We start from the raw sequence: 55,476 nt of genomic DNA, 5'->3' as shown, positions 1-55,476 counted from the left end.
CGCAGCAGGGAGATGTCGAACGTGCCTCCCCCCAGGTCATAAACTGCGTAAAGCCCTTCGCTGCCGTTGTCCAGGCCGTAGGCCAGGGCTGCTGCCGTAGGCTCGTTGATGAGCCGCAGCACGTTCAAACCCGCCAGCTGCGCAGCGTCCTTGGTGGCCTGCCGCTGGGCGTCGTCAAAATAGGCCGGCACGGTGATGACCGCACCGTAGAGGTCGTCGTTGAACGTGTCCTCCGCCCGAAAGCGCAGGGTGGCCAGAATCTCGGCAGAGACTTCCACCGGCGACTTCAGACCCTGGCGGGTCTGCAGGCCCACCATGCCAGGCTGGTCCACGAACTGGTAGGGCAGACGCTCCGGAGCCTGGATGTCAGCCAAACCCCGCCCCATGAAGCGCTTGACCGACACGACCGTGTTCTCGGGATCCTCGGCCTGCGCCGCCTGCGCCTCCCAGCCGATCTGCCTGCCCTGCCCATCCAGATAGCGGACAACCGAGGGCAACATCAGCCGCCCTTGATCGTCCGGCAGGCACTCGGCCACGCCATGCCGCATGGCGGCGACCAGGGAATTGGTGGTGCCCAGGTCGATGCCCACGGCGATGCGCCGTTGGTGGGGATCAGGGGCCTGGCCGGGTTCGGAGATCTGCAGCAGTGCCATGGAAGGGGGAAGGATCGAGAAACAGCAGCCAGACCACGCACGCGGCGTGGCGGCGGGAATTCAGGCGTCAGGCGTCGAAGGCATCCAGGCGCCGGGCGAGGTCTTGACGGAAACGCTGGACAAACATCAGGGCACGCACCTGCGCAGCGGCCGCGGCGGGCTCCTCCACCTGATCCAGCAGCCGCGCCACTTCGACCAGCAGCCGGCGCTCTTCTGCGGCCACCTCGTCGTCCAGCACCTCGGTAGCGGTCAAGTCGCGCGCCTCTTCCAAAGCCTCCCGCCAGCTCATCTGCTGCATCAGGAAGGCAGCAGGCATGGCGGTATTGCGCTCGGCCTCCACCGCAGCCCCCTGCAGCTCGCACAGATAGGCCGCGCGGGACAGGGGATCCTTGAGCCGGCGATAGGCCTCGTTGACGCGCACCGCCCACTGCATGGCCACCCGCTGGGCGGCAGCCCCTTCGGCGACGAAACGGTCCGGATGCACTTGCGCCTGCAGCTGTCGCCAGCGCTCATCCAGCACCGCGCGATCCAACGCGAAACGCCGGGGCAGCCCCAGCAGAGTGAAATCGTCGTCTTGAAGATTCATGGCGGGCATCGATCGGCAAGGTAAACAGGCGGAGGGGCCTGCAGCGGCAGCGCAGACCCGCGTCCCGTTCGCATTGTCCACGCCTACCTTGAGCCTCCACGACAGGAGCCCGGCGATGTGCCGTGCCGGTCGTCAGACCCGGAAGGACTCACCGCAACCGCAGCGGTCTTTCTCGCGCGGGTTGTGGAACTTGAAGCCTTCGTTGAGCCCTTCACGAACGAAATCCAGTTCGGTGCCGTCCAGGTAGGGCAGGCTCTTGGGGTCGATCAGGACCTTGACGCCATGATCCTCAAAGACAACGTCTTCGGGCGCGATCTCGTCGGCGTACTCCAGCTTGTAGGCAAGCCCAGAGCAACCCGTCGTCTTGACGCCCAGGCGAACGCCCACGCCCTTGCCGCGGCGCGACAGGTAGCGGGTGACATGGCGGGCCGCCGCCTCCGACAGGGTGACGGCCATGCTCAATCCGCCTTCTGGGCGTCGCCGGTGTGACGGTTGCGGTAATCGCTCACCGCCGCCTTGATGGCATCCTCGGCGAGGATCGAGCAGTGGATCTTGACCGGCGGCAAGGCCAGTTCCTCGGCGATGTCGGTGTTCTTGATCGCCAGGGCCTGGTCCAGCGACTTGCCCTTGACCCACTCGGTCACCAGCGAGCTGCTCGCGATGGCCGAGCCGCAGCCGTAGGTCTTGAAGCGCGCATCCTCGATCAGCCCGGTGGCCGGGTTGACCTTGATCTGCAGCTTCATCACGTCACCGCAGGCAGGCGCACCCACCATGCCGGTACCCACGTCCTCATCGGACTTGTCGAAGGCCCCGACGTTGCGGGGGTTCTCGTAGTGGTCAATGACCTTTTCGCTGTAAGCCATGGCGAGGTCCTCTGTTCGTGTTGTGGTGGCGGCTCAGGGCAGACGCGCGCTCAGTGCGCCGCCCACTGGATGGTGGACAGGTCGATGCCGTCCTTGAACATGTCCCACAGCGGGGAAAGCTCGCGCAGTTTGGCCACGCGGTCCTTCAGGGTGCTGACGGCGTAATCCACGTCCTCTTCGGTCGTGAAACGGCCGATGGTGATGCGCAGGGAGGAATGCGCCAGTTCGTCGGAGCGGCCCAGGGCGCGCAACACGTAGCTGGGCTCCAGGCTGGCTGAGGTGCAGGCCGATCCCGACGACACCGCCAAGCCCTTCACCCCCATGATCAGCGACTCGCCTTCCACGAAATTGAAGGAGATGTTGAGGTTGTGCGGCACGCGGCGGCTGAGGTCGCCGTTGATGAAGGTCTGCTCAATATCAGACAGGCCGCGCACCAGCCGGTCATGCAGGGCACGGATGCGGGCCCCCTCCTCGGCCATCTCCTCGCGAGCGATGCGGAAGGCTTCACCCATGCCGACGATCTGGTGCGTAGGCAAGGTGCCGGAGCGCATGCCACGCTCGTGGCCGCCGCCATGCATCTGCGGCTCGATACGGATGCGGGGCTTTCGGCGCACATAGAGCGCACCGATGCCCTTGGGCCCGTAGGTCTTGTGGGACGCCAGGCTCATCAGGTCCACAGGCAGGGACTTGAGGTCAATGTCCACCTTGCCAGTGGCCTGCGCGGCGTCCACGTGGAAGATCACGCCATGCTGGCGGCAGATCGTGCCCAGGGCCGTGACGTCCTGGATGACACCAATCTCGTTGTTGACCATCATCACGGAGGCCAGCACGGTGTCTGGGCGGATGGCCGCCTTGAAAGCCTCCAAGTCCAACAGGCCGTCGGCCTGCACGTCCAGGTAGGTGGCCTCAAAGCCCTGGCGCTCCAGCTCACGCACCGTGTCCAGCACCGCCTTGTGCTCGGTCTTCACGGTGATGATGTGCTTGCCCTTGGTGCCCGCATAGAAATGCGCCGCACCCTTGATGGCCAGGTTGTTGGACTCTGTGGCTCCCGAAGTCCACACGATCTCCCGGGGGTCCGCGCCAATCAGCTCGGCCACCTGCACCCGCGCCTTCTCCACCGCCTCCTCAGCTTCCCAGCCCCAGGCATGGCTGCGGCTGGCGGGGTTGCCAAAGTGCTCGCGCAACCAGGGCACCATGGCATCGACCACCCTCGGATCAACCGGAGTGGTGGCGCCGTAGTCCATGTAAATGGGGAAGTGCGGGGTCATGTCCATGATCTTGGTAGAAAGAACAGCCAAAGCTGCGCGGGACGGCGCGACACGGCCGTGTCAACAAAAGAGGTTGCGGCGCACGCGGCGGGCCTGGGCCCGCCAGCGCTCACTTGCTGAAGACACTGCCCAGGGCGAACACCGAGTTCGGCGCCGTCACCTTGATGGGCTTGACCACAGGCGTGCTGGAGATCGCCCGCTTGATGGGCGCCTCCTCAATGGAAATGCCCTTGGCCAGTTGGTCGTCGACCAGCTTGCGCAGCGTGATCGAGTCGAGGTACTCGATCATCTTGGCGTTGAGGTTGGACCAGAGTTCGTGGGTCATGCAGCGGCCGATGTCATCGCCCATGCAGTTCTCCTTGCCGCCACAGCCGGTGGCGTCAATCGGCTCGTCCACGGCCACGATGATGTCGGCCACGCTGATCTCCTCGGCCTTGCGACCCAGAGAATAGCCGCCCCCCGGACCCCGGGTGCTCTCCACCAACTCGTGGCGACGCAGCTTGCCGAACAACTGCTCCAGGTACGACAGCGAGATCTGCTGGCGCTGGCTGATGGCCGCCAGCGCCACGGGCCCATTGTTCGAGCGCAGGGCCAGATCGATCATCGCCGTCACGGCAAAACGGCCTTTGGTGGTCAGACGCATGGGGTTCTCCAGTCACAACTCGGCATCCGGACGCAGGAGCGCGGGGAATGCCCGCCCTGCGTTAACGTGTCCGAGTGTTTTGCTCAATTATAGAGGAAGCCGACTCTTTTTGTCGAGATTCATCCGGGCGCCACGGCCCCACCGTGCAGGAGTGCCGAACTGGCCACCGGGTTGCGCGCCCACCGCAGCAGCGACGCCACCCGGCAGCTCAGGCCAACCTTCGCAGCAAACCCTGACAGGCCTCTTCCACCAGGTCCAACACTTGCTCGAAGCGCTGAGGGCCGTCGTAGTACGGATCGGGCACCTCGCGCCCGGCGGGCCCGTCTGCAAAGTCCATCAACAGGCTCAGGCGCGCCCGGCTGCCCGGCGGGGCCAGGCGGCGCAGCGCCGCCAAGTGGCTGCGGTCCAAGGCAATGAGCCAGTCAAAGCGGTGGAAATCCTCAGGGCGCAATTGCCGCGCACGCAGCCCCTGCAGCGCCCAGCCACGGGCCGCGGCGTGATGTTGGCTGCGTGCATCCGGGGGCTCATCCACATGCCAGGCGCCGGTGCCGGCAGAGTCGACCTCGAACCGGTCTCCCAGCCCCTGGCGCTCGGCCAGCGCCCGCAGAACCGCCTCCGCCGTGGGCGAGCGGCAGATGTTGCCGGTGCAGACAAAACACACCCGGCAAACCCCACCCGGGGTCCGGCGAGCGTCAGGCCGACGCACCATGACCCTCCCCTCAAGCCCGTGTGACCAGAGGCACCACCTGGCCGTCATGGGCGGCGCCGGCACCAAAGGCCTGCTCACGCAGCAGCGCCAGCTGGTCTCGGATGCGGGCCGCTTTCTCAAATTCGAGATTCCGTGCAAAGTCCAGCATCTGCTTCTCCAGGGCCTTGATGCGCTTGCCCAGGTCCTTCTCGCTGAGCGCTTCAACTTCGGCCGCCTGTTGCGCGGACTTGAGGTCGTCCGCCCCAGACTTCTCAGCCACCACCCCGTCGATGAGCTCCCTGACCTGCTTGCGGATGCCTTTGGGCACGATGCCGTGGGCGACGTTGTGGGCCACCTGCTTGGCTCGACGACGCTCGGTCTCGTCAATGGCTTTGCGCATCGATTCGGTGATGCGGTCGGCATACAGCACCGCCCTGCCATTGACATTGCGCGCCGCCCGCCCGATGGTCTGGATGAGGCTGCGCTCGGCGCGCAGAAAGCCTTCCTTGTCGGCATCCAGGATGGCCACCAGACTGACCTCCGGGATGTCCAGCCCCTCGCGCAGCAGGTTGATCCCCACCAGCACATCAAAGGTTCCCAGCCGCAGGTCACGCAGGATTTCCACCCGCTCCACGGTGTCGATGTCGGAGTGCAGGTAGCGGACTTTCACGCCGTTGTCGGTCAGGTAGTCGGTCAACTGCTCGGCCATGCGTTTGGTCAGCGTGGTGATCAGCACCCGCTCACCCTTGTCCACCGTCAGGCGGATCTCCTGCAGCACGTCGTCCACCTGGTGCGTGGCCGGCCGCACCTCCACCTGAGGATCGACCAGACCCGTGGGACGAACCACCTGCTCCACCACCTGATCGGCATGGGTCTTCTCGTAGTCCGCCGGCGTGGCGGTCACGAAGATGCACTGCCGCATGCGTCGCTCGAATTCCTCAAACTTCAGCGGCCGGTTGTCCATGGCCGAGGGCAGCCGGAAGCCGTACTCCACCAGGGTCTGCTTGCGCGCCCGGTCGCCGTTGTACATGCCGCCGAACTGACCGATGAGCACATGGCTCTCGTCCAAGAACATCAGGGCATCGGGCGGCAGGTAGTCCACCATGGTCGGCGGCGGATCGCCGGGCTTGGCACCGGAGAGATGGCGCGAGTAGTTTTCGATGCCCTTGCAGTGCCCCACCTCCTGCAGCATCTCCAAATCAAAGCGGGTGCGCTGCTCCAGGCGCTGGGCCTCCACCAGCTTACCGTTCTTGACGAAGAAGTCGAGACGCTCGCGCAGTTCCTGCTTGATGCCCTCGATGGCTGCCAGCACGGTCTCGCGCGGCGTCACGTAATGGCTGGCCGGATAGATGACAAACCGCGGGATCTTCTGACGCACCCGGCCAGTCAGCGGATCCAGCAAGGCCAGGCCGTCGATCTCGTCGTCAAACAGCTCGATCCGGATGGCCAGCTCCGAATGCTCGGCTGGAAACACGTCGATCGTGTCCCCCCGCACCCGGAACGTGCCCCGCCCGAAATCCATGTCATTGCGGGTGTACTGCATGCGGATGAGGTGGGCGATCAGATCACGCTGGCCGACCTTGTCCCCCACGCGCACGATCAGCCGCATCTGCGTGTAGTCCTCGGGCTTGCCGATGCCGTAGATGGCGCTGACCGAGGCCACGATGATGGTGTCACGCCGCTCCAGCACGCTCTTGGTGGCCGACAGGCGCATCTGCTCGATGTGCTCGTTGATCGCGCTGTCCTTTTCGATGAACAGGTCGCGCTGGGGTACGTAGGCTTCAGGCTGGTAGTAGTCGTAGTAGCTGACGAAGTACTCCACCGCATTCCTGGGGAAGAACTCGCGGAACTCGGCGTACAGCTGTGCCGCCAGGGTCTTGTTGGGCGCGAAGACGATGGCCGGCCGGCCCGACCGGGCGATCACATTGGCCATGGTGTAGGTCTTGCCGGAGCCGGTGACGCCCAGCAAGGTCTGCCAGGCCAGCCCGTCCTGGATGCCCTCGACCAGCTGTCCAATGGCCGTGGGCTGGTCACCCGCCGGCGGATAGGGCTGAAAAAGCTGGAAGGGCGAGCCCGGGAAGCTGACGAACTGACCTTCCTCGGACGCGGTGGCAGGCACGGCCTGGACCGCTGACGGATCGGACATGGGGATATCCCTTGGGCAATGCGTAAAATCCGCGCGCCCGCACCGCCGGAGACACTCAGGCGTGGCGGGACCAATCCGCCAGCGTAGCGCATCGCGCGCCTTGCTGCAGCGGCCGCCGGCCACCGGGCCCTCCACCGCTCCCTCCCCGTCTTCCCTACAGGACCGACCATGTCCCTCTTCGCCGCCGTCGAAATGGCCCCGCGCGACCCCATCCTGGGTCTGAACGAACAGTTCAACGCCGACACCAATCCCAAGAAGGTGAACCTGGGCGTGGGCGTCTACACCGACGAGAACGGCAAGCTGCCGCTGCTGGCCTGCGTCAAGGCCGCTGAGGAGCAGTTGCTGGCCGCCTCCCGCGCCCGCGGCTACCTGCCCATTGACGGCATCGCCGCCTACGACAAGGCCGTGCAGGGCCTGGTCTTCGGCGACGGCAGTGAGATCCTGGCCGCGGGCCGCGTGGCCACCGTGCAGGCCCTGGGTGGCACCGGCGGCCTGAAGGTCGGCGCCGACTTCCTCAAGAAGGTCAACCCGACTGCCAAGGTCCTGATCTCCGACCCGTCCTGGGAAAACCACCGCGCGCTGTTCACCAACGCCGGCTTCACCGTCGAAACCTATCCGTACTACGACGCCGCCAACAAGGGCGTGAACTTCGAAGGCATGCTGGCCTGCCTGAAGGCCGCCGAGGCCGGCACGGTTGTCGTGCTGCATGCCTGCTGCCACAACCCCACCGGCTACGACATCACCACCGCCCAGTGGGAGCAGGTGATTGCCGCCGTCAAGGCCCGCAACCTGGTCGCCTTCCTCGACATGGCCTACCAAGGCTTCGGCGACGGCATCGCCGAGGACGGCGCCGTCATCGGCCAGTTCGTGGCGTCCGGCATCGACTTCTTCGTCTCGACGTCGTTCTCGAAGAGCTTCTCGCTCTACGGCGAGCGCGTGGGCGCCCTGAGCGTGGTCTGCGCCAGCAAGGAAGAGCAGACCAAGGTCCTGAGCCAGCTCAAGATCGTCATCCGCACCAACTACTCCAACCCGCCCACCCACGGCGCGCAGGTCGTCGCCACCGTGCTGACCACCCCGGCGCTGCGCGCCCAGTGGGAAGAGGAGCTGGCCGGCATGCGCAACCGCATCAAGGCCATGCGCGTGGCCCTGGTCGAGAAGCTCAAGGCCGCCGGCGTGACCGCCGACATCGGCTTCATCACCACGCAGCGTGGCATGTTCAGCTACTCCGGCCTGACCAAGCCGCAGATGGAGCGCCTGCGCGGCGAGTTCGGCGTGTACGGCGTCGACTCCGGCCGCATCTGCGTGGCCGCGCTGAACGAGAAGAACCTGGGCTACGTGGCCGAGAGCATCGCCAAGGTGATGTGATGGCCCGCGGGCGGCCCCGCCGCCCGCCGACTCACCCAAGGGGCCTGCGGGCCCCTTTTTGCTGGGCAGGCACAGCCCGTCCACGTAGCTGGGCGCGCCCGGCTGCTCCATTACGGCACAGCTCCTCCGGGAAGGTTCCGATGGGAAATTTACTTATCCCAAGAACTCATGTTGCAGTGCACAATAAAGGCAACGCCCGTCCGGGCCTGCCTCCAGAACCCGGGGTGGGCGCTGTCAGCGTGGCATCAGGCACCACCGTCCATGATCTCGCCCTCGGCTTGACCGGCCTCGAGGCATCCACCAGGAGCACCCCATGCTGTATCAGCTGTACGAAACCCAGCGCGCGCTGATGGCGCCCTTCTCCGAGTTCGCCAGTGCCGCGGCCAAGCTCTACAGCCACCCGCTCTCGCCGTTCACCCACACCCCACTGGCCCAGCGCATCGCCGCCGGTCTGGACCTGATGCACCGCCTGGCCAAGGAATACGAGAAGCCGGAGTTCGGCATCAAGTCGGTCAAGGTGGATGGGGTGGAAGTGGCGGTCCAGGAACAGGTCGCCATCCAGAAGCCGTTCTGCCGGCTCATCCGGTTCAAGCGCTTCACCGACGATCCGGTGGCGTTGGCCGACATGAAGAACCACCCGGTGGTGCTGCTGGTGGCCCCGCTGTCCGGTCATCACTCCACGCTGCTGCGCGACACCGTGCGCAGCCTGCTGCAGGACCACAAGGTCTACATCACCGACTGGACCGACGCACGCATGGTGGCCGCCGAGGAAGGCCCCTTCCACCTGAACGACTACGTCAAGTACGTGCAGGAGTTCATCCGGCACATCGGCCCCGAGGTCAACGTGATCTCGGTGTGCCAGCCGACCGTGCCGGTGCTGGCCGCCATCTCGGTGATGGCCACCGAGGGCGAGTTCACGCCGCGCACCATGACGATGATGGGCGGCCCCATCGACGCGCGCCGCTCGCCTACTGCGGTGAACAACCTGGCGATGAACAAGAGCCACTCCTGGTTCGAGAACAACGTCATCTACCGCGTGCCGCCCAACTTCCCGGGGGCCACCCGCCGGGTGTACCCGGGCTTCATGCAGCACACCGGCTTCGTGGCCATGAACCCCGACCGCCACGTCAACTCGCACTATGACTACTTCCTGGACCTGATCCGGGGCGACGACGACAGCGCCGAGGCTCACCGCCAGTTCTACGACGAATACAACGCGGTGCTGGACATGCCGGCGGAGTACTACCTGGAGACCATCCGCACCGTGTTCCAGGACTTCGCGCTGGTCAACGGCACCTGGGACGTCGACGGCACCTTGGTCAACCCGGCAGACATCGCCACCTCGGCGCTGCTGACGGTCGAAGGCGAGCTCGACGACATCTCCGGCGCTGGCCAGACCCGTGCGGCCCATGACCTGTGCACCGGCATCCCCAAGGAACGTCAGTTCCACTACGACGTCGAGGGGGCGGGGCACTACGGCATTTTCTCGGGCCGCCGTTGGCGCGAGAAGGTCTACCCGCAGGTCCGCGACTTCATCCGTCGCTACAACCCACCGGCCCAGGCGCTGGCCCTTGCGGCCCCGGCCACGGCCGATGCCGGGGCCCAGGTGCCCGCACGCCGCGCCCCCGCGCGCAAGGCCACCCCGGCCGCCGGGGCGTGAGCGGGGCGGACGCCCCGGCACCGATAATGCCGGGGTGAGCCTTCCCCCCCAACTCCCCACGGCGCCAGCATCGGCGGGCGCCCCTGACACCACCGCCCGACCGACACCCGATGTGCGTCTGGTCGACGCCCTGGACGCGGTCCTGCCGCAGACCCAGTGCACCCGCTGCGGCTATCCAGACTGCCGTCACTACGCGCAGGCTCTGGCCGATGGGCAGGCCGACATCAACCAGTGCCCGCCGGGCGGCGCCGAGGGCGTTCAACGCCTGTCCCGCCTGACCGGCCGCCCCGTCATCGCCCTCAACCCCGTGCATGGGGAGGAGAAGCCGCGCGCCGTGGCACGCATCGACGAGAGCTGGTGCATCGGTTGCACCCTCTGCATCAAGGCCTGTCCGGTGGACTGCATCGTCGGCGCCAACAAGCTCATGCACACCGTGGTCGAGGCCGACTGCACCGGCTGTGAGCTCTGTGTGCCGGCCTGCCCGGTGGACTGCATCCAGATGGTTCCCATGACCGGCCAGGCCACCGGATGGAACGCCTGGAGCCCGGGGCAGGCCGAACAGGCCCGCGCGCGTTATGCCTTCCACCTGTTCCGGGTGGCGCGTGAAAAGCGCGAGAACGATGAACGTCTGGCCGCCAAGGCCGCACACAAGCTGGCTGACCTCGAGAACCAGACCCTGCACACCGATCCCGAGGTGATCGCACGGAAACGGGCGGTGATCGAGGCGGCCCTGGCGCGCGCCCGTGCACAACGGCCGGCCGGGGCGGGCGACACCGCCGCCGAGGACCCCACCGGCAGCGCGCCATGATGCAGCCAGTCGAGATCGACACCTTCTTCGCTACGTTGAAGGCCGCCAACCCGCATCCCGAGACCGAGCTGGCGTTCACCAACGTTTTCGAGCTGCTGGCGGCGGTGCTGCTCTCGGCGCAGGCCACCGACGTGAGCGTCAACAAGGCCACGCGGACCCTGTTCGCCCACGCGCCGACGCCCCAGGCCATGTGGCGTCTGGGTGTTGAGGGCATCGAGGCCCATATCCGCACCATCGGCCTGTACCGCACCAAGGCGCGCAACCTGCACACCACCTGCGGACTGCTGCTGGAGCAGCATGGTGGCCAGGTGCCACGGACGCGGGAGGCCCTGGAAGCCCTGCCAGGCGTGGGTCGCAAAACCGCCAATGTGGTGCTCAACGTCGCGTTCGGCCAGCCGACCATGGCGGTGGACACGCACATCTTCCGGGTGTCCAACCGCACCGGACTGGCACCGGGACGGGATGTCCGTGCCGTCGAAGATGCCCTGCTGGCGCGCATTCCGCCGACCTATCGGGTCGACGCCCACCACTGGCTGATCCTGCATGGGCGCTACGTCTGCCAAGCCCGGCGACCTCAGTGCGGCGCTTGTGCCGTAATGAACGTGTGCCGTTGGCCCCACCGCGCCACGATCGCTGCCGGCGGCCCGATGCCCGCGGCCTAAAAATCGCGCCTGGCGCCCCACGAGGCGCCGGGCGTGAACTGAGCCCCTGGGACCGGCCTTATCGCCGCTTCCGGCCCCCGGACCGCTTCCAACAATGGCCTCATGTTTGCGCCATTGCTGTCCGAAGAAGCGTCCATGGACCCCGCCCGCCTGATTCGACGCCTGCTGGCCCGCGCACGGCGCGGCCGCCAGCCCCTGCGTACCGAGGTCTGCCCGCCGGCCACCTGGGGTCAGGCCGAGCCGGTCTGGCGGCAACTGCTGGGCTGGCTGCGCCGCCCCGGCGAGGCCCCCGCCCCCGCCGGCCAAACGCGACTGGAGCAGGCCCGCCAAGCCTTCGCGCTGGCCCTGCGCCCACTGCAAGGCATGGACGCCCGCGACCTGGGCATGCGCTGCGAGCATGCCCGCTCCCTGCGCGAACTCTGGCATTTGCGCCCTGAACTCTATGGCCTGCTGGCGCGCCAGCAGGGCCAGGCCGCTGCCGACCGGCAACTGGCCGAGGTCAACCGCCACTTCCCCTCCCGCACCACCACCGCCCGACCTGGAGTGACGCACCATGGACAGGAACTTGAGCTTTGAGGACTCCTTCCCGCTCCAGGCGGATGCGGACCTGGGGGGGGCTTCCCATCTTCAGGACAGCGACGCCCTGGACGATGGACTGGGTGGTGCCGGGGGCCTGCCCGGTGACCGCAGCGCACGCATTGCGGCCCGGCGCGCCTTTGTGGAGATGAAGCAGCTCTTCATGCGGGCGGTGGAAGATCTGCACGACGGCAAGGGCCGCTGGCTCAAGCAACAGGTGCGGTATGCCCGCCACCCGGGTGAACTCTGGCAGCTGCGCAGCGCGCTGGTCGCTGCCCTGAAGGCCGCGCGACACGACACCCGGCTGCTGCGCGGAGAGGTCTACCACGGTCTGGACACGGTGTTCCCGGCCATGCTGGCCCACAGCGACTGGGACCGCGCAAACGCCCTGTACTGAAGCGACCCGCGCCGCCCGCATGGGGGCACAATCCCGAGGGTGAACATCATCATCCTCGACGACTATCAGGACGCGGTGCGCAAGCTGGACTGCGCCGGCAAGCTCTCCCACCTGCCCGTCAAGGTCTTCACCAACACGGTCAAGGGACTGGGCCAGCTGTCCGTGCGACTGCGCGACGCAGAGGTGATCATCCCCATCCGGGAGCGCACCCGCCTCAACGCCGGCCTGCTGGAGAAGCTGCCGCGCCTGCGCCTGATCGCCCAGACCGGCCGGGTCGGCCCCCACATCGATGTGGACGCCTGCACGCGTCTGGGCATCGCCGTGGCCGAGGGCGTGGGCTCGCCCCATGCCCCGGCCGAGCTGACCTGGGCGCTCATCATGGCGGCCATGCGCCGGCTGCCCCAGTACATCGGCAACCTCAAGCACGGCGCATGGCAGCAATCCGGCCTGAAGGCAGGCTCCATGCCACCCAATTTCGGCCTGGGCATGCGTCTGGGCGGCAAGGTACTGGGGGTCTGGGGCTACGGCAAGATCGGACAGCTGGTGGCAGGCTATGGCCGCGCCTTCGGCATGGACGTACGCATCTGGGCTGGCGACGAGAACCGCCAACGGGCGCTCGCCGACGGCTGGCAGGTGTTCGACTCCCGCGAGGCGCTGTTCGAGCAGAGCGACGTGCTCACGGTGCACCTGCGCCTGGGCGACCGCAGCCGGCACATCGTCACCCTGGCCGACCTGGGCCGCATGAAACCCACCGCACTGTTCGTCAACACCTCACGTGCGGAACTTCTGGAGGACCAGGCCCTGGTCACGGCCCTCAACCGCGGCCGCCCCGGCATGGCGGCGGTGGATGTGTTCGAGTCGGAACCCATCCTCCAGGGCCATCCCCTGCTGAGGCTGGAGAACGCCATCTGCACGCCCCACATCGGCTATGTGGAGCAGGACAGCTACGAGCTGTACTTCAATGCCGCCATCGACAACGTGCTGGCCTACCTGGCTGGCCAGCCGACCCACCTGGTCAACCCTGAAGCCCTCAAGGTGAAGCGGTGAGCGTCTCCGCCGCCGGCCTGTCGCGCGGCGGCCGCTGGTCCCTGCTGACAGGCAATTTCGCCATCGGCTGCGGGGTCATGGTGGTGCCGGGCTCGCTCAACAGCCTGACCCGCTCGCTGGACATCAGCGTGGCCCTGGCGGGTCAGCTGATCACCGCCGCAGCCCTGGCCATGTGCCTGGGGGCTCCGCTGCTGGCCGCCCTGCTGGGTGGGGTGGACCGGCGCCGCCTGCTCACCCTGGCCCTGCTGTGGTACGCGCTGGGCCATGCCGCCAGCGCCCTGGCGCCCGACTTTGGCGCCCTGCTGCCCCTGCGGGCCGCCTGCATGCTGGCCGCCGCCGTCTTCACGCCCCAGGCCGCCGCCGCGGTGGGATGGCTCAGCGACCCCAGCCGGCGCGGCCGTGACATCGCCTTCATCTTCCTGGGCTGGTCGCTGGCCTCGGTGCTGGGCATGCCGCTGCACAGCTACATCGGCGAAACGCTGGGCTGGCGCTATGCCTTCGGCCTGGTGGCAGTCCTGAGCCTGGGCGGTGCCCTCTGGCTCTGGAACGCCCTGCCCGACCAGGTACGCCCGCCGGGCCTGGCCCTGCGGGACTGGGCGCAGGTGCTCACCCATCCGGTGTGGATGGGCATCGTCGCGGTGACCGCGCTCTCGGGCGCGGGACAGTTCAGCCTCTTCACCTACATGGCCCCGATCTACCGCGAGGTGCTCCAGGCCGACGCGGCCACCATCAGCCTGCTGTTCGCTTGGTTCGGCGCACTGGGTCTGGTGGGCAACCTATACCTGGGCCGCCGGCTCGACCGCATGGGCCCACCCCGGGTGGTGGCCACCACCCTGTGCGGCATGCTGCTGGCCGTGCTGGCCTGGCCCTGGGCCGGCAGCACGGTGACCATGATGCTGGTGCTGGCGCCTTGGGCCTTCAGCGGCTTTGCCACCAACTCTTCACAACAGGCACGCCTGACGCAGGTGGCGCCACACCGGGCCTCGGCGCTGCTGGCCCTCAACACCTCGGCCATCTACCTGGGTCAGGCCATCGGCGCCGGCTCGGGCGGCTTGCTGGTGGCGGCCAACCTTCAGGCTGGCCGGCCCTTCCATGCAGGTCTGTCCTGGGCAGCCTCGGCGTGGCTGCTCCTGGCACTGCTCCTCAGCCTGTGGGCGGCCCGCCGCCAGCGCCGCGATCCCCCCTGAAGCCCAGGCCCGCCCGGCCAGACCCCAGGCCGACCTGCGCCCCTCCCCTCCCGACTGCTCCCCCATCCGGCTGCGCCACCAGGCCCTCGACGATGCCCGTTTGCCCCTTCCCCCTCACGACGACGCCTGTGGCGCCTCCCCCCGCCGACGCCTTCCGAGGTCCCCGGCCCCAGGCGGTGGCCTGCCTGCTGACCCGGTTGCTGCTCGCCCTGGCGCTGGGTCTTGGCACCGGCGCCACCGCCTCCGCCACGGAGGCACCAGCCACCAAGAAGACCGCCCAGAGCAGCAAGAGCGCCAAGGGTGGCGCCCAAGGTAGCACCAAGAAGACGGCAAAGGCCGGTGCCAAGGCCCCGGGCAAGTCGGCCGCCAAACGGATCAACGCCGCGCCCCGAGCCCTTGCGGGGCTGCCAGCGCCCACGGTCTCCGCCCTGCCCTACGACCTGCGGCCGGAGGCCCGGGAGTGGGCGCTCCTGACCAGCGAGAAGCTGAACCTGCCCTTGCCCTGGGTGATGGAGCAGCTGGCCCGCGCCCGGCCCACCGCACGGGTGGCCCAGCTGGTCATGCCCGGTCCGCCTGGCGTGGCCAAGAACTGGGCAGCCTACCGGCAGCGATTCATCGAGCCCCGCCGGCTGCAGGCCGGACTGCAATTCTGGGCGCAGCACGCCTCCTGGCTGACCGAGGCGGAGGCGCGCTGGGGCGTGCCGCCTGAAGTGGTGGTGGCCGTGATTGGCGTGGAAACCTTCTACGGCCGGCACATGGGCGACTTCAGGGTGCTGGATGCCCTGGCCACCCTGGCCTTCGACTTCCCCAAGGGGCGCTCCGACCGCACCCCCTTCTACCGCAGTGAGCTGGAGGCCTTCCTGGTCTGGTGCTGGCGCGAGCAACGGGAGCCGGTGGCGTTGCGCGGGTCTTACGCCGGGGCCATGGGCCTGCCGCAGTTCATGCCCAGCAACCTGCGCTCGCTGGCGGTGGACCTGGACGGGGATGGCCATGTCGACCTGATGCAGTCGCCGGCCGACGCCATCGGCAGCGTGGCGCATTACCTGGCCAGCTTTGGCTGGCAGCGGGGCGTGCCCACCCACTTCAGGGTCAGCCCGCCGGAGGAGCCGATGCGCCTGGCCGCGCTGCTCGCCCCAGACATCCGCCCCAGCTTCAGCGCTGCGGACATGAGCGCCCAGGGCGCGGGACTGGAGGAGGCAGCCACCACCCATGCCGGCCCCCTGGCCCTGGTGCAGCTGCTCAATGGTGAGGAGCGGCCCAGTTATGTGGCCGGCACGCAGAACTTCTGGGCCATCACGCGCTACAACTGGTCGGCCTATTACGCGATGGCGGTGATCGACCTGGCCGGCGAACTCCGCCAGCTGCGGCTGGCGGGCGCGGCGCGGTGATGGCCGGCACCTGCCAGGCCACCAGGCCCTCTAGAATCAGGGTTTGCCTGTCACCTTCACGCCGGTCATGACCCGTCTGCCCGAACTCGCCGACCGAATCGACCGTCTGGTGCTGAGCCACGAGGAGTTGCAGCGCGCCCACGCGCTGCTGGCCGCCCAGCTGGAGGCTGTCACCGCCGAGCGTGACAGCCTCAAGTCACGACTGTCCGCGGCCCGCGCCCGCGTCGACGCCCTGCTCGACCGTCTGCCGGCCGACGCCGCACCGCAAGGACCCACCGAATGAAGCAGCTGGAGTGCACCATCCTCGGCCAAGGCTACCTGCTGGGCTGTCCGGAGGGCTGCGAAGAGCAGATGCGTGCCGCGGTGGAGTTGGTGGACCGGGAGATGTCAGCCATCCGCGATGCCGGCCGTGTCAAGGCACGCGAACGCATGGCCGTGCTCGCCGCCTTGAACATCGCCTTCAAGTCGGTGCAGACCCAGCACGAGAACGCCCTGGCGGCGGCACGTGCCGCCGAGCAAGCCGCCTCGGCAGCCGTGGCCACCGCGCCGGATGCCGCAGCCTCAGACGAGGAAGTGGACCGCCTGATTGACCGTATCGACAGCGTCCTTTCTTCACACGGGCACTTGCCCTGAGGCCGGGACGGGCCTCTAGAATAGGGCTGTCCGCCGCACTCGCGTGGGTTCTATATTTCCTTGAACCGATGCTCTCGCGAGCCCGGGCTTGGAACATCACCTGGCTGGTGTGATCGTCTCGCGTCAGATGAACCCGAAGCCAGTTTGACCTCGCCCACCTGAATCCCCTGGGTTCAGGAATGCGGCCTACGGCGTGCGGCGGACACCTCCTCCTGCCTCCTGCAGGCGTCAAGCGCCGCCGACCCGTCCGCGCTTGCCGCACGCCCTTTCCACCTCCCGTGCGCGCCCTTCTGCCGACGCCGAAGCTCAACGCCCGGCGACGAGCCCCGCGCCCTGCACGCCACACCATGTCGCCCCAGTACTGGCTCATGAAGAGCGAACCCGAGGAGTGCTCGATCGATACCTTGGCGGCACTGCCCGGGCAAAGGGTACCCTGGACTGGTGTACGCAACTACCAGGCCCGCAACTTCATGCGGGACCTGATGCGGGTTGGCGACGGCGTCCTGTTCTACCATTCCTCCTGCGCTGAGCCCGGCATCGCCGGCCTGGCCGAGGTGGCCAGCGAACCCTATCCTGACCCCACGCAATTTGACCCCGGCAGCCCGTACTTCGACGCCCGCTCGACGACGGAGCGGCCGCGCTGGCTGCTGCGTGACGTGGCCCTGCGCCGCAAGACCCCGTTGTTGAGCCTGCGGGCCATGCGTGCCGCCCCGACTCTGTCGAGTCTGCAGGTGCTGCGACCCGGCAACCGCCTTTCGATCACCCCGGTCTCCCCCGCCGAATGGGACGCGGTGCTGACCCTGCTGGACCGCTGATGGACTTCCTGGCCACCCTCGCGCTCAGCCTGCCGCTCGTCGCCGAGTTGCTGGTGTTGGGGCTGTTCACCGGCTTCCTGGCCGGCCTGCTGGGCATCGGGGGCGGGATGCTCATGGTGCCCTTTCTGACCATGATCCTGGGCGCGCGCGGCGTGGCGCCGGCCATGGCAGTCAAGATGGCCATCGCCACCTCCATGGCCACCATCCTCTTCACTTCGCTGTCCAGCGTTCGAGCCCACCACCGGCGTGGGGTCGTCCGCTGGGACCTGGTCAGGGGCCTGGCCCCGGGCATCGTGATCGGCGGGCTCCTGGCCGGAGCAGGAGCCTTCGCCGCGCTCAAGGGAAACTGGCTGGCGGCCGTCTTCGGGCTGTTCGTCAGCTTCTCGGCCACGCAGATGCTGCGCCGCCGGGCCGCGGGCGAGTCGCGCCAGATGCCCGGCGCCGGCGGGCAGGCGGCGGCAGGGGGTCTGATCGGCTTCGTCTCCGGGCTTGTGGGGGCGGGCGGCGGCTTCATCAGCGTGCCCTTCATGTCAGGGCGCGGCGTAGCCATGCATCAGGCCGTGGCCACCAGCGCGGCGTTGGGCTTTCCCATCGCACTGGCCAACACCGTAGGCTACGTGGTGGGCGGCTGGAACCTCCCTGCGGCATTGCCCGGGACCCTGGGTTATCTCTACCTGCCGGCACTGGCCGTGATCTGCGTGGCCAGCGTCAGCACCGCCCCCTTGGGCGCCAAGGCGGCCCACGCCATGAACGTGGCCCAACTGAAAAAGGTCTTCGCCCTGCTGCTGTATGGCCTGGCGGCCTACATGCTCTGGAAGGCGACCCAGGGTTGAACCTGGGCCGGACCCGGCTCAGCCGGCGCCGCGCTGGCGCTCCTGATCCTGCAGCAGACGCCACATCACCTTGCCCGAGCCGCTCTTGGGCAGGGCCTCGACAAACTGCACCTGCCGCGGCGCCTTGTAGGCGGCCATGTGGCCATGGGCCCAACTCACCAGCTCGGCCTCGCTGACCTGGCCCACGGCCTCGGGGCGAAGCACCACCACCGCCTTGACGGTCTCCCCGCGGTACTCATCGCGGGCGGCGATGACGCAGGCCTCGGCCACGGCGGGATGCCGGTACAGCAGCAGTTCCACCTCGCTGGGCCAGACCTTGAAGCCGCTGGCATTGATCATGCGCTTGAGGCGGTCGGTGAGGAAGAAGTAGCCCTCCTCATCCATGCGCCCCAGGTCGCCAGTGCGGAAGAAGCGCTTGCCATCGATGTGGACAAACGCGGCCTGCGTGGCCTCGGGATGCCGCCAATAGCCCTGGAAGACCATGGGCCCCTCGGTAACGATCTCGCCGACCTCACCCAACGGCATCTCCTGCAGGGTGTCGGGGTCGACCACCCGGCTGTCCACATCGAACAGCGGCATGCCCAGGCACTGCAGCTTGGCCCGCTCAGGCGGGTTGGCATGGCTGGGGGCCGCGGTCTCGGTCAGGCCATAGCCCTCGGCAAAAGTCAGGCCGAAGCGCTCGCGCAGCCGCTCGGCCACCGCCTGGGGCATGGCCGCACCGCCACCGCTGAGATAGCGCAGGCTGCTCAGGTCACAGACGTCCAGCCGCGGGCTGGCCAGCAGATCGATCAGCATGGTGGGAATGCAGGTCCAGTGCGTCACCCCGTGGCGGCTGATCAGACGGCCGGCCAGCTCGCGGTCCCATCGCGGCAGGATGACCTGGGTGGCCCCCGTCCAGACCGGACCCAGCACGCCGTAGAGCATGCCGGTGATGTGGAACATGGGCACCACCGCCAGGCTGACCGTCTCGGCGCCTCCATGGCTCCAGAGGGCACCGCCCACCACATTGGGCATGAGGCTGCGGTGGGTGTGCATGCAGCCCTTGGGCAAGCCGGTGGTGCCCGAGGTGTAGGGCAGCAAGGCCAGGTCATCGGGCTGCGCTCGGCTGGGGGCATCCGGCACCTGGGCCTGGCTCATGGCCTCCTGCCAGCGCACCACAGGCGTTCCCGCACACTCGGCAGGCAGCGCAGGGTCGGCGTACAGCCAGGCTTGCAAGGCCGGCGGCAAGTCCAGATCGGGCTCCGGCTGCGCCGGCAGCAGGTCGGCGTAGCGCGCCACCAGCACCGCCCGCAGACGCTGTGCTGGTGGCAAGGCGGCATTGGCCTGGACCACCACCGCCGCCCCGTCGGCACCGCACACCACCAGGCGGGTTTCGGGATCGGTGATGTAGTGACCGAACTCCTCGACCCGGTTCATCGGGTTGACGGGCACCACCACCGCGTCGCAACGCATGGCGGCATAGAAGGCGATCAGGAACTGCGGGCTGTTTTGCAGGAAGAGCGCCACCCGATCACCGCGGCCCACGCCCTGGGCCTGCATCCAGCCGGCCAGACGTTCGGCCGAGGCCCGCAGCTCGGCATAAGACAGGGTCCGGCCCATGAACAGGGTGGCCGCCTTGCCCGGATACCGCGACGCGGTGACCTCCAGGTTCTGCCAGAGGGTCGTCTCGGGCAGGGCCAGCGAACGGGGCAGACGCTGCGGCCAATGGCGCAGATGGGGGGCGTCGGGGCGCAGGCTCATGGGGAGGTCTCCGGTCGAAGGACGGCTCGCGGTCCGGGCGCCCGCCAGGACGGGAACGCCACGATGCACCCGAGCCTAGGGGCGGCCGGCCCCCTTCGATACCGGACTAGCCCGGGTGACTTGTCCAGTGCGCGACACTCGGGTCACCGCACCCCTGAACAAGACTGCCTGTGCCCACCCCGCCCAGCCCCGCCCCGCAGACCCCCGCCGCCCCGGACACGGTTGCCGCCTCCGCCACGCCAACACCTGCCTGCACGGCCCTGACCCCGCCACCGCTGCCCTGCGTGATCGACGTGGAGGCCTCGGGCTTTGGCCGGGGCAGCTACCCCATAGAAGTGGGCGTGGTGCTGGAGGATGGCCAGGCTTGGTGCAGCCTGGTGCGGCCAGCCCCCGACTGGACACACTGGGACGAGCAGGCCGAGCGCCTGCACGGCCTGAGCCGGCCGCTGCTCTCGCGCCACGGACGTCCTGCGCGAGAGGTGGCCTTGGCGTTGAACCATCACCTGCGCGGCCGTGCGGTCCACACCGATGCCTGGGCCCACGACTACCCCTGGCTGGCCCGGCTGTTTGACGAGGCGGGCTTGCTGCCCGCCTTCCGCCTGCATCACCTGCACGCCCTGTTCACCCCCGAACAGGCCGCCGGCTGGGACGACGCCGTGGCCCAGGCCCGCGTGGCCCTGGGTCCGATGCGTCACCGGGCGTCCAACGACGCCCGGGTGCTGCAGCACGCCGCCGCCCTGTTGCTGGGGCTGACACCGGTGGTGCCGCGGGGGGCAGCCCTGTCCAGGCGCCGAGACGACTGAAGCCGCCGCCTCAAACCAGCACCGGCTCCATCTCCAGCCGGATGCCGAAGCGGCCGTAGACGCTCTCCTGAATGGCCCGAGCCAGCGTCTGCACCTCCGAGCCGATGGCGGCCCCGCGGTTCACCAACACCAGGGCCTGCTTCTCGAACACCCCGGCCTGGCCGATGGACTTGCCCTTCCAGCCGCAGGCGTCGATCAGCCAGCCCGCTGCCAACTTGAAGCTGCCGTCGTCCATCGGGTAATGCACCACATGCGGGTCACGGGCGATGATGTCGCGGCACTGCTCGGGGGTGACCACCGGGTTCTTGAAGAAGCTGCCCACATTGCCGATGACGGCCGGATCCGGCAACTTGGCGCTGCGGATGTCGCAGATCCACTGGAACACCGTCCGGGCGTCGGGCGCGGTGATGCCGGTCTCGGTCATCTTGCGCTCAATGTCCAAGTAGCCCAGTTGGGGCTGCCACGGCCGCGGCAGGCGCAGCCGTACCCGGGTGATGACACTCTTGCCCGCCAGCCCGCCCTTGAAGATGGAATCGCGGTAGCCGAACTTGCACTGCAAGGCATTGAGCGTGACGGTGCGGCCCGTGGTCAGGTCCACCGTGTCCAGCGACTCGAAGCGGTCTTGCAGCTCCAGGCCGTAGGCGCCGATGTTCTGCACCGGGGCGGCCCCCACGGTGCCGGGGATCAGGGCCATGTTCTCCAGGCCGGGCCAGCCCTGCGCCAGGGTCCAGGCCACGGTGTCGTGCCAGCGCTCGCCGGCCCCCACCTCCACGATGTAGGCGTCCGGCCGGGTCTCGACCAGGCGCCGGCCCATGACCTCTACCTTGAGCACCAGCTCGGGCATGTCACGGGTGAGGATGACGTTGCTGCCGCCCCCCAGGACGAATTTCGGGGCCAGGCCCAGCTCGGGATGGTCGAGCACGCGGCGCACGTCGGCCTCGGCGGCAATGCGCACCAGGCGCCCGGCCACCGCCGGCAGGCCGAAAGTGTTGAAGGGTTTCAGGCTCACGCCCGTTTCGATCTGCATGCGAGAATTTTCGGCTATTTGACGCCATGCACCGGCCGGCCGCCGCATCAAGCGCGCCGGCCGCATGCTTTGCAGACGACACCACACACCGAAAGCCCCACGATGCCCAGCTTCGACGTCTCCCTCGAACCCGACATGGTCAAGATCAAGAACGGCGTGGCCAACGCCGCCAAGGAGATCGGCACCCGCTTCGACTTCAAGGGCACCAGCGCCGCCGTCGAGCTCAAGGAAAAGGAAAAGGAGATCCAGCTCACCGGCGACAGCGATTTCCAGATCGACCAGGTCCATGAAGTGCTGGTGGGCAAACTCACCAAGCAGGGCGTGACCCTGAACTTCCTGGTCAAGGGCGAGAAGCTGGAGAAGCTCGGCGGCGACAAGCTGCGCCGCACCGACAAGATCAAGGACGGCATTGAGGCCGAGCTGGCCAAGAAGATCACCGGTGCCATCAAAAACAGCAAGCTCAAGGTGCAGGCCAGCATCCAGGGCAATGAAGTGCGCGTGACCGGCAAGAACCGTGACGACCTGCAGCTGGGCATCGCCTTCTTGAAGAAGGAGTTCGCCGACCAGCCGCTGTCCTTCGGTAACTTCCGCGACTGATCCCGGCAAGCGCCATGACCCTCTCCACCGGCACGAGCGCCGCCCCGCACGGCACCCCTTCCCCGACCCTGGGCCGACTGGCCCAGGAGGTTCTGGCCCAGCACGGTCATGACGCCGCCCGGGTCGCCGACCGCCTGCGCCAGGAATCCGGCGCCCTGCTGGCCCAGGCGCCCACGGCGGAGCTGGAGCTCTGGCTGCGTGCGGCCGAGCATGTGCTGCTGGGCCATCAGGACGATGCCGCCAGCCTGCAGGCCTTGCTGGATGACTTGCGGCGCCAGGCCCCCGCACAACGCCTGGCCGAGCCCCTGCTGGCCAGCGCGCTGGCGCGGCAGGCCGCCGCCTTGTGTCTGGCCGAGCAAGGCGTGCCCGCCATGCCGGACGGCACAGTGCTGGAGGCGGTGGACCAGGTGCGCGCCTGTTACAACGCTGTGCTGGCCTGGGCGCGCCGTGAGCGCTGGGACACCGCCACGGCCCTGCTCGACACGGCCTGCGCTGCCGCGCAGGCTGCGCCCGGCGACCTGCAGGCCCGGCGGGCCCTGGCGGCCCTGGCCCACAACGTCTCGGCCGACCTGCAGCAAAGCCGCGAGCCGGGCGACGACGAGTCCGCGGCCCTGATGCTCAAGGCGGCCCACATGGCCCGCGAGCACTGGGCACTGGTGGGCGGCTGGCGCGAGGTGGAGCGGGCCGAATGGCAGCTGGCCTTGTGCTACGCCACCGCCGGCCAGGGCGCGCCGGCCCAGCGGCATGCAGCCGCCTGCCTGGCGGCCTGCGAAGCCCATGTGGCCGACGGCGCCGACGACTATGAGTTCTGCTTTGCCTGGCAGGTGACGGCGCTGGCCGCCATCGCAGCGCGTCAGCGCCAGACCGCGCAGGACGCCCGCCGCCAGATGGCCGACCGCGCCGCCCGCCTGCAGGGCGGCCAGGCCGACTATGCCGCGCAGTGCCTGGCCCAGATCGACGAGGCCTATGCCCGGCTGACCTCCACGGTGGGGCACGACCTGGCCGGCGAAACGCTGGCGGCGATGCTGCCGGACGAAGACGCACCGCCGGCGCACTGACATCGCCACCGCGCCGGCGCCCGGTGGACCGGGCCTTCCCCGGCGCGGCCACCAGACCTCGGGCTCATCCTGACCAGCTGGGGCGGCGGGCTGCGGCGAAGGCCGCCACGGCAATCGCGCACACCGCCGACAGCACCAGCATCACGTCCTCATAGCCGCCCGGCAGCACCAGCAGCAGGGCCGCCACGCTCAGGGGCGCTCCCGCACGCGCCAGCAGGCCGATGGCCGAGATGGCGCCGCCGATGCGGCCAACATGGGTGCGGCCGAAGTACTCCGGCACCAGACCGCCGCGCACGATGGTCACCAGGCCATTGGAGGCGCCCAGCAAGAACGCGAAGGCGGCCAGGGCCGGCAGGCTATGGGCCAAGGCAAACAGCGCAAAGGCCACGGGCAGGCCGCTGAGCACCACCACGCCCACGGTCTTGAGTCGCCAGTGGCGGCCCAGGCTGGCGTACACCAGCCGCCCGGCCACCTGGCAGGGGCCCACCCACACCAGCACCTGCAGGGCCTGGGCCTGGCTCAAACCCTTGGCGGCAAAGGCGGGCATGACATGGGCCCAGAAGCCGGCCTGGGCAAAGGAGTAGGCGGTGAAGGTGAGCGCGAGCAGCCAGAAGGCCCCGGTGCGGGTGGCCTGGCGCAGCGTGACATCGGCTGCCAAGTCCGGCTGGCGCGTGGCCGCCCCCTGCGAGGCCCCGCGCAAGGCCCAGGCGTTGAGCGGCGCCACCACCCCCACCAGCAGGCCGGCCAGCGCCAGCAGCGAGCCGCGCCAGCCTAGGGCCGCCTGCAGCGCCGCCACCGCCGGAAAGGCCACAGTGCTGGCAAATCCGGCCACCAAGGTGAGCGCGGTGATGCCCTGCCGGTAGTGGGTGGGAAACCGCCGGGTCAGCACCGCAAAGGCCGGCTCGTAGAGGATGGCCGCCATGGCCACCCCCAACAGCGCCCAGACCAGCAGCAGGTGCCAGGGCTGGTTGACCTGGGACCACAGCGCAAAACCCAACCCTGCGAGTACGGCCCCGCCGGTCATCAGGCAGCGGCCATGTCCCCAGTCGACCAGCGCCCCGGCGCCGTAGGCCGCCGCGCCCCACACGGCCAGGCCCAGGGTGAAGGCGCCCATCAAACGGGTGCCCGGCCAGCCCAGCTCGGCCTGCATGGGCAGCACGTAGGAGGTGAAGCCGTAATAGAGCGGCGCCCACGCCAGGATCTGACCGACGGCCAAGGCCGCCGTGGTGCCCAGAAAACCCGGCGGCAGGGGTGGCCAGCGTCCGGGCCCACCGGAGGGACGCGGGGCGCGGTACGGGCGCAGGCGGGCAAGTAGGGAGGCAGCGCGCATAGGCCCGGCAGTATCGCCGGGCCACCAAGCGCTTCAGTGCAACAGCTGATCGACCCCGGCGGTCAGTGTCTCGTAGCTGGCCAGGTGGCTGGCCAGCCATTCCTCGTTCAGGTCGAAGTGCATGTGGTGGAACAGGTCCGGCTGGTACTCGTGCAGGGTGGCCAACGGGTCCAGTCCCATGTCACCGGCATCGGCCAGCACGCTGGCCAGGCGCAGCACGCCGCCCAGCGGGCAGAAAGGGCGGCACGCCATGGGGTCCACCGCGGCCGCCAGCGCGCGCACCAGCTCGTCCGGGAACTTCCAGCGGCGGGCCAGCTCGGCCGTCACCTCCAGATGGTTGCATTGCAGCACCGCCATCTCGTGGTCCAGCAAACTGTCGGGCAGGTGGGCCAGCTCCTCGGCACGGGCCACCGCCTCCGGTTCGTGCATCAGCATCAGCAGCTCGCCCGTGCGCATCACCAGGCCAGCCAGGTAGGCGGCATCGGGGTCCAGGTCGCTGGCCTGGGCCAGCACACGGGCATGGCCAGCGGTGGCCAGGCACTTGCGCCAGAAGCGCATGCGGTCGAAGTTTTGCAGCTTGGGGAAGGCTCCGGCCACGCAGGCCGCCAGCGCCAGGTCGCGCAGGCTGTTCAGGCCGATGGTGCTGGCCGCATCCTTCAGGCTGCTGATGGTGTGGCGCGGGCTGTAACGCGCCGAGTTGGCCAGGCGCAGCAACTTGGCCGACAGGCCTTGGTCCCGGCCGATGAGGTCGGCCAGTTCCTGCATGCCCATGTCCTCCCGCTCGAAGGACTTGAGTAGACGGGAGGCCACCTCCGGCATGGAAGGCAGCGCGGCGGCATTGGCAAAGAACTTGTCGGACATCGGCATGACGGACCACTCCAGCTGAGGCGTTGGCAGGTGAGGACGCAGGTCGGCCGGCGCACGCCCAGCCCGCCTGGCCTCTGCGGGATTTCGGCGGCGCGCGGCCGGCTTTGAGGACTTTCAGGGAAAGCCCTGCCCGGTCCATGTCACGGGCTGGACATCGCTGGGACAGACCCGGGGCTACAACCCCCGACAGCGTGAGGAGAACTGGATGGACCTGAATTTCACCCCCGAGGAACTGGCCTTCCGCGCCGAAGTGCGCGACTGGGTGGCCACCCACCTGCCCGCCGACATCCGCCAGAAGGTGCGCCAGGCACAACGCCTGCACAAAGATGACCACCAGCGATGGGCGCGCCTCCTGGGTGCAAAAGGCTGGCTGGGCTACGCCTGGCCCCGTGCGTTTGGCGGCCCGGGCTGGAGCGCGGTGCAAAAGCACCTGTTTGAAGAGGAATGCGCCCTGGCCGACGCGCCGCGCATCGTGCCCTTCGGGCCGGTGATGGTGGCGCCAGTGATCATGGCCTTTGGCACGCCCGAGCAGCACCGGCGCTTTTTGCCCGGCATCGCCAGCGGTGATGTGTGGTGGAGCCAGGGCTACAGCGAACCGGGCTCGGGCTCGGACCTGGCCTCGGTGAAGACCCGGGCGGAGCGGGTGGGCGACCACTATGTCGTCAACGGCCAAAAGACCTGGACCACCCTGGGCCAGTATGGCGACTGGATCTTCTGCCTGGTGCGCACCGACACCCAATGCAAACCGCAGGCCGGCATCAGCTTCCTGCTGATCGACATGAAGAGCCCGGGCGTGACCGTGCGCCCCATCCTGCTGCTCGACGGCGAGCATGAGGTCAACGAGGTCTTCTTTGACAACGTGCGGGTCCCCGCCGAGAACCTGATTGGCGAGGAGAACAAGGGCTGGACCTACGCCAAGTACCTGCTGGCGCATGAGCGGACCAACATCGCCGACGTCAACCGCGCCAAGCGCGAGCTGGAGCGCCTCAAGCGCATCGCCCAGGCCGAGGGCGTGTACGACGACGTCCGCTTGCGCGACCAGATCGCGCTGCTGGAGGTGGACATCGTGGCGCTGGAGATGATGGTGCTGCGCGTGCTCTCGGCAGAGAAGAGCGGCAAGCAGAGCCTGGACGTGGCCGGCCTGCTCAAGATCCGCGGCAGCGAGATCCAGCAGCGCTACACCGAGCTGATGATGCTGGCCGGCGGCCCCTGCACCCAGGCCTTCCTGTTCGAGGCCATGGAGGCCGGCTGGCAGGGCGACCAGGCCCTGGGTGGCCTGTTCCCCGGTGGCGCCGAACACTGTGCCCCGCTGACCAGCCACTACTTCAATGTGCGCAAGACCACCATCTACGGCGGCAGCAATGAGGTGCAGCGCAACATCGTGGCCCAGACCCTGTTGGGCTGACGCCGCGCACAAGGAGCTTGAACAGCATGGACTTCGATTTCTCTGACGACCAGCTCTCGCTGCGCGACATGGTGGCCCGCTGGGTGGACAAAGCCTTTCCCTTTGATCGCCGACATGCCCTGGCCAAGGCCGGCGGCGCCGCCCGCGCGGTGCACACCGAGCTGGCCGAGCTGGGCTTGACCGCCCTGGTCATCCCCGAGGCCCACGGCGGCATGGGCCTGGGTGCGGTGGAGGCCATGGTGGTGATGGAGGAGCTGGGCCGCGGCTTGGTCAATGCACCTTACACCGCCGGCGCCCTGATGAGCCCCTGCCTGCTGGCCGCAGCGCCCGAGGCCCTGCAGGCGGCGTGGCTGCCCCGAATGGCCGACGGCTCCGCCCTGGTGGTGCCCGCCCTGCAGGAGAAGGCCGCGCGCTACCGGCTGAACCGGGTCAGCACCCGTGCCGAGGCCGGGACGGACGGCGTCTGGCGCTTGAGCGGCCGCAAGAGCCTGGTGCCCGCAGGTGACGAGGCCGACGCCTTCCTGGTGCCCGCCCGCGTGACCGGCACGTTGGACGACGAGGCCGGCATCGCCTTGTTTCTGGTGCCGCGCGACGCCGCCGGCCTGTGCGTCGGGGGCCACCCCCTGCAAGACGGTGCCCGTGCCGCCGAGCTGCAGCTGGAGAACACGCCCGCCACCTTGGTGCTGGAACAGGCCTGGGATCGCCTGTCCCTGGCCCAGGACGTGGGCATCGCCGCCATCGCCGCCGAAAGCGTGGGCCTGATGGACCGCCTGACCGCCCTCACGGTGGACTACCTGAACACCCGCAAGCAGTTCGGCGTGACCCTGGCCACCTTCCAAGCGCTGCGCCACCGCATCGCCGATGTGAAGATGCAGCTGGAGCTGGCACGCTCTATGAGCTATTACGCCACGCTCAAGCTGGGAGAGGCCGGCGACGCGCGCCGCCGTGCACTCAGCCAGGCCAAGGTGCAGGTCGGCCAGAGCGCCCGCTTCGTGGGCCAGCAGTGCATGCAACTGCATGGCGGCATCGGCATCACCGACGAGTACCTGGGCAGCCACTACTTCAAGCGCCTGACCGCCGTGGAGATGCAGTTCGGCGACACCCTGCACCACCTGGGCGAAGTGTCTGACCGCATGCAGGCCACGGCCGGCGTGTTCGCCTGAAGGGCGCTGCGACCGGGGCCGGTCTGCGCGGCGCCATGGCGTGCCTCCGGCACGCCCGACACCGGGGCTCACAAACGCCTGACACGCAGACAAAATGCGCGCTTCGCCCGCACGGCAGGCCGCACAGCGGCCGGTGCGGGCACAGGCCCGACCCTCCCATGCTGCACCGCCTCCTCCACCGGGTGATCCGCCCCGCCCTGGCCCTTCCCCCCTTGCACTTCTGGAAAGCCTGGCTGGCGGCCACGCTCTGGGTGGGGGCGGTGCTCAACCTGCCTACCTGGTGGGAACGCCTGCACACCTTGTGGTGGGTCACGCCCGGCGCCTGGAAGCTCGCGGGCCCGCTGGGCGAGCTGGCCCTGACCCTGGGGACCACCGGCCTGCTGCTGGCCTTTGCCCACCTCTGCGGGCGATGGGGCCTGCGCCTGGTGGGTGTATTCCTGGTCATGGCCTCGGCGGTGGCCGCCTACTACATGGTGCGCTTCAAGGTGGTGATCGGGCATGGCGTGCTCAACGCCGTGTTCACCACCGACCACGACCTCTCGGCGGAAATCGTCGACCACTGGACGGCCCTGTGGGTGCTGTGCCTGGGCGTGCTGCCCAGCGTCTGGCTGTGGCGGCATGCCCGCCAACCGGGACTGCTGAGCGGCTGGCGCCTGCCCGGCTGGGGCCGTGCCGCCCTGCTGGTCATGCTCTCCAGCCTGCTGCTGCTGCTGCTGGGCCAGTCCACCCTGAGCCAGGCCCGCAAGGCGCTGCGCGGCGTCACCGGTCCAGAGACCAACCTCATCGGCGTGGCCGCCCACAGCTACCTGCCCAGCAACTGGATTGCCGGCACGGGCATGGTGGTGGGCAGCCGGGTGCGGCAGGCCCGGGACGACGCCCGCCTGGTCCATCCATCGCGACAGCACCGCTACCTGCCCGCGACCCCGCTGGACGACACGGTGGTGGTGCTGGTGATCGGCGAGACCACCCGCTCAGACCGCCTGGGCCTGCTGGGCCACACCCGTGACACCACCCCGCACATGCGGCAGGCCCAGCACCTGGCGGCCTTCGCCGGCTGGTCCTGTGACACGGCCACCAAGCTCTCGCTGGCCTGCATGTTCGTGCGGCCGCAGGGCATCCAGGTGGGCAAACCGGGACAACCCGACCGGATCCTCGAGGACAACGTCTTCTCGGTCTACAAGCATCTGGGCTTCAGCATCGAGCTGTTCGCCATGCAAAGCGAGGCCGGCTTCTACACCAAGGTGCGCCCCGACGCCTTCAAGCTGCGCGAGGTGATCGCCGCCCAGCCCGAGAACCTGGACAAGCGCCTGGACGACCGGCTGCTGGTGCCCGAGGTGGCCCAATCCCTGGCGCGGCACCCTGCGGGCAAAGGCCCGCATCTGGTGGTGCTGCACACCAAGGGCTCACATGCCGTGTACAGCCAGCGCTACCCCAGCGACTTCGCCCGCTGGACCCCCGAATGCAAGAGCTCGGGCGACTTCTGCCGCGTGGACGAACTGCTGAACGCCTTTGACAACAGCGTGCTCTTCGTCGACCAGGTGCTGCACGAGCTGCGTGGCACCCTGGCCGGGCGCAAAGCCCTGATGGTGTGGGTGCCCGACCATGGTGAGTCCATCGACGAGAACCGGCACTTTCACGCCACCCCGCGCCACATCGCCCCGCCGGAGCAGCGCCGTGTGCCCCTGGTCTTCTGGGCCAGCCCGCAGTGGATGGCAGACGCCGAACTGGCGCGCCGTTACGCGCGGCTGCAGGCCCACGCCGCCCGTGCCGCCAACCTGCCACCGGATACGGCCACCTACGGCCACCACAACCTGTTTGCCACCCTGCTGGGCTGCATCGGCGTGGACAGCCCGGACGGCGGCATCGCCCCCGAGCTGAACCTTTGCCACTGAACGGCCCCGGGCCGCCCTGCCCCCTAGGACGCGGGGCGCCGACCCGCCCTGCGGCGCTCCGCGGGGCCGGCATAGCGGCCACACTGGACGGATGATTACCGTGCCTGCCTCCTGCCGCCTGGTCCTGCTGGGCCTGCTGACCGTCCTGAGCGGTTGCGTCTACGTGCCCCGCTCGGTGCCGGTCTATGACCAGGCCTGCCAGATCGAGAGCCGGCGCATGGAGATGGAGCCCGTGGTGCTGCGGGGCATGGCCGGCTGCAGCAACGAGGGTTGCGCCAGCCTGCTGGTGGCCTCCGGCCTGGTCACGGCGGCCAGCGTGGTGGTCAGTGGCAGCATCGTGGTGGCTGGCAACGCGGTGTACTGGTTTGAGAAGCGTGGCCGCTGCGCCGAGGCTGCACAGGCCGCCTCCGCGCCTGCGGTGGCGGCCCCGCGCTGACCACGGCGCCCCCGCAGGGCCGGCACCACAGGCCGGCCCTGCTGGCGGAGCGGTGCCGTTCAGTAGCGCAGATTGCCGCTGCGGTCGATGACCGACAGGGCCACCTGGCGGGAACCCACGTTGTCGCCCGAGGCGAAGTCCACCGTGTAACCCCCCAGGTCCAGGCGCAGGCGGCGCACCGCCGCCTCCAGGTTCTCCGGCTTGAGCGGCAGGCTGCTGCGGCGCAGCCCCTCCACCGTCACCCGGGCGGCCAGGTAGCCCGCCAGCGTCATGGTGTTGAGCTCTGTGCCCTTGGGCGCAAAGTCACGCATGGCGGTCTGGAAGTCCCGGATCAGTCCCGTCGTGGGCGAGTTGGGGTTGGGCGTCACCTGGGCCAGGGCCACGCCCAGCGCCCCTTCCGGGCCTGCCTTGGCCACCACACTCTGGGCCGAGACATAGCTGAGCCCGTACACCGGCGTGCGGTCGCCCACGGCCCGCAGGTCACGCACGAAGGCTGCGCCGCTGTTGGGCGCCAGGATCATCAGGAAGGTCTGAGCCCCCTGGCCGCGCAACCGGGCCACGGCGTCGCGGGCGTCGTCGGCGCCAGGGGGCAGCGCCACCTTGGCCACCACCTGCAACTGGCGCGGGCCCGCCTGCTCCTCGATGTAATTCAGGCCGTTGCGGCCAAAGGGGATGTCCTGGTAGACCACGCCGACCCGGGACAGGCCCACATTGGCCAGGTTCTTCAGGATGGCCTCGATCTGCAGCCGATCGCCGGCCTGCAGGTGGAACATCAGCGGACTGCCCGGGGTGCGCAGGCTCTCGCTGCCGGGCGTGACGCCCACGGCCGGAATGCCCACGCGGTCCAGCGTCCGGTCCTGCAGCAGGGCCGCGACGTTGGCCGAACCCAGCAGGTTGACGAAGGCCACCGGCCGGTCCCGCTCGGCCACCAGCCGCACCAGGCGCACCGTCTCGGCGGGCTGGTACTGGTCGTCCTCCCGCACGAAGCGGATGCGGTTGCCCTGCACGCCGCCCTGGGCGTTGACCTGGTCAAAGTAGGCCTTGGCACCCAGGTAGTTGGCCTCGCCATTGACGGCCAGCGGCCCACTGAAAGGGGCCACCTGCGCCACCACCAGATCGGCGGCCCGGGCCGGCCCAGCCCCCCCCAGCGCCAGGCCCACACCCACGCCCAGCCCGGCGCGGATCCAACGACGTCTCGTGCCATTCATCTGCAGTCTCCCTGTCCGGTGGCATCGCCCCGGACCTGATGTGTTGTCAACGCAACGACAGTTTCAGGGTCATGCACCGTTCCGGGGATTCGGTACTTCCCCACTCAGGAAAGCACTGACTTCACATCTGCAAACAAAGACGCTGCAAATCTGCACAGTCCCAAGTGGGCAGACCGCATCCCGGAACCGGCGCGGGACGTGTGGCGCCAGCCTCAGACACGCTCGACGATCAGCGCGATGCCCTGCCCCACCCCAATGCACATGGTGCACAGGGCGTAACGGCCACCGGTCCGTTGCAGCTGGTTCACCGCCGTCATCACCAGGCGCGCGCCGCTGGCCCCCAGCGGGTGGCCCAGGGCGATGGCCCCGCCGTTGGGGTTCACGCGCGGGTCGTCGTCCTGCAGGCCCAGGTCGCGCAGCACGGCCAGGCCTTGGGCGGCAAAGGCTTCGTTCAGCTCGATCACGTCCATCTGCGCCAGAGAGAGGCCCGTGAGTTCGAGCACCTTGCGCGTGGCCGGCGCCGGCCCCATGCCCATGATGCGCGGCGGCACGCCGGCCGTGGCCATGCCGACCACGCGGGCACGCGGCGTCAGGCCGTGGCGGCTGGCAGCGGCCTCACTGGCCAGCAGCAGGGCCACAGCGCCATCGTTCACGCCGCTGGCATTACCGGCCGTCACGCTGCCGTCAGGGCGCACCACGCCCTTGAGCTTGGCCAGGGCGTCCAGGCTGGTGTCGCGCGGATGCTCGTCCCGGGCCACCACCACGGGGTCGCCCTTTTTCTGCGGCAAGGTGACGGGGCAGATTTCGGCGTCAAAGAAGCCGGCGGCTTGAGCGGCGACGGTCTTCTTCTGGCTGGCCAGGGCGAAGCAGTCCTGGTCTTCGCGGCTGATGCGGTAGTCCGTGGCCACGTTCTCGGCGGTCTCGGGCATGGAATCCACGCCGTAGCGCTCCTTCATCAGCTTGTTCACAAAACGCCAGCCGATGGTGGTGTCGTACACCGCGTTGTCGCGGCTGAAAGCACTGGTGGCCTTGGGCATGACGAAGGGCGCGCGGCTCATGCTCTCCACGCCGCCGGCAATCATCAAGCCCGCTTCACCGGCCTTGATGGCGCGGGCGGCCGTGCCCACCGCGTCCATGCCCGAGCCGCACAGGCGGTTGATGGTGCTGCCGGGCAGCGCCAGCGGCAGGCCGGCCAGCAGGCTGGCCATGTGGGCCACGTTGCGGTTGTCCTCACCGGCCTGGTTGGCGCAGCCGTAGATCACGTCGGTCACAGCCGCCCAGTCCAGGTTCGGGTGGCGGACCATCAGGGCCTTGAGCGGCAAGGCACCCAGGTCGTCGGTGCGCACGCTGCTGAGGGCGCCGCCGTAGCGGCCGATGGGGGTGCGCTGGGCGTCGCAGATGAAGGCTTGATTCGTCATGGGAGCGAGGGGGTTCTGAGTCAGGAAGAAAACAAGGTGCGCGGATCAGACGCCCAGGTAACGGTGCAGGCCGGCCTCGTCGGCGGCCAGAGTTTCACTCTCACCGGCCAGCACCACGCGGCCCTTTTCCAGCACCACACAGCGGTCGGTGGTGGCCAGCACATGGCGGTAGTTGCGGTCCACCACCAGAGACGCGATGCCGCTGGCGCGGATCAGGCCAATCACACGCCAGATTTCGGCCACCACCAGCGGGGCCAGCCCCTCGGTGGCCTCGTCCAGGATCATCAGGTCCGGGTTGGTCATCAGGGCGCGGCCAATGGCCAGCATCTGCTGCTCGCCGCCCGAGAGCTGGCCGCCACCGTTGCCCAGGCGCTCAGACAGGCGCGGAAAGGTCTGCATCACGCGATCAAAGGTCCAGTCGGTCTGGCCTTTGCGGCCCGGGCGGGCGGCCATCAGCAGGTTTTCGCGCACGCTCAGGTTGGGGAACACGCCGCGCCCTTCGGGCACGTAGCCAATGCCCAGGCGCACGATCTGCTCGGGGGCTTGGCCCGTCACGTCCCGCCCGGCCACCTGCACCGTGCCGCCGGTGGCCTGGAGCTGGCCGATGAGGGTGCGGATGAGGGTGGTCTTGCCCATGCCGTTGCGGCCCAGCAGGCCCACGGCCTCGCCGCGGCCGATGGTCAGGTCCACGCCGTGCAGGACATGGCTCTGGCCGTAGTGGGCGTGCAGGCCGCTGGCCTGCAGAAAAGGGCCGCCCTCGGCGGTGCCGGCACGGGCTGATGACGCAGCCGGACGGTCCTGGATGGTGGAGGTCATGCGGAGTCCTTCAGTGGCCATCGCCCAGGTAGGCGATGCGCACCTCGCGGTGCTGGCGGATGGCGTCAGGCAGGTCGGAGGCGATGACGCGGCCGTTGACCATCACGGTGATGCGGTCGGCCACGCGGAACACGGCGTCCATGTCGTGCTCCACCAGCAAGATGGCGTGGCCGGTCTTGAGTTGGCCCAGCAGCGCCAGCATGCGTTCCGTCTCTTCGGGGCCCATGCCGGCCAGGGGCTCGTCCAGCAGCAACACCTGCGGGTCGCTGGCCAGGCACATGGCGATCTCCAACTGGCGCTTTTGGCCGTGGCTGAGGGTGCCGGCGGTGCGCTCGGCCACCGCCCTCAGGCCGGCGCGGGCCAGGGCGTCTTCAGCGGCAGCCTGGGCCTTGGCGCAGCGCTTGGCGGGGGTCCACCAGTCCCAGGCACGTTGCCAGCGGGCCTGGGCGGCCAGGCGGCAGTTCTCGCGCACGGTGAACTCCAGGAACACGGTGTTGCGCTGGTAGCTGCGGCCCAGGCCGGCCCGGGCGCGGCGCGGCTGGCTCCAGTCCGTCACCTCCTGCCCGTTGAGGATGACGCGGCCGGCGCTGGGCGGCAGCTCGCCCGAGAGCAGGTTGATGAGGGTGGACTTGCCTGCCCCGTTGGTGCCGATCACCGCGTGCAGCTCGCCCCGGCGCAGCGTGAGGGACACCCCCTCCACCGCCTTGAGGCCGCCAAAGTAGCGGGAGACGCCTTCGGCCTGCAGGGCGATGGCGTCCGCGGAGGACAGAACAGCGTCAGACATGGCGCACCTCGGGGCTGTGAGACGTGGCAGAGGCCGGGGTGGCACCGAAGCTGGCCGAGTCCTCCGGCGCCGGGCGGGCGCGGCGCCCCCCCAGCAGGGCCGGCAGCCCCACCAGGCCCTTGGGCATGAAGGCCACGATGGCGATGATGGACAGGCCCAGCATCAGCTGCCAGTGCTTGGCAAAGCTGCCAAACAGGGCTTGGGACTGAAACAGCTCCTGCAACAGCGTGAAGGCCGCCGCGCCGAGCAGCGCCCCGCGCAGGTGGCCCAGCCCGCCCAAGATGATCATGATCAGCACGGCGCCGCTGAAGTGCCAGCTCAGGATCTCCGGGTTCACAAAGCCATCTTTGAGCGCGAACAAAAAGCCCGCCAGCGCCGCCAGCACGGCTGACAGCACAAAGGCGCCCAGTTTGTAGGGCAAGGTGGAAAAGCCCGCCGCCCGCATGCGCTGCTCATTGGCCTTGATGCCGGCCAGCGCCCGGCCGGTGCGGCTTTGCAGCAGCACCGCCAGACCCACAAACGTGCCCGCCAGGCAGGCCCACACCGCGTAGTACAGGGTGATGGGCTTGTCCAGGTCAAACGGCTGCCAGTCCCCCAGCTTGAGCACCGGCCGGAAGTAGAGGTAGATGCCGTCGCTGCCACCGCCCAGGTCGGTGTCATGGAACACAAAGTAGGCCATCTGCGCGAAGGCCAGCGTGATCATGATGAAGTACACGCCCTGGGTGCGCAGGCTCAGCAGGCCCACCACCAGGGCAAACAGCGCCGCTGCGCCTAGGGCGGCGGGCAGCGCCAGCCACAGCGAGGCGCCTTCACTCTGTGGTGACATCAGCGTGACCACATAGGCCCCGATGCCAAAAAACGCCGCCTGCCCAAAGCACACCAGCCCGGTCTGCCCCACCAGCAGCTCCAGGCTGAGGGCGAACAGCGCCAGGATCATGATCTTCATCGCCAGCTCCAGGTAGAAGCCAGAGATCAAGGCCGGCAGCAACGCCAGCCCGGCAAAGGCCAGCAGCACCGGCAGGCCTTTGCGCACCCACATGGGATCAGACATTTCAAACCTCCAGGTTCAATCACGAGCCGCCCGCTCGGACCTGTTTCAAGCCGTCAAGCGGCCACCGCGGAACCGGCTTTGCCGGGCCGCGGGTGGCGCCCCCTTGAGGGGGAGGCGCCGCAGGCGCTTCGGGGGTGGGCCTATTCATCCTGCTTTGAACAGGCCTTGCGGCTTCCAGAGCAGCATCACGGCCATCAAGAGGTAGACCGACAGGCCGGCGATGCTGGGCACCAGCACCTTGCCGAAGGTGTCCACCAGGCCCACCAACAGGGCCGCCACCAGCGCGCCCTTGATGGAGCCGATGCCACCAATGACCACCACCACGAAGCAAATGATGAGCACCGAGCCGCCCATGCCGGGGTACACCGAGGACATGGGCGCCGCGATCATGCCGGCCAGCGCCGCCAGGGCCACGCCGACGGCAAACACGATGCGGTACAGCAGGCGGATGTTCACGCCCATCGCCCGCACCATCTCCCGGTTGCTGGCCCCGGCCCGGATGCGCATGCCCAGCCGGGTGCGGCTCATCACCGCCCACATGCCCAGGGCCACCGCCACGCACACCGCCGAGATGAACAGCCGGTAGACCGGGTAGGTCATCACGTCGCCCAGCGGGATGGTGCCGGACAGGAAGGCGGGCGGCTGCACGCCATGCACGTCATCGCCCAGCAGGATGCTGCGCAGTTCCTCAAACACCAAGATGAGGCCATAGGTCATCAGCACCTGCTGCAGGTGTTCACGCTCGTAGAGGTAGCTGAAAAACACCCACTCCAGCACATAACCCAGCGCCACCGAGAGCACCAAGCCCAGCACCAGCACACTCCAGAAACCGCCACCCCAGGTGGCCGCCACCGGCGCCAGCGCATAGGCCATGTAGGCCCCGATCATGTAGAAGCTGCCATGCGCCAAATTGATGACACCCATGATCCCGAAGATCAGCGTCAGCCCCGACGCCACCAAAAACAGCAGCAAGCCGTACTGCAGCGCGTTGAGGCACTGGATCAGAAAAGTCGAGAAATCCACGAAGCCCACCCCACTCGGCACCCAAGCCGCACAAAACAAAGAGGCCGCCGCCAGGCCAACACCAACCAAGCCAACCACGGTGGATCCGGCTTGGCCGGTCCACCCGTGGTGCCCCCCTGGGGGGGCGCGATCTGTGATCGCGTAGGGGGGGAGTTACATCCGACAGCCACGGGCCGGATCGGCCAGCGCCTTCACCGCCACACCCGCCGACACGTTCTCCTTGCCCTTGACTTGGCGCAGGTAGATGTCTTGCACCGGGTTGTGGGCCTTGCTCACGGTGAAGGGGCCACGCGGGCTGTCGATCCTGGCCTTCTCGATGGCGGCGGCCATCTCAGCCTTCTTGCTCACATCGCCCTTGGTGGCGGCCAGGCCGATGGCCAGCATCTGCGCGGCGTCATAGCCTTGCACCGCGTACACGTCTGGCTGCAGCTTGAAGCTCTTCACATAGGCCAGTCGGAAGGCGTTGTCCTTGGGCGTGTTCAGGCCGTCGGCATAGTGCAGCGTGGTGAACAGGCCCTGGGCCGCGTCGCCCTGGGCCTCCAGCGTGCCATCGGTGAGGAAGCCGGCGCCATAGAGCGGGACGGTCTTGTTCAGGCCCGCCGCGGCGTAGTCCTTGACGAACTTCACCGCACCGCCGCCGGCAAAGAAGGTGTAGACCGCATCGGGCTTGGCCGCGGCAATCTCGGTCAGCAAGGCCTGGAACTCGACGTTCGGGAAAGGCAGGTCCAGCGACTTGACCACCTTGCCCCCGCTCTTCTCGAAAGCCTCCTTGAAGCCGTTGACCGACTCGGTGCCGGCGGCGTACTTCCAGGTGATGGTGATGGCGGTCTTGTGGCCCTTCTTGGCCACCACTTCGCCCATGGCATAGGCCGGCTGCCAGTTGCTGAAGCTGGAGCGGAAGATGTTGGGCGCGCACATCGGGCCGGTCACGGCATCGGCGCCGGCATTGGGCACGATCAGCAGGGTGTTGCTCTCCTTGGCGGCCTTGGCCATGGCCATGGCCACGCCGGAGTGCACGGTGCCGATCAGCACATCCACCTGGTCGCGCTTGATGAGCTTGCCCACGTTGTCGGTGGCCTTGGCAGGGTCGGACTCGTCATCCACCTTGAAGAACTCGATCTCTCGGCCCCCCAGCTTGCCGCCCTGCTCCTGCACATGCAGACGAAAGCCGTTCTCGATGGCCGTGCCCAGCGCCGCGAAGGTCCCGGTATAGGGCAGCATCAGGCCTACCTTGAGCTTGGGGGCGCCCTGGGCCAGCGCACCACTGCAAGCGGCGGCGGCCAGCAGCGCGATGGCGCTCAGGCGGGTCAGCGTTTGGAATCGAGGGGTCGTCGTCATGGTTGTCTCCGTCCGACTGGTGGCGCCCGGTCCGGGCTGGTTGGTAGGGGCCGGGCTGTGGTTGAAACGCTGGGGTGGATCAGGCGGCGTGGGCGTTGGGCCTCTTGGGTGCCGCGAGAGGGTCCGCCAGAAAACGGCTGACGGCATCGATCACCGCCTCTGGCTGGTCCTTGTGGGGCGAGTGGCCGCAGGCCGGGAGCTTGAGCAGCCGGGTGTCGGGGTGGGCTGCGGCAATGCCGTCGATCTGGGCCATCGTGCCGTACTGGTCATCCAAGCCTTGGATGGCCAGCACAGGCGCCACGATATTCTTTAGTTCTGAAGTAATTTGCCACTGGGGAAAGTCCGGGGCCAACCAGATGTCGTTCCAGCCCCAGAACGCGGAATCCACATCGTCGTGGTAGCGGGCCAGCTTGGCGCGCAGGTCCGTCTCGAGGTAAGCGCGGCGCGCTTCGCGGATGCTGATGAGGCCGAACGCCTCCACCAGGATATGCGGCGCCATCACGGTGCAGCTGGCCACGCGGCCCGCGGCGCGCGCGGCGTGGATCAGGCTGATGGAGCCGCCGTCGCTGTGGCCCAGCAGGTGGTAAGGACCCACCACGCCTAAGGCGTCCAGCAGCGCCGGCAGCACCTGCTCGGCTTGGATGTGCATGAAATCCAGGCCCCAGCGCTCAGCCCCCGGGCGCGGGGTGGAGCGGCCGTAGCCGGGGCGCGAATACACCAGGCCGCGCACGCCGGCGGCGCGACACAAACGCTCTGGAAAATCGCGCCACATGGCCAGTGAGCCCAGGCCCTCGTGCAGAAACACCAGCAGTGGAGCCTGCGGGTCAGGCACGCCCACCCAGGCGTGCTCGATGCACAGCGGGCGGCCGCCAGCGGTGATGTGGATCAGCTCGCTCATCGTCGTTGCGTCTCAGGCCGGGGGCTTCAGGCGGTGGCGCCCTTGGCGCGTTCGGCGTCACGCAGCTTGAAGCGCTGGATCTTGCCGGTGGCCGTCTTGGGCAGGTCGTCCACAAACTCGATCTGGCGCGGGTACTTGTAGGCCGCCAAATGGTCTTTGCAGAAGGCTTTGAGCGCCGCCTCGTCGGCGGCCTGCCCGGGCTTGAGCACCACAAAGGCCTTGGTCTTGGTCAGGCCCTCTGCGTCTTCCACGCCAATCACGGCCGCCTCCAGCACGGCCGGGTGTTGCACCAAGGTGGCTTCCACCTCAAAGGGGCTGACGTAAATGCCGCTGACCTTGAGCATGTCGTCAGAGCGGCCGCCGTAGGTGTAGGTGCCGTCCGCGTTGCGCACGTACTTGTCGCCACTCTTGGTCCAGCCGCCTTGGAAGGTGTCGCGGGTCTTTTCGCGGTTGCCCCAGTACATCATCGCGGCGCTGGGGCCGTGGATGTAGAGGTCGCCCGGCTCGCCATCGGGCACCGGCCCGCCGTCGTCGCCACGCAACTCAATTTGGTAGCCGGGCACCGGCCAGCCGGTGGTGCCGTAGCGCACCTGGCCCGGGCGGTTGGACAAGAAGATGTGCAGCATCTCGGTGGAGCCGATGCCATCGACGATGTCCACGCCAAAGTGCGCCTTGAAGCGCTCGCCCAGTTCGGCGGGCAGCGCCTCACCGGCGGAAGACACCAAGCGCAGGCTCACCGCGCTGCGGGCCGGCAGCGCCGGGTGCGCCAGCATGCCGGCGAAACCGGTGGGGGCGCCAAAGAAGACCGTGGGCTTGACCCCTCCGACCTGACCGAGCCAGCGCTTGAACGTGGCGTCGGGCGTGGGCCGCTCACCCATCAACAGCACCGTGGCGCCCACACTCAAGGGGAACGACAAGGCATTGCCCAAGCCGTAGGCGAAGAACAGCTTGGCGGCGGAGAAGCACACATCGCTCTCCTGCAGGTCCAGCACGCCGCGGCCATACAGCTCGGCCGTCCAGTAGGGGTTGCCGTGCGAATGCACGGTGCCCTTGGGGCGGCCGGTGGAGCCACTGGAATAGAGCCAGAAGCCCGGCGCATCGGCGCCGGTGGCCGCCGCCTGGGGCAGCGGCGCCTGGGCCGCGACAAAAGCCTCGAACTCCACCTCGCTGGGGTGCAGCGGCGCCATGGGGCGCGAGACGATGACCTTGCCCACCTCGTGATCGCTCTTGACCAGCGCCGCGTTCACCGCCGGCAGCAGGGCGCCGGAGCACAGCACGGCCTGGGCGCGCGAATGCTCCAGCATGTAGGCGTAGTCATCTGCCGTGAGCAGGGTGTTCACCGCCACCGGCACCACGCCGGCGTACATGGCGCCCAGAAAGGCCACGGGCCAGTCGCGGCTGTCCAGCATCAGCAGCAGCACGCGCTCTTCGCGCTTGATGCCCAGGGCGCGCAGGCCGGCAGCAATCTGGCGCACGCGGGTGGCCAGCTCGCCATAGGTGGTGCAGCCGGTTTCGTCGATGAAGGCGGGTTTGTCCGGCCGGCCGGCATTGATGGCCAGCAGGTGGGCGGCGAAGTTGAAGCCGTCGGTGGGCGCGGGCACCTTGAGTTCTTCAGCGGCTTGCAGTTCGGTCATGCGTGTCTCCTGGGGTCCGGCGGGTGGGCCCACCGTGCGGGTGTGTGGGGGAGGCCTGAATGCTTACAGGCTCAACTCGGCCAAGGGGCCCAGGGCCGCCAGCACGTCCGGCGCGGCCTGTACGGCGGCGCGGCGGTGGTAGAAGCCCAAGGCGCGCAGGCCACCCAGCTCTTCACCGCCACCGGCGCGGCCAGGGCCACCGTGCAGGCTTTGCGGCATCACATTGCCGTGGCCGCTGTGCAGCTTGGCCACCGCCGGGCTGATGACGTGCACGCGGCCGTGGCAATCGGCCAGCTCCAGCGCCGCCGCACCCAAGGCGGCGGCGTCGTGGTGGTAGAGCGAGCAGGCCAGCGAGCCCTCACCCCGGCGCACCAGGGCCAGCTGGTGGGCGGTGTCACGGCAGGCCAGCAGCGTGGCGGCGGGGCCGAACACCTCCAGGTGGTGCACGGCGGTGTTGGCATCGGTGGCCTCGGGCGTGCGGTTGCCCAGCAGGGTGGGGCCGAGGCAGGCGGCCACCGAAGGGTCAGCGTCCACCAGCGGGGCGGCGCGGCCGTCCAGCAGCAGCTCGGCGTGGCGGCCCAGTTGCTCCAGCCCCGCCAGCACGCCTTCAAACTGCTCGCGATTGACCAGCGCGCCCATGCGCACGGACTCGTTGCGGGGGTTGCCCACGGTGGTTTTGCCCAGTTGCGCCACCAAGGCCTGGGCCACGGCCTCAAAGCGCTCGGCCGGCACCAGGGCCCGGCGGATGGCGGTGCACTTCTGACCGCTCTTGACGGTCATTTCGCGCGCCACCTCCTTGACGAACAAGGCCTCGCTCTCGGCGTCGGCGCCGGGCAGCAGCACGGCGGCGTTCAGGCTGTCGGCCTCGATGTTCACGCGCACCGACTGGCTCACCACCCGAGGGTGCGAGCGGATCACCGCCGCTGTTTCGGCCGAACCAGTGAAGCTGACCACATCAAAGGGTTGGAGTTGATCCAGCAGCCCGGCGGAGCTGCCGCAAATCACCGACAGCGCCCCCGCCGGCAGGATGCCGGCGTTGACCACATCGGCCACCATGCGCTGGGTCAGCCAGGCGGTGGCGGTGGCGGGCTTGACGATGACGGGCACACCGGAGAGCAGCGCCGGCGCGGCCTTCTCCCACAGGCCCCAGGCCGGGAAATTGAAGGCGTTGATGAACAGCGCCACGCCCCGGCTGGGCACCTGCACATGCTGGGTCTGGAAGGCGCCGTCCTTGGCCAAGGCCACCGCCGCACCGTCGCGCAGGGCGCGCGCATCACCCAGGGCCGTACCCCAGCGGGCGTACTGGCCCAGGGTGTAGAGCGCGCCGTCGATGTCCACACCGGAATCGGCGGTGGTGGTGCCGCTGTTGGCGGTGGCGATGGCGTAATAGGCCTCGCGCTGGGCCTTGAGCACCTCGCCAATGGCCTTGAGCAGTTCGGCACGCTGGCCGTAGCTCAGGGCGCGCAGCGCGCTGCCGCCCTGCTCGCGGGCAAATTGAAAGGCCTGGGCCAGGTCCAGCCCGGCGCTGGAGACGCGCACCAGCGCGGCGCCGGTGACGGGGTCGGCCAGCGTGGAGCCGGCGCCCTGCCCGGCCACCCATTGCCCGGCCACGTGGTTGAGGAGGAGTTCTGTGTTCATGACTTGACCTTGCGGGTGAATTCAATGGCGCCGGCAGGCAGCAGGTAGAGCACGAGCGCACGGCCGCCTGTCACGGTGGGACGGTGGGAAGTGCCCGGGCCGTACACCTTCCAGCCCGCCGGCTGGCCATCAAAGCAGGCGCTGCCCCCTGCGGCCATGCCATCGCCAGCGGCCAGGGGCATCACCAGATCGATCTCGCCGTGGGGATGGGTGTGGTGCGGGCCGGCGACGTCCAGCATGTCCACCACATCCACCGAGAAGCCATGGGTGGCCTCGGTGGCCTCCAGCACGCGGCCGTAGCGGATGCCGCCATGTTCTTGGGCACACATCCAACCCTCGGCCACCCCTTGGCGGCAAGCCGCCGCCAGGGCCTCGTACGCTGGGCTGCCGGCCGGGTGAACGCTGTTCAGATGCTGGGCCAAAGCCCCATCCAGCGGGCGATTCACCAGGGTGGCGGTGACGCTGGCCACCAAGGAACGGAAATCATCAAGGGCAGACATGGCGCGGGCTTGCAGAATGCGAGGCTATTGACCGGACGAGGCCTGAACAGGATCACCTGGGCGGCCCCAGTTTCGTGCACTTGATTTCCTGCAGCGACCGGGTTAGACCCGAGACAACTCGCCTTGAGGAAATTTATTGCATGAACGAAACTTACCCGGCAGGAGCAAGCCAGTCAAGCAATATAGTGCATGCTCCGGGAAAGCACTGAAGCCATGGACGAATTCGAACCCACACTGGCCGACGCCAGCTCCGCTGACCGCACCCCCCCGGCGCGCGACCCGTTTTTGGTGGCGTTGGGCGAGCGGGTGCGCGCCGCCCGAGCCCGCCGCGGCATGACGCGCCGGGCACTCGCCGTGGCCTCCGACGTGTCAGAACGCCACCTCGCCAACCTGGAACTGGGCGTGGGCAATGCCTCGGTGCTGGTGCTGCGACAGGTAGCCCAAGCCGTGGGCTGCCAGATCGCCGAGTTGCTGGGCGACGAAACCACCGGCAGCCCCGAGTGGCTGCTGATCCGCGACCTGCTGCGCGGCCGCGACGAGGGCGACCTGCGCCGCGCCCGTGAGTCGCTGACCAACCTGTTTGGCGAAGCCGGCCCCCAAGAGGCGCGCCAGCAACGGGTGGCGCTGATCGGCCTGCGTGGCGCCGGCAAATCCACGCTGGGCAAGATGCTGGCCGAGGCCATGGACGTGCCCTTTGTGGAGTTGAACCGCGAGATCGAACGCGTGGCCGGTTGCAGCCTGCCGGAAATCCACAACCTGCTGGGCTCGGTGGCCTACCGCCGCTACGAGCGCCGCGCCCTGGAAGAAACCATCCAGCTCTACCCCGACGCCGTCATTGCCACGCCGGGCGGCGTGGTGTCAGACCCCGCCAACTACAACCTGCTGCTGGGCCACTGCTACACCGTGTGGCTGCAAGCCACGCCAGAGGAGCACATGACCCGCGTGGTGGCCCAAGGCGATCTGCGGCCCATGGCCGGCAACCAGGAAGCCATGGATGACCTGAAGCGCATCCTGGTGGAGCGGACCCCCTTCTACGCCAAGGCCGACCTGGCCCTGGACACCCACGGCAAGACGCTGGAACAAAGCTTTGCCGAACTGCGCCACCTGTTGGCCACAAAGCCCGGACCTAAGCCCCTGAGCTGAGCCCCTGAGCGCCCCGCCTGGGAAGGCGGGGCCGATCCTGGCCCGCGCACACCCTGGGCAGGATGCGGACGACCCCCGCCGCCCCCCCTCGTACAGGCACGAGCGCGCTCACGCGCAGCGCTCGTTCGCCCAAGCGCCCAAGCGCCCATGCGCCCATGCGCCCACGCGCCCACGCGCCGCCGTGTCCGCCACCGCCCTGGCCCGTGCACCACACGCAAGGCGACACCCCAAGCACCGGCACTAGGGTTCATCCCAGGTGCATTAAAGTGCCTATCCATCTTGACGCTGCACGATAGTGCATTAAACTTCATCCCATCAGCTCCCGATGACAGCACGCAAGATCGTGCATCCCCACCGCCCGAACCCCCAGGGCCCCCCGCCCGCTCAGCCCGGAGACTCGCCATGAACGCACCGCTGCCCACCACCGCCCTGGAAGTGGACTACCGCACCGAACCCAGCCAATACCACCACTGGTCGCTGAAGTTCGAAGGTCCGGTCGCCACCTTGACCATGAACGTGGACGAGAACGCGGGCCTGCGCCCGGGCTACAAGCTCAAGCTCAACAGCTACGACCTGGGCGTGGATGTGGAACTGCACGACGCCATCAACCGCATCCGCTTTGAGCACCCGGAAGTGCGCACCGTGGTGGTCACCTCCAGCCGTGACCGCATCTTCTGCTCGGGCGCCAACATCTTCATGCTGGGCGTCTCCAGCCACGCCTGGAAGGTGAACTTCTGCAAGTTCACCAACGAAACCCGCAACGGCCTGGAAGACTCCTCCAAGCACTCGGGCCTGAAGTTCTTGGCCGCCGTGAACGGCGCCTGCGCCGGCGGCGGTTACGAGCTGGCCCTGGCCTGCGACGAGATCTTGCTGGTGGACGACCGCAGCTCCGCCGTGAGCCTGCCCGAAGTGCCGCTGCTGGGCGTGCTGCCCGGCACCGGCGGCCTGACCCGCGTGACCGACAAGCGCCAGGTGCGCCACGACCTGGCCGACATCTTCTGCACCACCACCGAAGGCGTGCGCGGCCAGAAGGCCAAGGACTGGAAGCTGGTGGACGACATCGCCAAGCCCGCCGCCTTTGCCGCCAAGGTGCAAGAGCGCGCCCTGCAACTGGCCGCCGGCAGCGACCGCCCCGCCACCGCCCAGGGCGTGGCCCTGCCCCGCATCGAGCGCCGCCAGACCGCCGACAGCGTGTCCTACGACTACGTCAATGTGCAGATCGACCGCGCCAAGCGCCAGGCCGTGCTGACGGTGAAGGCGCCCACCGGCGGCCTGCCGACCGATGTGGCCGGCATCGAAGCCGCTGGCGCCGCTTGGTACCCGCTGGCCATGGGCCGGCAGCTGGACGACGCCATCCTGCACCTGCGCACCAACGAGCTGGAGATTGGCACCTGGATCCTGAAGACCGAAGGCGACGCCGAGGCCGTCAAGGCCCTGGACGCCACCCTGCTGGCCCACCAGCAGCACTGGTTCGTGCGTGAAACCATCGGCCTGCTGCGCCGCACCTTCAGCCGCCTGGACGTGTCCTCGCGCTCGCTGTTTGCCCTGGTGGAAGCCGGCACCTGCTTCACCGGCACCCTGCTGGAGCTGGCCCTGGCCTGCGACCGCATCTACCACCTGGCCCTGCCGGACGATGCCGCCGCCGCGCCCAAGCTGACGATGACCGAAGCCAACTTCGGCCTCTACCCCATGGCCACCGACCAGAGCCGCCTGGCCCGCCGCTTCTACAACGACGCAGCGCAGCTGGCCACGCTGCGCGGTCAACTGGGCGTGGGGCTGGACGCTGATGCCGCCTTCGCCCTGGGCCTGAACACCTCCAACCCCGACGACATCGACTGGGACGATGAGGTGCGCCTGGCCCTGGAAGAGCGCGCCGCCATGTCGCCCGACGCCCTGACCGGCCTGGAGGCCAACCTGCGCTTCAACGGCCCCGAAAACATGATCACCCGCGTGTTTGGCCGCCTCACCGCCTGGCAGAACTGGATCTTCCAGCGCCCCAACGCTGTGGGCGAAAAGGGCGCACTCAAGCTTTACGGCAAGGGCGAAAAGGCCCAGTTCGACATGAACCGCGTCTGATCCCAGCACCTCTGATTTGACGTTGGGCGGCGCGGTTCCGGGTGGAGCGCGCCGCCACCGAAACACCACTCCCCCGATCCCGGCACACGGAGACACCATGTCCTCGATCAACTACAGCGAAAAGATCCCCAACAACGTCAACCTGTCGGAAGACCGCACGCTGCAGCGCGCGCTGGAGCAGTGGCAACCGAACTTCCTGAGCTGGTGGGGCGACATGGGCCCCGAGGGCTCGAACAACTTTGACGTGTACCTGCGCACCGCCGTGAGCGTGGACGCCGACGGCTGGGCCCAGTTCGGCCACGTCAAGATGCCCGACTACCGCTGGGGCGTGTTCCTGAACCCCAAGGAAGAAGGCCGCCAGGTCAACTTCGGTGAGCACAAGGGCGAAGCCGCTTGGCAGGACGTGCCTGGGGAGCACCGCGCCAACCTGCGCCGCATCATCGTCACCCAGGGCGACACCGAGCCGGCCAGCGTGGAGCAGCAGCGCCACCTGGGCCTGACCTGCCCCAGCCAGTACGACCTGCGCAACCTGTTCCAGGTGAACGTGGAAGAAGGCCGCCACCTGTGGGCCATGGTCTACCTGCTGCACAAGTACTTCGGCCGCGATGGCCGCGAAGAGGCCGACGCGCTGCTGCAGCGCAACTCCGGCGATGCGGACAACCCCCGCATCCTGCAGGCCTTCAACGAGCCCACGCCCGACTGGCTGAGCTTCTACATGTTCACCTACTTCACCGACCGCGACGGCAAGTTCCAGCTGTGCGCGCTGGCGGAGAGTGGCTTTGACCCGCTGGCCCGCACCACCAAGTTCATGCTGACCGAAGAAGCCCACCACATGTTTGTGGGCGAGTCGGGCGTGAGCCGCGTGATCGCCCGCACCTGCCAGGTGATGAACGAGCTCAAGACCGACGACGTGACCAAGATCCGGGCCGCCGGCGTGATCGATCTGCCCACCATCCAGCGCTACCTGAACTTCCACTTTTCCGTCACGATCGACCTGTTCGGTGCCGACGAGTCCAGCAACGCCGCCATCTTCTACAACTCCGGCCTGAAGGGCCGCTATGAAGAAACCAAGCGTGGCGACGACCACCGCCTGCAAGGCCAGACCTACAAGGTGCTGGCGGTGCAGGGCGGCCAGCTGGTGGAGCGTGAAGTGCCCATGCTCAATGCGCTCAACGAAGTGCTGCGCGACGACTACATCAAGGACTCCATCAGCGGCGTCAACCGCTGGAACAAGGTCATCGAGAAGGCCGGCCTGCCCTTCCGCCTGCAAGCTCCGCACAAAGCCTTCAACCGCAAGATCGGCACCCTGGCCGGCGCCAACGTCACGCCGGATGGCCGCGTGGTGAGCGCCGCCGAGTGGGCCAGCCACGAGAAGGCTTGGTTGCCCACCGTGGAAGACCGCGCCTTTGTGGCCAGCCTGATGGGCCGCGTGGTGGAGCCGGGCAAGTTCGCCAACTGGATCGCCCCGCCGGTCATGGGCATCAACCGCCAGCCGGTGGACTTCGACTACGTGCGCTTCAACTGACCCGTTCCAGCAGCGCACCCGGTGCAGCGCGGCCCCCCTCTCGGCGCCGCCTGCCCCACCCACGGCGGTCGGCCCCATCCGGTGAATCCCGAAGGGCGGACCGCCGTTTTCTCATTAACGTGAACGTCAATTGAAGTCCACGCCCCACCCACTCTGAAGGGCCCGGCCCCCAGCGCCAGCGCCGGCCCTGCCCCCCAGCCCGAGCCGAGACCCACCATGAACGCCCCGATGCCCGCCGTGCTGAAGCAGCATGTGATCGATCCTGAGATCTGCATCCGCTGCAACACCTGTGAAGCCACCTGCCCGGTGGCGGCCATCACCCACGATGACCGCAACTACGTGGTGGATGCGGCCAAGTGCAACTTCTGCATGGCCTGCATCTCGCCCTGCCCCACCGGCAGCATCGACAACTGGCGTCAGGTGCCCGGTGCCCGCCCTTACACGCTGGATGAGCAGCTGCTGTGGGACGAGCTGCCCACCGAGCTGAGCGCCGACGCGCTGGCCGCTGCCGTGGCCGAAGCCGGCGGCGCTGACCCGGCCGCCGTCGCCGACGGCGCCGATCTGAGCGCCCCCGTGCCGGCACCCGACCCCAGCGGCGAAACCCCCTTCAACTCCGCCCAGTGGGGCGCGCAGGTGCCGCCGTGGTCGGCCGCGCACCCGTACACCAAGCTCTACGGCCCCAAGGCCCCCACCACCGCCACCGTGGTGGGCAATGTGCGGGTCAACGAGGCCGGCACCGAGAACGAAACTCACCACATCGTGCTGGACTTTGGCGCCATGCCCTTCCCGGTGCTGGAAGGGCAAAGCATCGCCGTCATCCCGCCGGGGGTGGACGCGCAAGGCAAGCCGCACTTCGCCCGCCAGTACAGCATTGCCAGCCCGCGCAACGGCGAGCGCCCGGGCTACAACAACCTCTCGCTCACCGTGAAGCGTGTGGTGGCGGACCACCAAGGCCGCCCGGTCAAGGGCGTGGCCAGCAACTACCTGTGCGACCTGGCCGTGGGCGCCACGGTGCAGGTGATCGGACCGTTCGGCAGCAGCTTCCTGATGCCCAACCACCCACGCTCGAACATCGTGATGATCTGCACCGGCACCGGCAGCGCGCCCATGCGCGGCATGACGGAATGGCGGCGCAGGCTGCGCCAGTCGGGCAAATTCGAGGGCGGCAAGCTGATGTTGTTTTTTGGCGCCCGCACCCAGGCCGAACTGCCCTACTTCGGCCCCCTGATGAGCCTGCCCAAAGACTTCATCGACATCAACCTCGCCTTCAGCCGCACCCCCGGCGCGCCCAAGCGCTATGTGCAAGACCTGATGCGCGAGCGCGCCGCCGACCTGGCCGCCCTGCTCAAAGACGGCAACACCTGCTTCTACGTCTGTGGTTTGAAGAGCATGGAAGAAGGCGTGGTGCTGGCCCTGCGCGACATCGCCGAAGGCGCCGGTCTGCACTGGGACACCGTGGGCGCCACGCTCAAGGCCGAAGGCCGCCTGCACCTGGAAACCTACTGACCCGACGGGGGCCACCCGCCCCAGCCTTCGCCGCCCTCCACCCCAACCTCATAGGCCACCCCGGGGCCACGGCCCCGCCGCCCCATGCCCGACTTCTCCACCCTGAGCACCCTGGCCGTCACGCTGGGCCCCGTCACCCGCGTGCGCATGAACCGCCCGCAGGTCTTCAACGCCTTTGACGAGGCCATGATTGCCGAGCTGGACACGGTGTTCACCGCCCTGGCCGACGATCCGGCCGTGCGCGTCATCGTGCTGGAAGGCGCCGGCAAGGCCTTCAGCGCCGGCGCGGACCTGCAGTGGATGCAGCGCGCCAGCGAGGCCAGCCTGGACTGGAACGTGGCCGATGCCCGGCGCTTTGCCGGCATGCTCTGGCGCATCCACAGCTGCCCCAAACCCACCATCGCCCGCATCCAGGGCGTAGCCCTGGGCGGCGGGGTGGGCCTGGCGGCGGCCTGTGATTTCGCCATCGCGGCCGAGCGGGCGCAGTTCGCGGTCAGCGAGGCCAAGTTCGGCATCCTGCCCTCGGTCATCGGGCCCTACCTGACCAATGCCGTGGGCAAGCGCCAGGCCCAACGGCTGGCGCTGACCACCAGCCGCATTGGCGCGACGGAGGCTGCCGCCATCGGCCTCATCACCCAGGTGGTGGCCGACGACAGCAGTGGCCAGGCCCTGGACGCCGCCGTGCAGGCCCTGGTGGACGAGCTGCTGGTGGGCGGCCCCGGTGCCCAGCGCGAGATCAAGGCCCTGTTCGCCCAACTGCCCGTGGGCCCCATCACCGAGGCCACGCGCGAGCTCACCGCCCAGACCATCGCCCGCGTGCGCGGCACCGACGAAGCCCGTGAAGGCTTTGCCGCCTTCCTGGCCAAGCGCCCCGCCGCCTGGGTGCCCAAGGTCTGAACCGGCCACCGTCCTTTTCACCCCTTGCTGACCCACCCCACATGACCCTTTCACAACGCCCCGTCCTCGTGGTGGGCGCCGGCATCATGGGTGCCGGCATCGCCCAGGTGGCCGCCCAGGCCGGCCACCCTGTGGCCCTGGTAGACGCCCGCGCCGGCGCCGCCGCCAGCGCCATCGACAAGCTCGCCACCACGCTGCAGGGCCTGGTGGCCAAAGGCAAGCTCAGCGCCGAGGCGCTGCAAGCCACCCTGGCCCGCCTGCAGCCAGCCGACAGCGTGGCCCAGGGCGTGGCGGCTTTGGCCAGCGCCGGCGGCGTGGCCTTGGTGGTGGAAGCCATCGTCGAGAACCTGGCTGCCAAGCGCAGCCTGTTCGCCGAGCTGGAAGGCCTGGTGGCGCCCGACTGCGTGCTGGCCACCAACACCTCGTCCATCTCGGTCACCGCCATCGCCAACGGCCTGCAGCACCCCGGCCGCCTGGTGGGCATGCACTTCTTCAACCCCGTGCCGCTGATGAAGCTGGTGGAGGTGGTGGCCGGCCTGCACACGGAAGCTCCCGTGGCCGAGGCCATCTACGCCCTGTCCCAAGCCTGGGGCAAAACGCCGGTGCATGCCAAGAGCACGCCGGGTTTCATCGTCAACCGCATTGCCCGGCCCTACTACGCCGAGACCCTGGCCTTGCTGCAAGAGCAGGCCGCCACGCCCACCGTGCTGGACGCCTGCCTGCGCGGCGCCGGTTTCCGCATGGGCCCCTGCGAGCTGATGGACCTGATCGGCCACGACACCAACTTCGCGGTCACCAACTCGGTCTACGAGGCCAACTTCTTCGACAAGCGCTTCCAGCCCAGCGGCGTGCAGCGTGAACTGGTGGACGGCGGCCTGCTGGGCAAGAAGAGCGGCCGGGGCTTTTATGACCACCGCACCGGCGCCTTGCCCACCGTGCCTGCCGCCACCCCGGTCAGCCTGGCGGACGTCAACCCCCAAGCCGCCGCCGTGAGCCTGCATGGCCGCGGCCCGGTGGCCGAGCGCCTGGCCGCCGCGCTGCAGGCTGCTGGCCAAGCCGTGCTGGCCGTGCCCGATGCCGACTGGGTGGGCCTGCAAGTCAGTCTGCCCGCCGGCCCCGCCCAACTGCGCCTGAGCGACGGCCGCCCCGCCAGCCAGATCGCAGCAGAACTCGGCCTGGCCGACCTGGCGGTGTTTGACCTGCCCACGGCGCAGACCGCCCCTTGCGCCGCCCTGGCCTGGGCCCCGGCCGCCCGCGCCAGCGCGGCCTGGCAGGCGCAGGCCCCACGGTGGCTGGCCCTGCTGGGCTTCAACCCCCAACGCCTGGCCGACGCGCCCGGCCTGGCCGTGGCCCGCACCCTGGCCATGCTCATCAACGAAGCCAGCGACGCCGTGCACCAAGGCGTGTGCACTGAGGCCGGCGCCGACGCCGCCATGAAGCTGGGCGTGAACTACCCCGCCGGCCCCTTTGAGTGGCTGGCCGGCTGGGACGCCCCCGCCGTGGTGGCCCTGCTGGACGCGCTGGACGCCCACTACCGCGGCGAGCGCTACCGCGTGTGCCCAGGCCTGCGCCAGCGCCTGTGGGCACCGGCCACCCCCGAACTTGCCGCCTGAACTGACGCCGGAACCGGCCCATGAGCACACCGATGAGTGAACCCCAACCCGACCGCCACCTCACCCGCACCCTCGACCTGGGCCCGGCCATCGACCCCACCGCCCTGCGCGTGGACGTGTACAGCGACGGCGTGGCCGAGTTGGTGCTGGGCCCTGCCGGCAGCATGCCCACCTCGGACGCCGCCGGTCATGCCCTGATGGGCGCCCTCTGGCCCCGCCTGGCGGCCGAGCCCGGTCTGCGCGCCGTGCTGGTGCGCAGCGAAGGCAAAGGCTTTTGCGCCGGCGGCAACTTCGCCCTGGTGCAAGAGATGGTGGGCTCCGAGGCCGCCCGCCTGCGCATCCTGCGCGAGGCGCGGGACCTGGTGCAGGGCATGATCGACTGCGACCTGCCCATCGTCAGCGCCATCCACGGTGCCGCCGTGGGCGCCGGCGCGGCGCTCGCCCTGCTGGCCGATGTGTCCATTGCCGCCCACCACGCCAAGATCATCGACGGCCACACCAAGCTGGGCGTGGCCGCCGGCGACCACGCCGCCGTGATCTGGCCGCTGCTGTGCGGCATGGCCAAGGCCAAATACCACCTGCTCACCTGCGCCCCGCTCTCCGGCCTGGAGGCCGAGCGCATCGGCCTGGTCAGCCTGACCGTGCCCGACGACGAACTGCTGAGCCGCGCCCGCGAGGTGGCCACCACCCTGGCCGCCGGCAGTCCCACCGCCCTGGCCTGGACCAAACGCAGCCTGAACCACTGGCTGCGCGCCGCCTGGCCGGCGTTTGAACATTCACTGGCGCTGGAGATCCTGGGCTTTGCCGGCGCCGACGCCCGAGAAGGCGTGGCCGCTTTGCAAGACAAGCGCCCGCCTCGCTTCGGCGCCTGACCCCTTCCCCCCATTCATTGCCCACCCATGAAATTCGCTGAATTCCACGTCGGCCAGGTCATCGAAGCCGGCCCCTACACCCTGAGCGAGCAGGACATCCTGGACTTCGCCACCCAATGGGATCCGCAGTGGTTCCACACCAACCCCGAAGCCGCCGCCGCCGGCCCCTTTGGCGGCCTCATCGCCAGCGGCTGGCAAACCTGCTGCGTGGCCATGCGCCTGGTGGCCCAAGTGGCGCTGGAAGGCTCTGAATCCTTCGCCTCCCCCGGCCTGGAGTCCATCCGCTGGCCCCACCCGGTGCGCCCCGGCGAGCCGCTCACCTTGAAAGCCGAAGTCACCGGCGTGCGCCGCAGCGAAAAGCGCCCCGAGCTGGGCGTGCTCAACTGGACCTGGCGCCTGTTCCATGCCGATGGCCGCATGGCCCTGGAACTGCAGGCCACCAGCTTGTTCAAGCTGGCTTGACGCCGGCCCAAAGGCCAGCCTGATAAACGAGCCCAAATTTGCCAGTTATAACTTGCAAAAAGGCCTTCCAAGCCAATAATGCAAGCCATGACTGGCAATCTTCGTCTCCCTGATGAGCTGGGCCTGGCGCTGCAAGCCCAGCGCAAATCGCTGGGCTTGAGCAAATCCGAACTCGCCCAGCGCGCCGGCAAGGTGCGTGAAGTGGTGTACCGACTCGAAGCCGGCGAAGACAGCACCGTGTCGTCGTTGCTGGCGGTGCTGGGCGCCCTGGGCTTGGCGCTGCGGCTGGAGCCAGTGGGCTTGCCGTCAGCACAAGAAGTGGCCCGGCGCTTTCTCCTGGACGACGAACTGGATGACGGCGATGCCGGCTGACACAGGCCCCACCGGTCTGCCAGATCGCCTGCGGGCACTTGACGTTTCGATTGGCCCGCATGCCCAAGCCGGCCAAGCTGGTCAAGCCGGTCAGTTGCTAAAAGCCTCGACCTACGAATTCCGCTACCTGGATGCGGCGCCCGATCAGCCTGCCGTGGCCTTGCTCATGCCCGCCCGCCAGCAACTGACCTGGCAAGACGGTGACCTGTTCGCCCCCATGGACCAGAACCTGCCCGAGGGCGATCTGTTCATGCGCATCCGCCAGCTGTTCCCCAAGCGGCCGATGACGCCCATGCACCTGTTGGCGCTGGTGGGCCTCAACGGCATTGGCCGGCTGGGTTTCCGGCTGCCCGGCGCGCCTGAGCCGGCGCCACCTCCTCCCCTGAGCAAGCACGCCTTGCTGAAAACCCGCTACAGCCCGGAGGGCTTCGACGAGTTGGTGGCGGCCTACCTCAGCACCGGCGCGGGTATCGCCGGCATGCAGCCCAAGATCATGGTGCCGGACCGGCCCACCGTGCCCATCCCGTCGCTCATCGTCAAGGCGGCCAGCCCGGCCTACCCAGGCCTGTGTGCCAACGAATTTTTGTGCCTCAGCGCCGCTCGCCGCGCAGGCATTGAGGTGCCCGGCTTCGCCCTGTCAGACGACGGCCAGTTGCTGGTGCTGGACCGTTTCGACTTGGTGACCCATGCCAACGGCGAAACCGAGCGCCTGGGTTTTGAAGACATCGCCGCCCTGGCCGGCTTGCGGGTGCGCGACGTGCTCTCTGACCGCAAATACCAAGGCAGCTACCAGCGGGTGGCAGAACTGCTGCGTCAACTGCAACTGCACAGCAGCAACCTGCATCGCTTCTTCGCGCAGGTGGCCTTCTCGGTGATGGTGCGCAATGGTGACGCGCACCTCAAAAATTTCGGCGTGCTTTACCGCAGCGCCCAAGACATCTGGCTGGCCCCGATGTTCGATGTGGTGACCACCGCCCTCTACACCTACACCCGCTACCCCGGCGGCCCCGAACTGGAAGACCGCACCCTGGCCCTGAAGCTGTTCGCCGGGCGGCACCACACCAAGGCCTACCCCACCCAAGCCGAACTGCTCGACTTCGGGCGCCGCATCTGCGGCGTCAGCCAGCCCGCCCGCGTGCTGCAGGCCATCGCCCAAGCCCTGCAAGACACCTTGCAACAGGCGCAGGGAGACGACCGCATTCCGGCGCCACTGCTGGCCAAGATGAGCGCCGCTTGGAAAGAAGGCCAGTTGTTGGCCCCCTGAAGACACCCGGCGCGTGTCTGCTCGACCGGCACCTCCCATCGGCCGCACCCTTTTGGCCTCACCCTTCAGCCTCCACACAACAGAGGAGGCGCGACACCCTCTCCTGGCGATACCTTCTGCCCCAGCACGGCTCCCTGGCCCATGGCGAAGACGGAATCCCTCAAGGGTTCACGCCCATCGTCGCAGGGGCCCCGGGCGCTGTCGCTTGACTGCCGCCTTGCGGCATTCGAACGTCTCAGGAGGATCCCCATGTTTTGTCCCCGTCTCGTCGCCGGTGCGGCGCTGTGCCTCTTGGCCACAGCGCCCGCCTTGGCCGCCACCAACCTGCTGGTCAACGGCAGTTTTGAAAGCAACTTCACGGGCTGGACCCACACCGGTGCGGTGGAGATCCGCACCGATGAAAACCCGTCGGATGGCACCAAGCAGGCCGTCTTTAACTGGGGCAATGTGGCCGGCACCGGCGTCTTGTCCCAGACCTTTGCCACCACGGCGGGCGCCACCTACAGCCTGAGCTTTGACTACGGCGGCTTCGCCTCACCCAATCCGCAAACCCTGGGTTATGCGGTGCAGGGCACGGGCACGCTGCTATCGGGCTATGTGGTGGACATTGGCACCGTGCCCACCAGCTACCTCAGCTACACCGGCAGTTTTGTGGCGGATGGTGCTTTCGCCACCCTCTACTTTGCCGACGGCACCTCGCTGGCCAATTCCTTTGCGTCGGACTTGGTGCTGGACCGCGTGGTGGTGCAGCAAACGCTCGCGGCGCCCGTTCCTGCCTGGGCTCTAGACTGAAGTGCAACACCTCAACTGAGCCAATGACTTGAAGCGATGGGTCAAGCATATTCAAGCCTGAGCATGGAGGAGCGCACGCAGATCAGCCTGCTGCTGAGCCAGGACGTCAA

The 55,476-nt window shown here is 68.6% G+C and carries 54 protein-coding genes and 1 other RNA gene (1 of these 55 only partly in view); 32 read left to right on the top strand and 23 right to left on the bottom strand.

Annotation, left to right across the window (positions count from 1 at the left end; translation table 11 throughout):
- The 8 genes from hscA to uvrB all read right to left on the bottom strand — a co-directional run.
- Positions 1-653, bottom strand: partial view of a Fe-S protein assembly chaperone HscA gene (hscA, locus tag G3A44_RS09430; protein ID WP_163457266.1) — the 5' end (the start) only. Its footprint begins 1,204 nt before the window's first position; only the first 653 of its 1,857 coding nucleotides appear in the window; it begins with the start codon at positions 651-653; its stop codon lies off the left edge, out of view.
- 67 nt (positions 654-720) lie between these two features.
- A complete protein-coding gene (gene hscB, locus G3A44_RS09425; protein WP_163457265.1) occupies positions 721-1,239 on the bottom strand; it encodes a Fe-S protein assembly co-chaperone HscB in 519 nt (172 codons plus the stop codon).
- Positions 1,240-1,371: 132 nt separating this feature from the next.
- Positions 1,372-1,695 carry an iron-sulfur cluster assembly protein IscA gene (gene iscA, locus G3A44_RS09420; protein ID WP_163457264.1) on the bottom strand — a complete coding sequence of 108 codons (324 nt, stop codon included), beginning with the start codon at positions 1,693-1,695 and terminating at the stop codon, positions 1,372-1,374.
- A gap of 2 nt (positions 1,696-1,697) precedes the next feature.
- Complete coding sequence (gene iscU, locus G3A44_RS09415) at positions 1,698-2,102, bottom strand: Fe-S cluster assembly scaffold IscU (RefSeq protein WP_163457263.1); 405 nt, start codon at positions 2,100-2,102, stop codon at positions 1,698-1,700.
- 50 nt (positions 2,103-2,152) lie between these two features.
- The gene (locus G3A44_RS09410) at positions 2,153-3,376 is read right to left on the bottom strand and encodes an IscS subfamily cysteine desulfurase (protein ID WP_163457262.1); all 1,224 of its coding nucleotides are present in this window, start codon (positions 3,374-3,376) and stop codon (positions 2,153-2,155) included.
- A gap of 103 nt (positions 3,377-3,479) precedes the next feature.
- Positions 3,480-4,013, bottom strand: coding sequence for a Fe-S cluster assembly transcriptional regulator IscR (gene iscR, locus G3A44_RS09405; RefSeq protein ID WP_163457261.1), 534 nt, complete (start codon positions 4,011-4,013; stop codon positions 3,480-3,482).
- Positions 4,014-4,221: 208 nt separating this feature from the next.
- Entirely contained in the window at positions 4,222-4,722 is a 501-nt protein-coding gene (locus G3A44_RS09400) for a low molecular weight protein-tyrosine-phosphatase (RefSeq protein ID WP_163457260.1), read from the bottom strand.
- 10 nt (positions 4,723-4,732) lie between these two features.
- Positions 4,733-6,847: an excinuclease ABC subunit UvrB gene (gene uvrB / locus G3A44_RS09395; protein WP_163457259.1), complete on the bottom strand. Its 2,115-nt coding sequence runs from the start codon at positions 6,845-6,847 to the stop codon at positions 4,733-4,735.
- 168 nt (positions 6,848-7,015) lie between these two features.
- Here uvrB and G3A44_RS09390 point away from each other — a divergent pair, with 168 nt between their 5' ends.
- From G3A44_RS09390 to G3A44_RS09325, 14 genes are all read left to right on the top strand, one after another.
- A complete protein-coding gene (locus G3A44_RS09390; RefSeq protein ID WP_163457258.1) occupies positions 7,016-8,212 on the top strand; it encodes an amino acid aminotransferase in 1,197 nt (398 codons plus the stop codon).
- 313 nt (positions 8,213-8,525) lie between these two features.
- Positions 8,526-9,872 carry a polyhydroxyalkanoate depolymerase gene (locus G3A44_RS09385; protein WP_163457257.1) on the top strand — a complete coding sequence of 449 codons (1,347 nt, stop codon included), beginning with the start codon at positions 8,526-8,528 and terminating at the stop codon, positions 9,870-9,872.
- Between the two features lie 112 nt (positions 9,873-9,984).
- Positions 9,985-10,680 carry an electron transport complex subunit RsxB gene (rsxB, locus tag G3A44_RS09380; protein WP_310734352.1) on the top strand — a complete coding sequence of 232 codons (696 nt, stop codon included), beginning with the start codon at positions 9,985-9,987 and terminating at the stop codon, positions 10,678-10,680.
- On the top strand, positions 10,680-11,342 hold the full coding sequence (nth, locus tag G3A44_RS09375; RefSeq protein WP_163457347.1) for an endonuclease III: 663 nt from the start codon (positions 10,680-10,682) through the stop codon (positions 11,340-11,342). Before rsxB ends, nth begins: the two co-directional genes overlap by 1 nt.
- Before the next feature lie 102 nt (positions 11,343-11,444).
- The gene (locus tag G3A44_RS09370) at positions 11,445-11,918 is read left to right on the top strand and encodes a hypothetical protein (protein WP_163457255.1); all 474 of its coding nucleotides are present in this window, start codon (positions 11,445-11,447) and stop codon (positions 11,916-11,918) included.
- Positions 11,896-12,315: a hypothetical protein gene (locus tag G3A44_RS09365; protein ID WP_163457254.1), complete on the top strand. Its 420-nt coding sequence runs from the start codon at positions 11,896-11,898 to the stop codon at positions 12,313-12,315. Before G3A44_RS09370 ends, G3A44_RS09365 begins: the two co-directional genes overlap by 23 nt.
- A 39-nt stretch (positions 12,316-12,354) precedes the next feature.
- On the top strand, positions 12,355-13,362 hold the full coding sequence (locus G3A44_RS09360) for a D-2-hydroxyacid dehydrogenase family protein (protein ID WP_163457253.1): 1,008 nt from the start codon (positions 12,355-12,357) through the stop codon (positions 13,360-13,362).
- Entirely contained in the window at positions 13,359-14,549 is a 1,191-nt protein-coding gene (locus G3A44_RS09355; RefSeq protein WP_163457252.1) for an MFS transporter, read from the top strand. The genes G3A44_RS09360 and G3A44_RS09355 overlap by 4 nt, the downstream gene beginning before the upstream one ends.
- 128 nt (positions 14,550-14,677) lie before the next feature.
- Complete coding sequence (mltB, locus tag G3A44_RS09350; protein WP_310734350.1) at positions 14,678-15,937, top strand: lytic murein transglycosylase B; 1,260 nt, start codon at positions 14,678-14,680, stop codon at positions 15,935-15,937.
- 67 nt (positions 15,938-16,004) lie between these two features.
- Positions 16,005-16,220, top strand: a complete 216-nt coding sequence (locus tag G3A44_RS09345) for a DUF904 domain-containing protein (RefSeq protein ID WP_163457346.1) — start codon at positions 16,005-16,007, stop codon at positions 16,218-16,220.
- Entirely contained in the window at positions 16,217-16,570 is a 354-nt protein-coding gene (locus G3A44_RS09340) for a cell division protein ZapA (protein ID WP_163457250.1), read from the top strand. The genes G3A44_RS09345 and G3A44_RS09340 overlap by 4 nt, the downstream gene beginning before the upstream one ends.
- Before the next feature lie 24 nt (positions 16,571-16,594).
- Positions 16,595-16,779: non-coding RNA, 6S RNA (gene ssrS, locus G3A44_RS09335), on the top strand.
- A gap of 138 nt (positions 16,780-16,917) precedes the next feature.
- Positions 16,918-17,385, top strand: a complete 468-nt coding sequence (locus G3A44_RS09330) for an EVE domain-containing protein (protein ID WP_163457249.1) — start codon at positions 16,918-16,920, stop codon at positions 17,383-17,385.
- Complete coding sequence (locus G3A44_RS09325; protein WP_163457248.1) at positions 17,385-18,218, top strand: sulfite exporter TauE/SafE family protein; 834 nt, start codon at positions 17,385-17,387, stop codon at positions 18,216-18,218. The genes G3A44_RS09330 and G3A44_RS09325 overlap by 1 nt, the downstream gene beginning before the upstream one ends.
- An 18-nt stretch (positions 18,219-18,236) precedes the next feature.
- Here the strand turns inward: G3A44_RS09325 and G3A44_RS09320 are convergent, their stop codons facing one another.
- On the bottom strand, positions 18,237-19,958 hold the full coding sequence (locus G3A44_RS09320; RefSeq protein ID WP_163457247.1) for a long-chain fatty acid--CoA ligase: 1,722 nt from the start codon (positions 19,956-19,958) through the stop codon (positions 18,237-18,239).
- 170 nt (positions 19,959-20,128) lie between these two features.
- Between G3A44_RS09320 and G3A44_RS09315 the strand changes: the two genes are divergently transcribed.
- The gene (locus G3A44_RS09315) at positions 20,129-20,761 is read left to right on the top strand and encodes a 3'-5' exonuclease (protein ID WP_203561351.1); all 633 of its coding nucleotides are present in this window, start codon (positions 20,129-20,131) and stop codon (positions 20,759-20,761) included.
- 10 nt (positions 20,762-20,771) lie between these two features.
- On the opposite strand, the gene murB is transcribed toward G3A44_RS09315, so the two are convergent.
- Positions 20,772-21,788, bottom strand: a complete 1,017-nt coding sequence (gene murB / locus G3A44_RS09310) for a UDP-N-acetylmuramate dehydrogenase (RefSeq protein WP_163457246.1) — start codon at positions 21,786-21,788, stop codon at positions 20,772-20,774.
- A gap of 102 nt (positions 21,789-21,890) precedes the next feature.
- Here murB and G3A44_RS09305 point away from each other — a divergent pair, with 102 nt between their 5' ends.
- Both G3A44_RS09305 and G3A44_RS09300 read left to right on the top strand, forming a co-directional pair.
- Positions 21,891-22,385 carry a YajQ family cyclic di-GMP-binding protein gene (locus tag G3A44_RS09305; RefSeq protein ID WP_163457245.1) on the top strand — a complete coding sequence of 165 codons (495 nt, stop codon included), beginning with the start codon at positions 21,891-21,893 and terminating at the stop codon, positions 22,383-22,385.
- A gap of 14 nt (positions 22,386-22,399) precedes the next feature.
- The gene (locus tag G3A44_RS09300) at positions 22,400-23,443 is read left to right on the top strand and encodes a hypothetical protein (protein WP_163457244.1); all 1,044 of its coding nucleotides are present in this window, start codon (positions 22,400-22,402) and stop codon (positions 23,441-23,443) included.
- 64 nt (positions 23,444-23,507) lie between these two features.
- Here the strand turns inward: G3A44_RS09300 and G3A44_RS09295 are convergent, their stop codons facing one another.
- The gene (locus G3A44_RS09295; RefSeq protein ID WP_163457243.1) at positions 23,508-24,773 is read right to left on the bottom strand and encodes an MFS transporter; all 1,266 of its coding nucleotides are present in this window, start codon (positions 24,771-24,773) and stop codon (positions 23,508-23,510) included.
- 33 nt (positions 24,774-24,806) lie between these two features.
- Positions 24,807-25,640 carry an HDOD domain-containing protein gene (locus G3A44_RS09290; protein WP_163457242.1) on the bottom strand — a complete coding sequence of 278 codons (834 nt, stop codon included), beginning with the start codon at positions 25,638-25,640 and terminating at the stop codon, positions 24,807-24,809.
- A 205-nt stretch (positions 25,641-25,845) separates the two neighbouring features.
- On the opposite strand from G3A44_RS09290, the gene G3A44_RS09285 reads away from it, so the two are divergent.
- From G3A44_RS09285 to G3A44_RS09270, 4 genes are all read left to right on the top strand, one after another.
- Entirely contained in the window at positions 25,846-27,045 is a 1,200-nt protein-coding gene (locus G3A44_RS09285; protein ID WP_163457241.1) for an acyl-CoA dehydrogenase family protein, read from the top strand.
- A gap of 26 nt (positions 27,046-27,071) precedes the next feature.
- Positions 27,072-28,208 (top strand): acyl-CoA dehydrogenase family protein, encoded by a 1,137-nt coding sequence (locus G3A44_RS09280; RefSeq protein ID WP_163457240.1) that lies wholly within the window; start codon positions 27,072-27,074, stop codon positions 28,206-28,208.
- Between the two features lie 158 nt (positions 28,209-28,366).
- Entirely contained in the window at positions 28,367-30,100 is a 1,734-nt protein-coding gene (eptB, locus tag G3A44_RS09275; RefSeq protein WP_163457239.1) for a kdo(2)-lipid A phosphoethanolamine 7''-transferase, read from the top strand.
- 91 nt (positions 30,101-30,191) lie between these two features.
- Positions 30,192-30,536, top strand: a complete 345-nt coding sequence (locus tag G3A44_RS09270) for a hypothetical protein (protein WP_163457238.1) — start codon at positions 30,192-30,194, stop codon at positions 30,534-30,536.
- Between the two features lie 59 nt (positions 30,537-30,595).
- Here the strand turns inward: G3A44_RS09270 and G3A44_RS09265 are convergent, their stop codons facing one another.
- The 11 genes from G3A44_RS09265 to G3A44_RS09215 all read right to left on the bottom strand — a co-directional run bounded on the left by G3A44_RS09265 (position 30,596) and on the right by G3A44_RS09215 (position 42,844).
- Positions 30,596-31,744 carry an ABC transporter substrate-binding protein gene (locus tag G3A44_RS09265; RefSeq protein WP_163457237.1) on the bottom strand — a complete coding sequence of 383 codons (1,149 nt, stop codon included), beginning with the start codon at positions 31,742-31,744 and terminating at the stop codon, positions 30,596-30,598.
- Between the two features lie 212 nt (positions 31,745-31,956).
- Positions 31,957-33,162: a 3-oxoadipyl-CoA thiolase gene (pcaF, locus tag G3A44_RS09260; protein WP_163457236.1), complete on the bottom strand. Its 1,206-nt coding sequence runs from the start codon at positions 33,160-33,162 to the stop codon at positions 31,957-31,959.
- A 45-nt stretch (positions 33,163-33,207) separates the two neighbouring features.
- Positions 33,208-33,978, bottom strand: a complete 771-nt coding sequence (locus tag G3A44_RS09255) for an ABC transporter ATP-binding protein (RefSeq protein ID WP_163457235.1) — start codon at positions 33,976-33,978, stop codon at positions 33,208-33,210.
- Positions 33,979-33,988: 10 nt separating this feature from the next.
- On the bottom strand, positions 33,989-34,762 hold the full coding sequence (locus G3A44_RS09250; RefSeq protein WP_163457234.1) for an ABC transporter ATP-binding protein: 774 nt from the start codon (positions 34,760-34,762) through the stop codon (positions 33,989-33,991).
- Positions 34,755-35,813 (bottom strand): branched-chain amino acid ABC transporter permease, encoded by a 1,059-nt coding sequence (locus G3A44_RS09245; RefSeq protein ID WP_203561350.1) that lies wholly within the window; start codon positions 35,811-35,813, stop codon positions 34,755-34,757. Before G3A44_RS09245 ends, G3A44_RS09250 begins: the two co-directional genes overlap by 8 nt.
- Positions 35,814-35,957: 144 nt before the next feature.
- Positions 35,958-36,836: a branched-chain amino acid ABC transporter permease gene (locus tag G3A44_RS09240; RefSeq protein WP_163457233.1), complete on the bottom strand. Its 879-nt coding sequence runs from the start codon at positions 36,834-36,836 to the stop codon at positions 35,958-35,960.
- 153 nt (positions 36,837-36,989) lie between these two features.
- A complete protein-coding gene (locus G3A44_RS09235; RefSeq protein ID WP_163457232.1) occupies positions 36,990-38,174 on the bottom strand; it encodes an ABC transporter substrate-binding protein in 1,185 nt (394 codons plus the stop codon).
- Between the two features lie 79 nt (positions 38,175-38,253).
- Positions 38,254-39,072, bottom strand: a complete 819-nt coding sequence (locus G3A44_RS09230; protein ID WP_163457231.1) for an alpha/beta fold hydrolase — start codon at positions 39,070-39,072, stop codon at positions 38,254-38,256.
- A 26-nt stretch (positions 39,073-39,098) separates the two neighbouring features.
- Positions 39,099-40,706, bottom strand: coding sequence for a benzoate-CoA ligase family protein (locus G3A44_RS09225; protein WP_163457230.1), 1,608 nt, complete (start codon positions 40,704-40,706; stop codon positions 39,099-39,101).
- Between the two features lie 63 nt (positions 40,707-40,769).
- Positions 40,770-42,344, bottom strand: a complete 1,575-nt coding sequence (locus G3A44_RS09220) for a 3,4-dehydroadipyl-CoA semialdehyde dehydrogenase (RefSeq protein WP_163457229.1) — start codon at positions 42,342-42,344, stop codon at positions 40,770-40,772.
- Positions 42,341-42,844 (bottom strand): 4-hydroxylaminobenzoate lyase, encoded by a 504-nt coding sequence (locus G3A44_RS09215; protein ID WP_163457228.1) that lies wholly within the window; start codon positions 42,842-42,844, stop codon positions 42,341-42,343. The genes G3A44_RS09220 and G3A44_RS09215 overlap by 4 nt, the downstream gene beginning before the upstream one ends.
- 213 nt (positions 42,845-43,057) lie before the next feature.
- Here G3A44_RS09215 and G3A44_RS09210 point away from each other — a divergent pair, with 213 nt between their 5' ends.
- The 11 genes from G3A44_RS09210 (at position 43,058) to G3A44_RS09160 (ending at position 55,366) form a co-directional block, all read left to right on the top strand.
- Positions 43,058-43,987 (top strand): helix-turn-helix transcriptional regulator, encoded by a 930-nt coding sequence (locus G3A44_RS09210; RefSeq protein WP_163457227.1) that lies wholly within the window; start codon positions 43,058-43,060, stop codon positions 43,985-43,987.
- A 402-nt stretch (positions 43,988-44,389) separates the two neighbouring features.
- Positions 44,390-46,063: a 2,3-epoxybenzoyl-CoA dihydrolase gene (gene boxC / locus G3A44_RS09205; RefSeq protein WP_163457226.1), complete on the top strand. Its 1,674-nt coding sequence runs from the start codon at positions 44,390-44,392 to the stop codon at positions 46,061-46,063.
- Positions 46,064-46,160: 97 nt separating this feature from the next.
- Positions 46,161-47,588 carry a benzoyl-CoA 2,3-epoxidase subunit BoxB gene (gene boxB, locus G3A44_RS09200; protein WP_163457225.1) on the top strand — a complete coding sequence of 476 codons (1,428 nt, stop codon included), beginning with the start codon at positions 46,161-46,163 and terminating at the stop codon, positions 47,586-47,588.
- A gap of 216 nt (positions 47,589-47,804) precedes the next feature.
- On the top strand, positions 47,805-49,094 hold the full coding sequence (gene boxA / locus G3A44_RS09195; RefSeq protein WP_163457224.1) for a benzoyl-CoA 2,3-epoxidase subunit BoxA: 1,290 nt from the start codon (positions 47,805-47,807) through the stop codon (positions 49,092-49,094).
- Between the two features lie 84 nt (positions 49,095-49,178).
- Positions 49,179-49,991, top strand: a complete 813-nt coding sequence (locus G3A44_RS09190; RefSeq protein ID WP_163457223.1) for an enoyl-CoA hydratase-related protein — start codon at positions 49,179-49,181, stop codon at positions 49,989-49,991.
- A 41-nt stretch (positions 49,992-50,032) separates the two neighbouring features.
- On the top strand, positions 50,033-51,604 hold the full coding sequence (locus G3A44_RS09185; protein ID WP_163457222.1) for a 3-hydroxyacyl-CoA dehydrogenase: 1,572 nt from the start codon (positions 50,033-50,035) through the stop codon (positions 51,602-51,604).
- Between the two features lie 32 nt (positions 51,605-51,636).
- A complete protein-coding gene (locus G3A44_RS09180) occupies positions 51,637-52,476 on the top strand; it encodes an enoyl-CoA hydratase/isomerase family protein (protein WP_163457221.1) in 840 nt (279 codons plus the stop codon).
- Between the two features lie 27 nt (positions 52,477-52,503).
- Entirely contained in the window at positions 52,504-52,938 is a 435-nt protein-coding gene (locus G3A44_RS09175) for a MaoC family dehydratase (protein ID WP_163457220.1), read from the top strand.
- An 87-nt stretch (positions 52,939-53,025) separates the two neighbouring features.
- Entirely contained in the window at positions 53,026-53,310 is a 285-nt protein-coding gene (locus tag G3A44_RS09170; protein WP_163457219.1) for a helix-turn-helix domain-containing protein, read from the top strand.
- Positions 53,300-54,574 (top strand): type II toxin-antitoxin system HipA family toxin, encoded by a 1,275-nt coding sequence (locus G3A44_RS09165; protein ID WP_163457218.1) that lies wholly within the window; start codon positions 53,300-53,302, stop codon positions 54,572-54,574. Before G3A44_RS09170 ends, G3A44_RS09165 begins: the two co-directional genes overlap by 11 nt.
- A 249-nt stretch (positions 54,575-54,823) precedes the next feature.
- On the top strand, positions 54,824-55,366 hold the full coding sequence (locus G3A44_RS09160; protein WP_163457217.1) for a carbohydrate binding domain-containing protein: 543 nt from the start codon (positions 54,824-54,826) through the stop codon (positions 55,364-55,366).
- Positions 55,367-55,476 lie beyond the last annotated feature (110 nt).

Source organism: Ideonella livida (assembly GCF_010499455.1).
In the GTDB taxonomy this organism is placed as follows: Bacteria; Pseudomonadota; Gammaproteobacteria; order Burkholderiales; family Burkholderiaceae_C; genus Ideonella; species Ideonella livida.
Note: the sequence above shows the minus strand (reverse complement) of the source record. Positions and strands in the feature narration are given on the sequence as shown.

Excerpts from the sequence above, each read along its gene's own strand:
- G3A44_RS09255 (WP_163457235.1), bottom strand. The coding sequence starts at position 33,978 with ATGACCTCCACCATCCAGGACCGTCCGGCTGCGTCATCAGCCCGTGCC.
- eptB (WP_163457239.1), top strand. The coding sequence starts at position 28,367 with ATGCTGCACCGCCTCCTCCACCGGGTGATCCGCCCCGCCCTGGCCCTT.
- boxA (WP_163457224.1), top strand. The coding sequence starts at position 47,805 with ATGAACGCCCCGATGCCCGCCGTGCTGAAGCAGCATGTGATCGATCCT.
- uvrB (WP_163457259.1), bottom strand. The coding sequence starts at position 6,847 with ATGTCCGATCCGTCAGCGGTCCAGGCCGTGCCTGCCACCGCGTCCGAG.
- G3A44_RS09290 (WP_163457242.1), bottom strand. The coding sequence starts at position 25,640 with ATGCCGATGTCCGACAAGTTCTTTGCCAATGCCGCCGCGCTGCCTTCC.
- G3A44_RS09265 (WP_163457237.1), bottom strand. The coding sequence starts at position 31,744 with ATGAATGGCACGAGACGTCGTTGGATCCGCGCCGGGCTGGGCGTGGGT.
- G3A44_RS09235 (WP_163457232.1), bottom strand. The coding sequence starts at position 38,174 with ATGACGACGACCCCTCGATTCCAAACGCTGACCCGCCTGAGCGCCATC.
- G3A44_RS09365 (WP_163457254.1), top strand. The coding sequence starts at position 11,896 with ATGGACAGGAACTTGAGCTTTGAGGACTCCTTCCCGCTCCAGGCGGAT.
- G3A44_RS09215 (WP_163457228.1), bottom strand. The coding sequence starts at position 42,844 with ATGTCTGCCCTTGATGATTTCCGTTCCTTGGTGGCCAGCGTCACCGCC.
- hscB (WP_163457265.1), bottom strand. The coding sequence starts at position 1,239 with ATGAATCTTCAAGACGACGATTTCACTCTGCTGGGGCTGCCCCGGCGT.
- G3A44_RS09305 (WP_163457245.1), top strand. The coding sequence starts at position 21,891 with ATGCCCAGCTTCGACGTCTCCCTCGAACCCGACATGGTCAAGATCAAG.
- G3A44_RS09340 (WP_163457250.1), top strand. The coding sequence starts at position 16,217 with ATGAAGCAGCTGGAGTGCACCATCCTCGGCCAAGGCTACCTGCTGGGC.
- G3A44_RS09400 (WP_163457260.1), bottom strand. The coding sequence starts at position 4,722 with ATGGTGCGTCGGCCTGACGCTCGCCGGACCCCGGGTGGGGTTTGCCGG.
- G3A44_RS09345 (WP_163457346.1), top strand. The coding sequence starts at position 16,005 with ATGACCCGTCTGCCCGAACTCGCCGACCGAATCGACCGTCTGGTGCTG.
- G3A44_RS09210 (WP_163457227.1), top strand. The coding sequence starts at position 43,058 with ATGGACGAATTCGAACCCACACTGGCCGACGCCAGCTCCGCTGACCGC.
- G3A44_RS09325 (WP_163457248.1), top strand. The coding sequence starts at position 17,385 with ATGGACTTCCTGGCCACCCTCGCGCTCAGCCTGCCGCTCGTCGCCGAG.
- G3A44_RS09185 (WP_163457222.1), top strand. The coding sequence starts at position 50,033 with ATGACCCTTTCACAACGCCCCGTCCTCGTGGTGGGCGCCGGCATCATG.
- G3A44_RS09285 (WP_163457241.1), top strand. The coding sequence starts at position 25,846 with ATGGACCTGAATTTCACCCCCGAGGAACTGGCCTTCCGCGCCGAAGTG.
- G3A44_RS09225 (WP_163457230.1), bottom strand. The coding sequence starts at position 40,706 with ATGACCGAACTGCAAGCCGCTGAAGAACTCAAGGTGCCCGCGCCCACC.
- G3A44_RS09370 (WP_163457255.1), top strand. The coding sequence starts at position 11,445 with ATGTTTGCGCCATTGCTGTCCGAAGAAGCGTCCATGGACCCCGCCCGC.
- G3A44_RS09250 (WP_163457234.1), bottom strand. The coding sequence starts at position 34,762 with ATGTCTGACGCTGTTCTGTCCTCCGCGGACGCCATCGCCCTGCAGGCC.
- G3A44_RS09385 (WP_163457257.1), top strand. The coding sequence starts at position 8,526 with ATGCTGTATCAGCTGTACGAAACCCAGCGCGCGCTGATGGCGCCCTTC.
- boxB (WP_163457225.1), top strand. The coding sequence starts at position 46,161 with ATGTCCTCGATCAACTACAGCGAAAAGATCCCCAACAACGTCAACCTG.
- G3A44_RS09160 (WP_163457217.1), top strand. The coding sequence starts at position 54,824 with ATGTTTTGTCCCCGTCTCGTCGCCGGTGCGGCGCTGTGCCTCTTGGCC.
- G3A44_RS09295 (WP_163457243.1), bottom strand. The coding sequence starts at position 24,773 with ATGCGCGCTGCCTCCCTACTTGCCCGCCTGCGCCCGTACCGCGCCCCG.
- G3A44_RS09280 (WP_163457240.1), top strand. The coding sequence starts at position 27,072 with ATGGACTTCGATTTCTCTGACGACCAGCTCTCGCTGCGCGACATGGTG.
- G3A44_RS09230 (WP_163457231.1), bottom strand. The coding sequence starts at position 39,072 with ATGAGCGAGCTGATCCACATCACCGCTGGCGGCCGCCCGCTGTGCATC.
- iscR (WP_163457261.1), bottom strand. The coding sequence starts at position 4,013 with ATGCGTCTGACCACCAAAGGCCGTTTTGCCGTGACGGCGATGATCGAT.
- G3A44_RS09300 (WP_163457244.1), top strand. The coding sequence starts at position 22,400 with ATGACCCTCTCCACCGGCACGAGCGCCGCCCCGCACGGCACCCCTTCC.
- G3A44_RS09190 (WP_163457223.1), top strand. The coding sequence starts at position 49,179 with ATGCCCGACTTCTCCACCCTGAGCACCCTGGCCGTCACGCTGGGCCCC.
- nth (WP_163457347.1), top strand. The coding sequence starts at position 10,680 with ATGCAGCCAGTCGAGATCGACACCTTCTTCGCTACGTTGAAGGCCGCC.
- G3A44_RS09170 (WP_163457219.1), top strand. The coding sequence starts at position 53,026 with ATGACTGGCAATCTTCGTCTCCCTGATGAGCTGGGCCTGGCGCTGCAA.
- murB (WP_163457246.1), bottom strand. The coding sequence starts at position 21,788 with ATGCAGATCGAAACGGGCGTGAGCCTGAAACCCTTCAACACTTTCGGC.
- G3A44_RS09320 (WP_163457247.1), bottom strand. The coding sequence starts at position 19,958 with ATGAGCCTGCGCCCCGACGCCCCCCATCTGCGCCATTGGCCGCAGCGT.
- G3A44_RS09270 (WP_163457238.1), top strand. The coding sequence starts at position 30,192 with ATGATTACCGTGCCTGCCTCCTGCCGCCTGGTCCTGCTGGGCCTGCTG.
- iscA (WP_163457264.1), bottom strand. The coding sequence starts at position 1,695 with ATGGCCGTCACCCTGTCGGAGGCGGCGGCCCGCCATGTCACCCGCTAC.
- G3A44_RS09220 (WP_163457229.1), bottom strand. The coding sequence starts at position 42,344 with ATGAACACAGAACTCCTCCTCAACCACGTGGCCGGGCAATGGGTGGCC.
- G3A44_RS09390 (WP_163457258.1), top strand. The coding sequence starts at position 7,016 with ATGTCCCTCTTCGCCGCCGTCGAAATGGCCCCGCGCGACCCCATCCTG.
- G3A44_RS09180 (WP_163457221.1), top strand. The coding sequence starts at position 51,637 with ATGAGTGAACCCCAACCCGACCGCCACCTCACCCGCACCCTCGACCTG.
- G3A44_RS09330 (WP_163457249.1), top strand. The coding sequence starts at position 16,918 with ATGTCGCCCCAGTACTGGCTCATGAAGAGCGAACCCGAGGAGTGCTCG.
- iscU (WP_163457263.1), bottom strand. The coding sequence starts at position 2,102 with ATGGCTTACAGCGAAAAGGTCATTGACCACTACGAGAACCCCCGCAAC.
- G3A44_RS09165 (WP_163457218.1), top strand. The coding sequence starts at position 53,300 with ATGCCGGCTGACACAGGCCCCACCGGTCTGCCAGATCGCCTGCGGGCA.
- boxC (WP_163457226.1), top strand. The coding sequence starts at position 44,390 with ATGAACGCACCGCTGCCCACCACCGCCCTGGAAGTGGACTACCGCACC.
- pcaF (WP_163457236.1), bottom strand. The coding sequence starts at position 33,162 with ATGACGAATCAAGCCTTCATCTGCGACGCCCAGCGCACCCCCATCGGC.
- G3A44_RS09410 (WP_163457262.1), bottom strand. The coding sequence starts at position 3,376 with ATGGACATGACCCCGCACTTCCCCATTTACATGGACTACGGCGCCACC.
- G3A44_RS09175 (WP_163457220.1), top strand. The coding sequence starts at position 52,504 with ATGAAATTCGCTGAATTCCACGTCGGCCAGGTCATCGAAGCCGGCCCC.
- G3A44_RS09245 (WP_203561350.1), bottom strand. The coding sequence starts at position 35,813 with ATGTCTGATCCCATGTGGGTGCGCAAAGGCCTGCCGGTGCTGCTGGCC.